The organism is Schaalia suimastitidis DSM 15538 (genome assembly GCF_000429105.1).
In the GTDB taxonomy this organism is placed as follows: Bacteria; Actinomycetota; Actinomycetes; order Actinomycetales; family Actinomycetaceae; genus Pauljensenia; species Pauljensenia suimastitidis.
On the sequence record NZ_AUBF01000010.1, the window covers coordinates 57,672 to 115,146 of the forward strand.

At 57.1% G+C, this 57,475-nt stretch carries 56 protein-coding genes (2 of these 56 only partly in view); 40 read left to right on the forward strand and 16 right to left on the reverse strand.

Annotated features, from left to right (window positions below; all coding sequences use genetic code 11):
• From G438_RS0105195 to G438_RS10935, 3 genes are all read left to right on the forward strand, one after another.
• A protein-coding gene (locus tag G438_RS0105195) for a Bax inhibitor-1/YccA family protein (RefSeq protein WP_026460427.1) crosses the window boundary here: on the forward strand, positions 1-624 show its 3' portion. The gene continues 279 nt to the left of window position 1, outside the view; 624 of the gene's 903 nt are visible here — the last part of the coding sequence; its start codon lies beyond the left edge, outside the window; the stop codon is at positions 622-624.
• 142 nt (positions 625-766) lie between these two features.
• The gene (locus G438_RS0105200) at positions 767-1,165 is read left to right on the forward strand and encodes an FKBP-type peptidyl-prolyl cis-trans isomerase (protein WP_051259326.1); all 399 of its coding nucleotides are present in this window, start codon (positions 767-769) and stop codon (positions 1,163-1,165) included.
• 172 nt (positions 1,166-1,337) lie between these two features.
• Positions 1,338-2,750, forward strand: coding sequence for an AI-2E family transporter (locus tag G438_RS10935; protein ID WP_131245797.1), 1,413 nt, complete (start codon positions 1,338-1,340; stop codon positions 2,748-2,750).
• A 249-nt stretch (positions 2,751-2,999) separates the two neighbouring features.
• Here G438_RS10935 and greA read toward each other — a convergent pair whose 3' ends face one another.
• Entirely contained in the window at positions 3,000-3,479 is a 480-nt protein-coding gene (greA, locus tag G438_RS0105215) for a transcription elongation factor GreA (RefSeq protein ID WP_026460429.1), read from the reverse strand.
• 168 nt (positions 3,480-3,647) lie between these two features.
• The gene (gene trhA, locus G438_RS0105220) at positions 3,648-4,328 is read right to left on the reverse strand and encodes a PAQR family membrane homeostasis protein TrhA (RefSeq protein ID WP_026460430.1); all 681 of its coding nucleotides are present in this window, start codon (positions 4,326-4,328) and stop codon (positions 3,648-3,650) included.
• 269 nt (positions 4,329-4,597) lie between these two features.
• Here trhA and G438_RS0105225 point away from each other — a divergent pair, with 269 nt between their 5' ends.
• On the forward strand, positions 4,598-5,359 hold the full coding sequence (locus G438_RS0105225) for an isoprenyl transferase (RefSeq protein WP_026460431.1): 762 nt from the start codon (positions 4,598-4,600) through the stop codon (positions 5,357-5,359).
• 180 nt (positions 5,360-5,539) lie between these two features.
• Here the strand turns inward: G438_RS0105225 and G438_RS0105230 are convergent, their stop codons facing one another.
• The 3 genes from G438_RS0105230 to xseA are packed head-to-tail and all read right to left on the reverse strand — an operon-like array spanning position 5,540 to position 7,984.
• Positions 5,540-6,478, reverse strand: a complete 939-nt coding sequence (locus G438_RS0105230; RefSeq protein ID WP_026460432.1) for a carbohydrate kinase family protein — start codon at positions 6,476-6,478, stop codon at positions 5,540-5,542.
• A gap of 54 nt (positions 6,479-6,532) precedes the next feature.
• Complete coding sequence (locus tag G438_RS0105235) at positions 6,533-6,754, reverse strand: exodeoxyribonuclease VII small subunit (protein ID WP_026460433.1); 222 nt, start codon at positions 6,752-6,754, stop codon at positions 6,533-6,535.
• 54 nt (positions 6,755-6,808) lie between these two features.
• Complete coding sequence (xseA, locus tag G438_RS10940; RefSeq protein ID WP_034285337.1) at positions 6,809-7,984, reverse strand: exodeoxyribonuclease VII large subunit; 1,176 nt, start codon at positions 7,982-7,984, stop codon at positions 6,809-6,811.
• A gap of 366 nt (positions 7,985-8,350) precedes the next feature.
• On the opposite strand from xseA, the gene G438_RS0105245 reads away from it, so the two are divergent.
• The 3 genes from G438_RS0105245 to G438_RS0105255 all read left to right on the forward strand — a co-directional run bounded on the left by G438_RS0105245 (position 8,351) and on the right by G438_RS0105255 (position 11,323).
• On the forward strand, positions 8,351-9,403 hold the full coding sequence (locus G438_RS0105245; protein WP_026460434.1) for a 4-hydroxy-3-methylbut-2-enyl diphosphate reductase: 1,053 nt from the start codon (positions 8,351-8,353) through the stop codon (positions 9,401-9,403).
• A gap of 66 nt (positions 9,404-9,469) precedes the next feature.
• Positions 9,470-10,552: a redox-regulated ATPase YchF gene (gene ychF, locus G438_RS0105250; protein WP_026460435.1), complete on the forward strand. Its 1,083-nt coding sequence runs from the start codon at positions 9,470-9,472 to the stop codon at positions 10,550-10,552.
• Between the two features lie 165 nt (positions 10,553-10,717).
• The gene (locus G438_RS0105255) at positions 10,718-11,323 is read left to right on the forward strand and encodes a hypothetical protein (protein ID WP_026460436.1); all 606 of its coding nucleotides are present in this window, start codon (positions 10,718-10,720) and stop codon (positions 11,321-11,323) included.
• 7 nt (positions 11,324-11,330) lie between these two features.
• Here G438_RS0105255 and G438_RS0105260 read toward each other — a convergent pair whose 3' ends face one another.
• Positions 11,331-12,830: a hypothetical protein gene (locus G438_RS0105260; protein WP_026460437.1), complete on the reverse strand. Its 1,500-nt coding sequence runs from the start codon at positions 12,828-12,830 to the stop codon at positions 11,331-11,333.
• An 819-nt stretch (positions 12,831-13,649) separates the two neighbouring features.
• Here G438_RS0105260 and G438_RS11950 point away from each other — a divergent pair.
• From G438_RS11950 to G438_RS0105300, 5 genes are all read left to right on the forward strand, one after another.
• The gene (locus tag G438_RS11950; RefSeq protein ID WP_051259328.1) at positions 13,650-14,780 is read left to right on the forward strand and encodes a variant leucine-rich repeat-containing protein; all 1,131 of its coding nucleotides are present in this window, start codon (positions 13,650-13,652) and stop codon (positions 14,778-14,780) included.
• A gap of 176 nt (positions 14,781-14,956) precedes the next feature.
• On the forward strand, positions 14,957-15,844 hold the full coding sequence (locus G438_RS11955) for a DUF2637 domain-containing protein (protein ID WP_051259329.1): 888 nt from the start codon (positions 14,957-14,959) through the stop codon (positions 15,842-15,844).
• 203 nt (positions 15,845-16,047) lie between these two features.
• Complete coding sequence (locus G438_RS0105285; RefSeq protein ID WP_026460438.1) at positions 16,048-16,263, forward strand: MerR family transcriptional regulator; 216 nt, start codon at positions 16,048-16,050, stop codon at positions 16,261-16,263.
• Positions 16,264-16,380: 117 nt separating this feature from the next.
• Entirely contained in the window at positions 16,381-17,079 is a 699-nt protein-coding gene (locus tag G438_RS0105290) for a hypothetical protein (RefSeq protein ID WP_131245789.1), read from the forward strand.
• 1,989 nt (positions 17,080-19,068) lie between these two features.
• Positions 19,069-19,689: a hypothetical protein gene (locus G438_RS0105300; RefSeq protein ID WP_026460441.1), complete on the forward strand. Its 621-nt coding sequence runs from the start codon at positions 19,069-19,071 to the stop codon at positions 19,687-19,689.
• A gap of 28 nt (positions 19,690-19,717) precedes the next feature.
• Here the strand turns inward: G438_RS0105300 and G438_RS12475 are convergent, their stop codons facing one another.
• The gene (locus G438_RS12475) at positions 19,718-19,870 is read right to left on the reverse strand and encodes a hypothetical protein (RefSeq protein WP_165569233.1); all 153 of its coding nucleotides are present in this window, start codon (positions 19,868-19,870) and stop codon (positions 19,718-19,720) included.
• Between the two features lie 492 nt (positions 19,871-20,362).
• Between G438_RS12475 and G438_RS0105310 the strand changes: the two genes are divergently transcribed.
• Positions 20,363-20,590 carry a hypothetical protein gene (locus G438_RS0105310; RefSeq protein WP_026460443.1) on the forward strand — a complete coding sequence of 76 codons (228 nt, stop codon included), beginning with the start codon at positions 20,363-20,365 and terminating at the stop codon, positions 20,588-20,590.
• Between the two features lie 8 nt (positions 20,591-20,598).
• Here G438_RS0105310 and G438_RS12480 read toward each other — a convergent pair whose 3' ends face one another.
• On the reverse strand, positions 20,599-20,775 hold the full coding sequence (locus tag G438_RS12480) for a hypothetical protein (protein ID WP_165569234.1): 177 nt from the start codon (positions 20,773-20,775) through the stop codon (positions 20,599-20,601).
• Positions 20,776-21,015: 240 nt separating this feature from the next.
• Between G438_RS12480 and G438_RS0105320 the strand changes: the two genes are divergently transcribed.
• From G438_RS0105320 to G438_RS0105350, 7 genes are all read left to right on the forward strand, one after another.
• Complete coding sequence (locus tag G438_RS0105320; protein WP_026460444.1) at positions 21,016-22,749, forward strand: SpaH/EbpB family LPXTG-anchored major pilin; 1,734 nt, start codon at positions 21,016-21,018, stop codon at positions 22,747-22,749.
• A 5-nt stretch (positions 22,750-22,754) separates the two neighbouring features.
• Positions 22,755-23,612 (forward strand): class C sortase, encoded by an 858-nt coding sequence (locus G438_RS10955; RefSeq protein ID WP_051259330.1) that lies wholly within the window; start codon positions 22,755-22,757, stop codon positions 23,610-23,612.
• Between the two features lie 248 nt (positions 23,613-23,860).
• Complete coding sequence (locus G438_RS0105330) at positions 23,861-24,082, forward strand: hypothetical protein (protein WP_131245791.1); 222 nt, start codon at positions 23,861-23,863, stop codon at positions 24,080-24,082.
• A 13-nt stretch (positions 24,083-24,095) separates the two neighbouring features.
• A complete protein-coding gene (locus G438_RS11960) occupies positions 24,096-24,917 on the forward strand; it encodes a CAP domain-containing protein (RefSeq protein WP_051259331.1) in 822 nt (273 codons plus the stop codon).
• Positions 24,918-24,993: 76 nt separating this feature from the next.
• Complete coding sequence (locus G438_RS0105340; protein ID WP_026460446.1) at positions 24,994-25,326, forward strand: hypothetical protein; 333 nt, start codon at positions 24,994-24,996, stop codon at positions 25,324-25,326.
• Positions 25,292-27,121 (forward strand): hypothetical protein, encoded by a 1,830-nt coding sequence (locus tag G438_RS0105345; protein WP_026460447.1) that lies wholly within the window; start codon positions 25,292-25,294, stop codon positions 27,119-27,121. The genes G438_RS0105340 and G438_RS0105345 overlap by 35 nt, the downstream gene beginning before the upstream one ends.
• A 274-nt stretch (positions 27,122-27,395) precedes the next feature.
• Entirely contained in the window at positions 27,396-28,571 is a 1,176-nt protein-coding gene (locus G438_RS0105350) for a protein kinase family protein (RefSeq protein ID WP_026460448.1), read from the forward strand.
• Here G438_RS0105350 and G438_RS10965 read toward each other — a convergent pair.
• The gene (locus tag G438_RS10965) at positions 28,568-29,557 is read right to left on the reverse strand and encodes a 5'-nucleotidase (RefSeq protein WP_051259332.1); all 990 of its coding nucleotides are present in this window, start codon (positions 29,555-29,557) and stop codon (positions 28,568-28,570) included. The two genes, G438_RS0105350 and G438_RS10965, sit on opposite strands and share 4 nt — an antisense overlap.
• A gap of 226 nt (positions 29,558-29,783) precedes the next feature.
• On the opposite strand from G438_RS10965, the gene G438_RS0105365 reads away from it, so the two are divergent.
• The 5 genes from G438_RS0105365 to G438_RS0105385 are packed head-to-tail and all read left to right on the forward strand — an operon-like array spanning position 29,784 to position 33,742.
• Positions 29,784-30,392 (forward strand): recombinase family protein, encoded by a 609-nt coding sequence (locus tag G438_RS0105365; RefSeq protein WP_051259333.1) that lies wholly within the window; start codon positions 29,784-29,786, stop codon positions 30,390-30,392.
• 60 nt (positions 30,393-30,452) lie between these two features.
• Complete coding sequence (locus tag G438_RS0105370; RefSeq protein ID WP_131245793.1) at positions 30,453-31,343, forward strand: hypothetical protein; 891 nt, start codon at positions 30,453-30,455, stop codon at positions 31,341-31,343.
• Entirely contained in the window at positions 31,330-31,944 is a 615-nt protein-coding gene (locus G438_RS0105375; protein ID WP_026460451.1) for a hypothetical protein, read from the forward strand. Before G438_RS0105370 ends, G438_RS0105375 begins: the two co-directional genes overlap by 14 nt.
• Positions 31,941-33,116 carry a DNA adenine methylase gene (locus G438_RS0105380; RefSeq protein ID WP_026460452.1) on the forward strand — a complete coding sequence of 392 codons (1,176 nt, stop codon included), beginning with the start codon at positions 31,941-31,943 and terminating at the stop codon, positions 33,114-33,116. Before G438_RS0105375 ends, G438_RS0105380 begins: the two co-directional genes overlap by 4 nt.
• Positions 33,113-33,742 carry a hypothetical protein gene (locus G438_RS0105385; protein WP_026460453.1) on the forward strand — a complete coding sequence of 210 codons (630 nt, stop codon included), beginning with the start codon at positions 33,113-33,115 and terminating at the stop codon, positions 33,740-33,742. Before G438_RS0105380 ends, G438_RS0105385 begins: the two co-directional genes overlap by 4 nt.
• Positions 33,743-34,000: 258 nt before the next feature.
• Here the strand turns inward: G438_RS0105385 and G438_RS0105395 are convergent, their stop codons facing one another.
• Both G438_RS0105395 and G438_RS0105400 read right to left on the reverse strand, forming a co-directional pair.
• On the reverse strand, positions 34,001-34,324 hold the full coding sequence (locus G438_RS0105395; protein ID WP_026460455.1) for a hypothetical protein: 324 nt from the start codon (positions 34,322-34,324) through the stop codon (positions 34,001-34,003).
• Between the two features lie 9 nt (positions 34,325-34,333).
• Complete coding sequence (locus tag G438_RS0105400) at positions 34,334-36,058, reverse strand: hypothetical protein (protein WP_026460456.1); 1,725 nt, start codon at positions 36,056-36,058, stop codon at positions 34,334-34,336.
• Between the two features lie 577 nt (positions 36,059-36,635).
• On the opposite strand from G438_RS0105400, the gene G438_RS10970 reads away from it, so the two are divergent.
• The 9 genes from G438_RS10970 to G438_RS0105450 all read left to right on the forward strand — a co-directional run bounded on the left by G438_RS10970 (position 36,636) and on the right by G438_RS0105450 (position 48,374).
• On the forward strand, positions 36,636-37,937 hold the full coding sequence (locus G438_RS10970; RefSeq protein ID WP_034285280.1) for an ATP-binding protein: 1,302 nt from the start codon (positions 36,636-36,638) through the stop codon (positions 37,935-37,937).
• A 231-nt stretch (positions 37,938-38,168) separates the two neighbouring features.
• Positions 38,169-38,501, forward strand: coding sequence for an ApeA N-terminal domain 1-containing protein (locus tag G438_RS12645; protein ID WP_026460457.1), 333 nt, complete (start codon positions 38,169-38,171; stop codon positions 38,499-38,501).
• Positions 38,502-38,593: 92 nt separating this feature from the next.
• Entirely contained in the window at positions 38,594-39,829 is a 1,236-nt protein-coding gene (locus G438_RS0105415) for an ATP-binding protein (RefSeq protein WP_026460458.1), read from the forward strand.
• An 830-nt stretch (positions 39,830-40,659) separates the two neighbouring features.
• A complete protein-coding gene (locus tag G438_RS0105425) occupies positions 40,660-42,144 on the forward strand; it encodes a Na+/H+ antiporter NhaC family protein (protein ID WP_084403123.1) in 1,485 nt (494 codons plus the stop codon).
• Positions 42,145-42,387: 243 nt separating this feature from the next.
• Entirely contained in the window at positions 42,388-43,359 is a 972-nt protein-coding gene (locus G438_RS0105430) for a diaminopimelate dehydrogenase (RefSeq protein WP_026460460.1), read from the forward strand.
• Positions 43,360-43,746: 387 nt separating this feature from the next.
• Positions 43,747-44,661: a VOC family protein gene (locus G438_RS10980; RefSeq protein WP_051259334.1), complete on the forward strand. Its 915-nt coding sequence runs from the start codon at positions 43,747-43,749 to the stop codon at positions 44,659-44,661.
• Positions 44,662-45,031: 370 nt separating this feature from the next.
• Complete coding sequence (locus G438_RS0105440) at positions 45,032-47,092, forward strand: glucose PTS transporter subunit IIA (RefSeq protein WP_026460461.1); 2,061 nt, start codon at positions 45,032-45,034, stop codon at positions 47,090-47,092.
• 53 nt (positions 47,093-47,145) lie between these two features.
• Entirely contained in the window at positions 47,146-47,985 is an 840-nt protein-coding gene (locus G438_RS0105445) for a PRD domain-containing protein (protein WP_240470996.1), read from the forward strand.
• Between the two features lie 122 nt (positions 47,986-48,107).
• The gene (locus tag G438_RS0105450; protein WP_026460463.1) at positions 48,108-48,374 is read left to right on the forward strand and encodes an HPr family phosphocarrier protein; all 267 of its coding nucleotides are present in this window, start codon (positions 48,108-48,110) and stop codon (positions 48,372-48,374) included.
• 74 nt (positions 48,375-48,448) lie between these two features.
• On the opposite strand, the gene G438_RS0105455 is transcribed toward G438_RS0105450, so the two are convergent.
• Complete coding sequence (locus G438_RS0105455) at positions 48,449-48,778, reverse strand: hypothetical protein (RefSeq protein ID WP_026460464.1); 330 nt, start codon at positions 48,776-48,778, stop codon at positions 48,449-48,451.
• Positions 48,779-48,956: 178 nt separating this feature from the next.
• Between G438_RS0105455 and G438_RS10985 the strand changes: the two genes are divergently transcribed.
• Positions 48,957-50,246 carry a carbohydrate-binding domain-containing protein gene (locus G438_RS10985; RefSeq protein WP_051259335.1) on the forward strand — a complete coding sequence of 430 codons (1,290 nt, stop codon included), beginning with the start codon at positions 48,957-48,959 and terminating at the stop codon, positions 50,244-50,246.
• Between the two features lie 19 nt (positions 50,247-50,265).
• Here the strand turns inward: G438_RS10985 and G438_RS0105465 are convergent, their stop codons facing one another.
• Together G438_RS0105465 and G438_RS10990 are read right to left on the reverse strand one after the other, a co-directional pair.
• Positions 50,266-51,120 carry an SDR family oxidoreductase gene (locus tag G438_RS0105465; RefSeq protein ID WP_026460465.1) on the reverse strand — a complete coding sequence of 285 codons (855 nt, stop codon included), beginning with the start codon at positions 51,118-51,120 and terminating at the stop codon, positions 50,266-50,268.
• 10 nt (positions 51,121-51,130) lie between these two features.
• Entirely contained in the window at positions 51,131-52,735 is a 1,605-nt protein-coding gene (locus tag G438_RS10990) for a succinic semialdehyde dehydrogenase (protein WP_051259336.1), read from the reverse strand.
• Positions 52,736-52,864: 129 nt separating this feature from the next.
• Here G438_RS10990 and G438_RS12565 point away from each other — a divergent pair, with 129 nt between their 5' ends.
• The gene (locus G438_RS12565; protein WP_205618415.1) at positions 52,865-53,326 is read left to right on the forward strand and encodes a helix-turn-helix domain-containing protein; all 462 of its coding nucleotides are present in this window, start codon (positions 52,865-52,867) and stop codon (positions 53,324-53,326) included.
• Positions 53,327-53,419: 93 nt separating this feature from the next.
• Complete coding sequence (locus tag G438_RS12765) at positions 53,420-53,911, forward strand: PIN domain-containing protein (protein WP_420804719.1); 492 nt, start codon at positions 53,420-53,422, stop codon at positions 53,909-53,911.
• Between the two features lie 52 nt (positions 53,912-53,963).
• Here the strand turns inward: G438_RS12765 and G438_RS0105485 are convergent, their stop codons facing one another.
• Positions 53,964-54,197, reverse strand: a complete 234-nt coding sequence (locus G438_RS0105485; protein WP_240470998.1) for a putative acetyltransferase — start codon at positions 54,195-54,197, stop codon at positions 53,964-53,966.
• A gap of 42 nt (positions 54,198-54,239) precedes the next feature.
• Between G438_RS0105485 and fdxA the strand changes: the two genes are divergently transcribed.
• The 3 genes from fdxA to G438_RS0105500 all read left to right on the forward strand — a co-directional run bounded on the left by fdxA (position 54,240) and on the right by G438_RS0105500 (position 57,308).
• On the forward strand, positions 54,240-54,581 hold the full coding sequence (fdxA, locus tag G438_RS0105490) for a ferredoxin (RefSeq protein WP_026460467.1): 342 nt from the start codon (positions 54,240-54,242) through the stop codon (positions 54,579-54,581).
• A gap of 75 nt (positions 54,582-54,656) precedes the next feature.
• Complete coding sequence (gene dapC / locus G438_RS0105495; RefSeq protein WP_026460468.1) at positions 54,657-55,835, forward strand: succinyldiaminopimelate transaminase; 1,179 nt, start codon at positions 54,657-54,659, stop codon at positions 55,833-55,835.
• 117 nt (positions 55,836-55,952) lie between these two features.
• Entirely contained in the window at positions 55,953-57,308 is a 1,356-nt protein-coding gene (locus G438_RS0105500) for a citrate synthase (RefSeq protein ID WP_084403125.1), read from the forward strand.
• Positions 57,309-57,428: 120 nt separating this feature from the next.
• Here the strand turns inward: G438_RS0105500 and dapD are convergent, their stop codons facing one another.
• On the reverse strand, positions 57,429-57,475 hold the end of the coding sequence (gene dapD, locus G438_RS0105505; RefSeq protein ID WP_026460470.1) for a 2,3,4,5-tetrahydropyridine-2,6-dicarboxylate N-succinyltransferase. It continues 937 nt past the right edge of the window; the window shows 47 of its 984 coding nt (coding positions 938-984); the start codon falls outside the window, past its right edge — the gene reads right to left on this strand; the stop codon is at positions 57,429-57,431.

Sequence of the window (57,475 nt, forward strand, 5' to 3'; positions counted from 1 at the left end):
CTGGCAGCTGCTGTTGTGGCATGGTGGGTGACCGCCGTCAATGCTGGCGCAGGTGTGATGCTGTCTGCCATTGGTTTCCTTGGTGGCTTCGTGCTAGCGCTGATCAACAGCTTCTCGAAGACAATTCGACCAGCCCTGATCCTGGCTTACGCTGCCTTTGAAGGCGTTGCACTTGGCGCATTCTCAGCCCTGATGGAATCCATGTACCCCGGCATTGTCGTCCAAGCAGTCTTGGCCACCGCCGCGGTCTTTGGAGTGACACTGCTGCTGTTCACCTCAGGTAAGGTCCGTAATTCGCCGAAACTTGCTCGTTTCGTCATGATTGGTCTTATCGGCATCATCGTGTACCGACTCCTTAACTGGGTCCTGGTTCTTACCGGTGTCCTGTCTGGCGGTGGCTTCAACGATGCCACCATCTTCGGTATTCCTCTTGGTGTTGCTGTGGGCTTCCTCGCCGTGCTCATTGGTGCGGCGTGCCTTATTCAAGACTTCGATCAGGCAAAGGTTGGTGTTGAGCGGGGTGTGCCCGCCCAGTTCGCTTGGGTATGCGCCTTCGGTCTAATGGTGACCGTGGTGTGGATGTACCTTGAAATCTTGCAGCTGCTGGCACGCTTGCGTGACTGACGAGGCACCACGACGCTAGAGCACCGCCCTGGGTTGCGTACCGGCTCAGACTGCCGCACCGCCCAGGGTGCACTCGCTCAGGCTGCCGCACGACAAAGTGCAACACTCATCTCTCGACAACCCACCAACCAAAGGAAGACCCTTGGAAAATATCACCGTCACAGGCGAATTCGCCCGCAAACCCGTCCTAGAATTCGCCAGCCCTGAAGCTGACCCTGAACTCCTCGTTGAGGTACTGATCGAAGGAAATGGAGACGTCGTCGAAGCCGGCGACACCATCCACTGCCACTACCTTGGGCAGGTGTGGAATGGCGAAATGTTCGACAACTCCTACGATCGCGGACAGGCACTGTCATTCCAAATCGGTGTTGGCATGGTAATCCGCGGATGGGACGAAGGACTTCTTGGCCACAAGGTTGGCTCACGTGTCCTTCTCTCTATCCCCTCTGACTATGGCTACGGTGACTACGGTGTGCCACAGGCAGGCATTAAGGGTGGCGACACGTTGGTCTTTGTTACCGACATCATGGGTATCGCCTGAGTTTAGGTGATTCGCGTATGTGCCCGGCGCCACCAGTGCAATGCGCCGGGCATTTGCGTATCCAAAGAAGTGGCAAGACCGCGCTACGCTTAGTACACGCATAGCAGAAAGGGACGCGATGGCCTCGCGAAACACACGTTACCGGAATGGACTCACCTCATTCCTCAACAGGATGGCTAATGTGACCGCCAGCAAAACGGCCACCGAACCACCCCAAACCGAGTCCACCGTTGACTTCCCGGTGACGGATTCGCTGCGCAAAGAATCAGCCCAGTCTTCGGTCCCATGGAGCGTACGTGTGGCGGCAGCACTGTCGTGGCGCCTCCTCATCATCGCAGCCGCAGCAGTCGGTGCCGTCTGGCTACTCATCAAGATCCAAGTCATCATTTTGCCCATCGCGATTGCGCTGCTCCTGGCGGTACTGATCACTCCCTTCGTGACGTGGATGCACCGCCGACTGCGTCTCCCACGCGCCCTTGCAGCAGCTTTTGGTTTACTGATCCCGTTGGCTTTAGTGATTGGCGCCTTGTCTGGCGCTAGCACCCAAATCATTTCTGATGTTCCCAGACTGGTGCAACAGGCGACGAAAGGTCTTGATGCCGCTTCGGCTTGGGTAAAGACGTTGCCGCTCAATATTGATACGACGATCCTTGACCACCTGCAGGAAAATATTCAGTCGCAGGTGACCACATGGGTAACACAGAACTCGTCGCTTCTGGCCTCTGGAGCCGTTAACGTCACCAGTTCAGTGGTCTCAGTGCTTTCAGGTCTGCTGATCGTCCTTTTTGTCCTGTTCTTTTTCCTTAAGGACGGGCGGCAGATTTGGCTGTGGGTTGTTCGTCTGCTTCCTGAACCTGCGCGCATCCCCGTCCACGAGTCCGCCATCCGCGGATGGGTGACCCTGAGCGGCTATGTACGTTCCCAGATTCAAGTGGCTGCCATCGACGCGCTAGGTATAGGCCTTGGAGCATATTTCCTTGGCTTACCAATGGTTGTGCCCATCATGGTGGTCGTCTTCTTTGGCTCCTTTATCCCCATCCTTGGTGCACTGCTATCAGGTTCAATCGCTGTGCTACTCGCGTTAGTTGACCAAGGCCCAATGGCTGGCCTCATTATGCTTGGCATTATTTTGCTGGTGCAGCAAATTGAAGGGAACCTCCTTCAACCACTCATCATGTCTAATGCCGTGTCCCTACACCCCATGGCGGTACTGCTTGTCGTGGCGGCCTGTGGCACTGTTGCTGGTATTCCTGGCGCCATCTTCGGTGTGCCAGTGGCGGCCTTCCTCAATGCGACGCTGCTATACCTGCACGGCTACGACCCGATTCCCGCCCTTGCGACGAATCCTGACCGTCCAGGCGGGCCTCCTGGAACGCTTCATCAAATGATCGTCGACTCCTACCGCAAAGAAGGCGCTGCCCCCGTCATGCCAATTGACGAGGCCGCGTCCTCCTCAGGTGCAGATGGTGACCCTAAGGTGGAGGTAACAGCCTCAGTGTCACAAGGCAGTGGCGAAGAGGTAACAGAGAGGCAAGCAGATGTGGAAACAACGAAGCCGCATAAGGATGGCTCGGATCCTGCGTGAGGTGCGATAGGTGAGGCCGGGTGAGCGTGTGCTCACCCGGCCTCACCTTAACGCTAGGTCGTGTTGGGCTTGACACGCGGCCATCGAGATTTCGGCGCTAGGTCATGTGACTGTCTTCAGCGTTCGACCGCGCCGAAGCCAATGTCTGATGGCGCAGCGTTTGACGTACGACTGCGCTGTGCAGTCGATGGCTGTGCGCCTTGCGAATCGATGACACCGGACAGTGCATCAAAGGCCGCATCACAAATATCAGACACCAAAAGGCTTCGCGTTGAGGATCTCCACCTCAATGACCTTGCCATTGGGGGCCTCGTAGCTCACTTTGTCACCAGTTTTTGCGCCCATCACTGCAGCACCGAGCGGTGCCTGAGTGGAAAACACTTGGACGCCAAGGTCACCACCCGCATCACGCGAGCCAAGGAGGAACTCTACTTCGCGTCCTGCGACCAAAGCTGTCACGACCATGCCTGGTTCGACGATACCGTCATCGGCAGGTGTCTCACCGACCTCAGCATTTTCTAACATGCCTTGAAGGGCTTTAATACGCGTTTCGTTAAGCGATTGCTCATTGCGTGCAGCGTGGTAGCCGCCGTTTTCACGTAGGTCACCTTCTTGGCGTGCGGCATCAATGAGTTTGGCAATATGCGGACGGCGCACTTCAATGCGTTCGGTGAGCTCAGCCTGGAGCGCATCGTACTGTGCTTGTGTCAGCCACTGGGTGTCTGCCATGGGAACCTCCCGAGAAAAGGTGAACCGGCACCGCCTAGGTGCCGGCTACTGAACGCCATGAGTCTACCAAGGTCGCACGATAATAGCTAAAGCAGTGCCGATGACCTACAGTTGGGCAGTTCAGCGCAAAGGTGAGTGTTTCCAGGAACGTCAATTCGCCCGGGCAAGTTACCCTAAAACAGCCAAGTACACCGCCACGCAATGGCAGGCCCACGCCAATACGGTGCACAGGTGGAAAAGTTCGTGGAAGCCGAACCATTTGGGGGAGAGCTGAGGCCATTTGAACGCATAAAACAGGGCGCCAACGGTATACAGCAAGCCGCCCGCCACAATGAGCCAAATAATGGCTGGACCACCAGCAGCCCACAGTTGGGGGAGGTAGGCGATGGCCACCCACCCCAGTGCCACATACACCAATGTCGCCAACCATCGTGGAGCCGACGGCCAGAAAAGGTTAAGCAAAATACCTGCCAGAGCACCGAGCCAGACAATCAACAGAATTGTCGTGGCGTCACGCTGACTGAGCAAGGCAACGCACAGCGGCGTGTAAGTGCCGGCGATGAGAAGGAAAATATTGGAATGGTCCATGCGGCGCCAGAATGTTTCCCATTTTGGTGCCCAATAGAAGCGGTGATAGGTGGCGGAAACGCCGAAAAGTACCAGGGATGCTGCTAAATACACGGCGCTTCCCCATTTGGTGCCGGGTGTTGGCGCCAGCACTAGGAGCACGATGGAGGCTGCCAAAGAGAGGGGAGCGGTAACAAGGTGGATCCAGCCTCGTAAATGGGGTTTAATTGCCACGATTTGATCGGGTAACCATTTGGTGGGTTTCAACGACGCGATCCGCATAAAGTCATCCTCCCAACGCAGTTAATCCAACGGTTCTGCTTTTACGAGAGTACTACTGCTGCACGGCCCTGTCTCTTATTGCTCCGGCAACGGACGTCTGCAGGGATGGCTGAGCAGGCCGTTCATCCAGTGCAATGGTACCTTACCGTTGCCCAGCGTCGAGTTCACGCAGGTCTTTGCGCGACGCGGAGGCGGCATAGGCGGTAATCTGAGGGCACGGCTCTATTATTCTGAGGTATCCCGAGCTAGGCGAAAATGCAGGAGTGGGCATGGCGCAGTGGAATTTGCTGTACGACCTTTACGAGGCTCGTGTTCGTTCACGCTTAACTAAAGAGCTCATTCCCCGCCACGTGGGCGTCATCCTTGATGGCAATCGCCGGTGGGCGAAATCAATTGGCACCACCACCTCTCATGGACATCGTGCAGGCGCTGGGCGTATCGCGCAGTTCCTCGGATGGGCACATGAACTTGGCGTGGAAATCGTGACCTTGTGGATGCTGTCGACCGACAACCTGGGACGCGAATCAAAAGAGCTTAACGAACTGATCGGCATCATTCGCACAGCCGTCGAAGGACTTGCTCAGGACGGCCGCTGGAAACTGCATATTGTGGGCGATATTTCGCTGCTGCCGGATTCATTGGCGCAGACCTTGACAGATGCTGCCCAGCAAACAGCTGGTGTGGAAGGGATGATTGTCAATATTGCCGTCGGCTACGGCGGTAGGCATGAAATTACCGAGGCGGTGCGTGCCCTTATCCGGCAGGCTGAGGCAGAAGGTACTTCCTTGGGTGAGCTTGCTGAACGTTTGACTGATGCTGATATTGCGGCGCACCTGTACACCAAAGACCAGCCGGACCCTGACCTGGTCATCCGTACCTCTGGTGAGCAGCGCCTCTCTGGTTTTATGCTCTGGCAGTCGGTACATTCTGAGTTCTACTTCTGTGAAGCGTACTGGCCGGATTTCCGGCGAGTGGATTTCCTACGTGCGATGCGTTCCTATGCGCAGCGGGAACGCCGCCTCGGTAAATGAGTGGGGTGTGGCTTTTGTAGGCGTGCGGCTTCGGTACGTGGCCGCGTCAACCGCAGCGTCCGCTCGGTTGGTATCCAATGAGGACGTACACCCGGGGGTATCCAACGAGGCCTTATGCCCCCCGTAAGTCGACGAGGCCGCACACCCACCGGCAGCTAACTGGGCGGTGGGTCTTCAGTCTTAGGCGTTGAGTTCGTGGCGCCACGGCGGATTGGCGCCCGCACGCGAGACAGTCACATCTGACACTGCGCTGGCATGGGCCAAAATGGCGTCAACCTGCTCGGCTGTCACGTTACGCAACGCTGGTCGCGCAGCAGAACCGACAAGACCAAGGCCCCACATTGCGTCAATAATGCCGCCCATGAAGGAATCGCCTGCACCAACCGTGTCAACAACTTTGACGTCAGCTGGGGTTGATGTGCAGTACAGGCCCGACGCGGTATAGGCAACGCCGCCTTTCTTTCCGCGCGTGACAATAATGACCTGCGGCCCCATATTTAGCCACTGCTGGACGGTCTTTTCCAGATCGGAACATCCGGTGAGCCATTCGATGTCTTCATCGGAAACTTTGACAACGTCAGCGACGGCCACGAATCGGCTGACTTGTGCCATGGCTTGCTCTGGTGTGCCCATGAGGGTAGGACGCGCATTGGGATCGTAGGTAATTAAGGCGTGTCGGCGTGCACGGATCAGGGCATCAAGAACGGTGGTGGCACCCGGTTCAGTGGTGGCCGAAATAGACCCAGCATGAACCAGCACTTCGTTGCCGGTCAGCTCCATTGGATGCGGGGGATTCCACACGAAGTCAAAGGTGTAGGTTGCTGCGCCTCGTTCATTGAGGGCTGCCAGAGCGGTACTGGTGTGGTCGGCCCCGTGGGAATCCTCGGTAATGTGGACCTTTGAGGCAGAAAAATGTTCGACGATTTTCTGGCCGCGGCTATCTTTGCCAATCCATGTCCGAAGCGCCACTGGTCGATCGAGCCGACCAAGTGTCATTGCCACATTCGCTGGAGAACCACCTGGGTATTCATTCGTTGGTTCAGTTTCGCCATATGGCTGTACGCAATCCATGAGGGTTTCGCCGATGGCTAGGACGTGGGGTTCGTTGGCAAATTCCATGGCGTTTCTTTCATAACCAGAGGTTTAGGCGACAAACACTAGTTTAGTGTGAGATTAACCCTGTTCGTCTAGTTCTGGACGCACAATCTGCTGAAGTCGTTCTTGGGCGCCCTCGAGGACTGCGCGGCACCTGGCCGCGAGGGCTTCACCTCGTTCCCACAGCTCAAGGGTTGCCTCAAGGGGAGCCTGCCCACTTTCGAGCTGGCGGACAATGGCAACTAGTTCGTCGCGCGCTTCTTCGTAGGTCATCTGCTGGGGGTCAGGTGCATTTGTCATTGCTGGTTCTCCTAGGGGTTTGACGAGGCGGTGCAGGCTTTGGCGATGAGGTATCTAAGGTTTTTCGGGCAGGGGTGTTGTCGTTGCTCCCACCACTTGTGCCACGAGGCGCCCGTGCGCGAGCACGCCTTCAATGAGATCGCCTTTTTTGATGTCGTCGGCGCTGCGAATGAGTTGCCCTGAAGGGGTTTTCAGGAGCGAGTATCCGCGTTGTAAGGTTGCCTGTGGTGACAAGGCGATTAGGCTCGCGTGTGCCTGAATAACAGCTGTCATTTCACTGGTGAGTACGCGTTCAATCTGGTGGCGAAGCGAACGAAGATGAGTCTCAATGATGGCGGTATGGCCGTCAATAACTGCTCCTGGTTGGTGCAGGATAGGGCGGGATGTCAGCAGTTCTAAGGCGTGTCTTTCCGCGTCGATGCGGCGGGCCAGTGCTGTACGCATCGCGGCTGTGGCTCGGGCAAGACCATCATATTCGAGCTGTTGGTCGGGGACGATGCGGCGTGCAGCATCTGTTGGCGTTGACGCGCGGTAGTCAGCAACGAGGTCAAGGAGCGGTGCGTCGCCCTCGTGCCCAATAGCAGAAACAAGGGGTGTACGTGCCGCTGCTGCTTCGCGTACCAGTATCTCGTCAGAAAAAGGAAGAAGGTCTTCTACGGAGCCTCCGCCGCGGGCAATGACGATTACGTCAACATTTTCGATGGCGTCAAGTTCACGCAGGGCTGTCGTTACTTCACGCACGCAATACTCGCCCTGAACGGCGACCTCACGTATTTCGAAGCCGATCCTGGGCCAACGGGCTGAAGCGTTGACAATGACATCGTCTTTCGCTTTCGCGTTGCGTCCACAAATCAATCCCACCGTGCGGGGGAGGAACGGTAGGGGTTTTTTACGTTCTGCAGCAAAAAGGCCTTCGGCGTCGAGGCGGCGACGAAGCTGTTCGATATGAGCTAAAAGGTCGCCGATACCTTGGAGGTGAATCTCTTCGGCGCGCAGATTCAGGGTGCCGCGTCGCTCCCAGAACACAGGTTTGACGCGGGTGACAATGCGAGCACCTTCCTCAAAACCGGGGCCAGCCTGGTCGAGAATCCCAGCAAAAGCACTCACAGTCATTGAGGTATCTGTTTCGATGTCACGCAGGACGAAGAAACCCATTTTTGTGCCCGGTCGCGGTTTGTATTCGACGACCTGGCCCTCCACCCACAGAGTAGACATGCGATCAACGTAGATTTTGATGTTCTCTGTCAGGCGTCGTAGCGGCCAAGGATTGTCGCGTGTGGTGTCTGCCGCCTTAGCAGCTGAGGGCGCGCTGCTGGTGCCGTGTCCCGAGGCGTCGCCTCGGAATACGCCTATGCCATTGGGTTGGGCTGTGCCCGCTCCCGCACCATTGTGGTGTGCCGCAGGATCAGGTATCACAGGGGACGAGGGCGCTGCCTGCATTTGGCCCGCAGACAAAGGGCGATAAGCGAAGGTGGGCGACTGCTCGCCAAATGACGGTCCTGGCACCGTTTAAGGATAACGGGTGGACGCCTCGGCAAGTGTGATCTGTACCAGCCAAGGCGATGCGGTGCGAATAAGCCCGTTACGCTTGTCGCTATGACTGCCCTTTCGCAAGAAGCCGCACCGACTCAGGTTTTTGCCAACGGCCAAGGCCGCGTACTGCTGGCTGCGCCTCGTGGATACTGCGCTGGTGTTGACCGTGCAGTGGACGTCGTTGAAAAGGCGCTCGACCTTTACGGTGCCCCCATTTACGTACGTAAAGAAATCGTTCACAACAAGTACGTTGTGGAAACCCTGTCTAAACGTGGCGCCATATTCGTCAACGAAACCGATGAAGTACCTGAAGGTGCGCGCGTAGTCTTTTCGGCACACGGCGTATCGCCGCAGGTACGGGATGCGGCAGAGGCGCGTGGCCTCGCCACCATTGACGCCACATGCCCTCTTGTGACCAAGGTGCACCGCGAAGCTGTGCGTTTCGCGAAAGAAGACTATGACATCGTGCTTGTTGGACATGAAGGGCACGAAGAAGTGGAAGGCACTTACGGGGAAGCTCCAGAACATATTCAAGTTGTTGGCACACCTGACGAGGTGTCGCAGGTGAGGGTCCGTGACCCTCAACGCGTCGTGTGGCTGTCCCAAACCACCTTGTCTGTCGACGAAACCATTCAGACAGTTGACCGCCTCCGCCAGCGTTTCCCGCTGCTCAATAACCCACCGTCAGACGACATTTGCTATGCGACACAAAACCGCCAGGTGGCCGTGAAAACTATTGCGCCACATGTGGATGTCATGGTTGTGGTGGGTTCAGCGAACTCTTCTAACTCGGTGCGGCTGGTCGAAGTTGGTCTTGAAGCGGGCGCTGGCGCTGCCTACCGGGTCGATAAGGCTGAGGAACTGGAGTCGGCATGGTTCGCCCACGCCTCGACTGTGGGCCTCACCTCGGGGGCTTCGGTACCGGAAATCCTCGTGCGTGACGTCCTTGATTGGCTGGCTCAGCGTGGTTTTCCCAATGTGGAGGAAGTGCGTACCGAAACAGAAACAACGACCTTCGCATTGCCTCGTAACCTCAGGACGGACCTGAGTGCCCACGGGATGGACGATGCGCGCCCTCATGCGCGGCGAAAGGCAGGGCCCGACCACACGCACTAGTGACGTGTGTCTATCCACCCAAGATCAGGCTGGGGTTGGGCGTCGCGCTGCTTTAGACTGGTGGGCGTGTCTCTAACTATCGGTATTGCCGGGCTGCCCAATGTTGGCAAGTCAACTCTTTTCAATGCTCTGACGCGCGCCACCGTTCTGGCTGCGAACTACCCATTTGCCACCATTGAACCCAATGTGGGTGTGGTACCCCTGCCGGACCCCAGGTTGCAGCAGCTAGCAGAAGTGTTCGGCTCAGAACGCCTGGTGCCAGCGACGGTCTCCTTTGTCGATATTGCAGGTATTGTGCGTGGAGCCAGCGAAGGTGAAGGGCTGGGCAACCAATTTTTGGCCAATATTCGCGAGGCCGATGCCATTTGCCAGGTGACGCGTGCCTTCACTGACCCGGACGTGATCCACGTTGATGGCAAAGTTGACCCGGCGGAAGATATTGACACTATCTCAACCGAATTGATTCTTGCTGACATGCAAACACTGGAAAAGGCGATTCCGCGCCTCGAAAAAGAGGTGCGCGGCAAGAAGACTGAGCCCATTGTGCTTGAAACAGCTCGCGAGGCGTTGGCACTGTTAGAGCAAGGACATTTGTTGAGCGGTCCAGAGGGGAAGAAACTGGACGCGGACGCAGTGAAATCCTTCCAACTGATGACTTCCAAGCCGTTCATTTACGTTTTCAACATGGATGCCGAGGGGATGGCTGACCAGGAGCGCCAAGCTGAGTTGCGTGCACTGGTTGCGCCTGCCGAGGCGATCTTCCTGGACGCACAATTCGAAGCTGAACTGGTCGAATTGGATGAAGAAGACGCTCGCGAAATGCTGGAAGATTCCGGTCAAGACGAGTCTGGGCTGGACAAACTGGCCCGCGTTGGCTTCGACACGCTGGGTTTGCAAACCTACCTCACCGCGGGTCCGAAAGAAGCGCGCGCCTGGACTATCCGCAAAGGTGACACTGCGCCGCAGGCCGCTGGGGTGATCCACACCGACTTCCAAAAAGGCTTCATCAAAGCTGAGATCGTGTCCTTCGAAGATTTGCTGCACTACGGCTCCATTGCCGAGGCGCGCGCCGCCGGTAAAGTCCGCATGGAAGGCAAAGACTACGTCATGGCCGACGGCGACGTGGTCGAGTTCCGGTTTAATGTGTAGAACCGCGTCGTTCCAACGTTCTGCGTCCAGTAAGGACCTACTGGACGGGGCAGTTACTGGAAGTTATTGGAAAGTTACTGGACGCGGAGAGTGAAGCGGCGGAGCTGCATCTTGTGGTGACGGGTGGTCGTCTGCGACGCAAGGGCAAGCGCCCAGGAGGGTCGGATGATCGGGGACTCGGTTCCGTGGAAGGAAGAGTTGCTCAAGGTTGTTGACAACATTGAGCGCCGCGCGAACCAACAGCGCTGGACAGAACGAACTGGCTTCCTTGTCGAGCGGGATGTGATGGTTGGTTCCTTCGCCGTCCGCAAGATGCTCGATACGCCAGGCAAGATCAGTGACGAGACACGCCAGGAGACCGTCTCAGTGGTCTCCCACCGCCTCGTTGGGCAGCCTCCAGACCTCTACAACCGGTTCGAGTTCTGGACGATGTTCAACGTCGAACTTGGAACGAAGGAAGAACTGAGCCTCCGAGAGTTCTGCAACCGGATCATCCACAGTCTCGTCTTCTCGTTCAGCGCGCCCGAGAACGATATCCCGCTGCTCGACGGCATCTACGTCGCATCAGACCGAAGCAGTCGCAAGTCCTTGACTTTCATCAGCGTCGAGGAACTCCTTCGCGTATTCCGCAAGGTCGGAGACGATGACGTGGTGAGCGTCATTATGCGCAGAGACGCGGAGGGGCGCATGCAGGTGATCCGAGCATCTCAGCCCAGCATCGAACCGGGAACGCGCAACTTCGCACCCTCACCAGACGAACACGGGTCGTAGTAGCTCGTCAGAGTCGCCACATCTTCCCTGTGAAGGGCTGCCCATCGCGGTCGAGCAGTTTGACGAACTCAACCTTCGAACCGATCCCAGCGTCCTTCGCAGCCTGATGAACCTTGCGCGCGAACGCCTCGCTCTTCATCACATAGACGATCTTCTTGAACTGTCTGTCCTGGGCGTAGGCGGCCATCACCTGTCTCAACTCTTTCGGAGACTTTCCTGAGATCTCCACCTCGACGGCGAACGACACAGGCTCAGCACTCGTCCTCAGGTGCTCACGGTTGATCACGAAGTCAGGGCGGTGGGTCTTGCCGGTGCCCTTGATATCCACCGGAACCCACAGCGACGGGTAGAGAGTTGCGACCTCAGACCAGGCGACTTTGCCCGCCTCGGCGGCTCTGTAGGCGTCACGGAGCACAGAGACAGCCAGCACAGCCTGGTCTGCCGAACGTTGCTTGACGACATCCATGAACGCGCGCTCGATGGCGGTCTCACTCAGAACCTCAGCCAGTTCGATCCTTCCCACAGACGAGCCGAGCGACGAAGACAAGCCAGTCAGGATCGCTTGGTTGATGCTCAGCGTGTGCTTGACGTGGATCGGGTTGATGTCCGAAGCCTTCAACGAGACGACCTCGAACGGTTCCACGTTGCCTTCATCGAGCAAGCGCTTGAGACCGTTCTTGCCCAAAGTCCAGAGCGTGCGTCCATCGAACAGCGTTGTGCCATTGACCATGTGCTGCCACTCGTTGAGACCACGAAGGCGATGTGCAGCTGAACTGTTCGTCACTCCAAGCAACTGTCCGACCTGTGCTGCGGTAGCGAAGCGACCCTTGCCAAGGAACTCGAACACGGCGATGTCACGCTCAGTGATCTTCCCTCGCTTGTATTTCAGGTTCTTCGTGCGTTTCTTGTGACCCGGCAGCACGACACCCTGCTCTTGCGCTTCACGCTCACGACGGCGCATCTCACGACGCTCCTCAGGGGTCTTCTTCCTTCTCCAAGCACTGTCGTCTCGCACCGAAGTAGTAGAGACAACGTGGTCTCCAACAGGCTCAGCAAGAGGATCATCGTCGTCCTCCAGCAACTCAGCGAGCACGTCATCCTGCTCATCGACGCCACCAGTTCCCTCACCATCAACACCTTCGTCAAGGTTCGCTATGACGTGCTTGACGGTCTTCACGCTCTCTGTCACAGCCACTGAGGCAGGCTTCGTGAAACATGTGTAGGCACCATCAGGCGTCCTCGAGGTGTCCTGACGAACCGCATCCGCAACGCGCTCAGCGGTCTGTACGTGTTCGCGCACACTTGGCGTCGCGGGCTTCACGAAGGTTCTCAAAGGCGAGCCAGAGAGCGGCGCGCCTGCCTCTGCTGACACCCCTCCAACGGCGATCTGCTCGTCGTCATCATCAAGGAACGGGTTGTAGTCGGGTCTTGGTTCGCTCTCATTCGCGGCGACGATGGTGTCCTCGTCGTCATCTAAGAATGGGTTGTAGGTGTCTGTTGTGTTCATTTTGCTGTCCTCCTGTAGCAAGCCCCCAAATAAAGGTCACTCCTAATATCAGAAAGACTGCCGAACCGTCCCGCACGCTCTGCCGCACGGTTGAACCAACGGCACAACTCGGCACGGTTCCCTAAGAGACCTTGCGAAAATGCGAACTCACAAAATATGACCTACACGGGTCCCCACCTTTGACGGCCGAGGCGAGTGAATGCCTTCATCGCATTTTTGAGAAAGCACTTGACGAACCCAAGATGTTTATGAAGTTGCCAGGTGTGCGGATCACTCTGACTGCACTGCTATCGGAACCAGCGCCACAGGCGCTCTTCTGAAAACTTGACGAAGCCTCCTTGGCGGAGGCGGGGCGGAGAGCACTCACGAGGCGCGTGCTCATACGGGCGCTCTGTCTGGGTGGTGGCTGTTGTCCATTGAAGAACAACGAAGCCCCCGAGCCAGACTATGTAACAGCCTCACCGCCTTACTAAAACTTCCTCAACTCAGACGGCGTGCCGGATGGGTGCCTTGTGGGTCTCATTACCTCGCGGGGCGCTCTCGTTCCGCGCCTACTCCCGCCATTAGTCCTGTCCTCTTTTTATTTTTTAGTGCAATTCCAACGAACTTAAATCTCCTTAAGAATTCTTTTGAAGAAATGCTTGACAAATAGGAATTATCAGCTAATGCAATTGTTGTCGGAAAGAATTCGGCATAACAACTAATAGGGCATTGCCCAGAATGGTTGGGAACAAGTGGAAAAGTTGGGCAATGTTGATATTAGTAGTGACCGTTTAGAAAGGAACGGCAAACCGATAACTCCATAGGAGGTAGTTCAAAATGACTACAAAGTTTCATGTAACAGAAGATGGAGCACGACCTTGCAAGGCTACTGTCAAGCCTTGCCCCCTTGGTGGGGAGAATATCCACTTTGCTTCACAGGAGGAAGCGCAAGCAGCCTACGAGGCGAAGATGGCTGAGGAGCACGGTGTGGTAGCCAGCCAGAAGAAGGCGACAGAGACAGACCTTGGCGCTATGGGCTGGCATGAAAGAGCGGAACTCGCGCGAAAGACGGATGACGCTGTGCTCTTAGCGCGCCTTGCAGAGGATGACGAGGAGGACGTTCGCTGGTCCGTGGCGCGGAATGAGAAGACTCCACCGGAAGTTCTCGCTGCCTTGGCAGAGGATGAATACTTCTTGGTTCCCTGTGGCGTGGCTAAGAACACGAGCACACCGGTTGAGGTGCTGGAGCGTCTCGCCAAGAGTGACGACGCAAGGTACGTGGCTGAGAACAAGAGCACACCGGTCGAGTTGCTGGAAGCGTTAGCAGGCGATGATGAGGAGGACGTGCGCGCCTCCGTGGCAGCGAATGAGAAGACTCCACCGGAAGTTCTCGCTGCCTTGGCAGAGGATGACTCCGAGGACGTGCGCTTGAAGGTTGCTGAGAACGAGCACACGCCGGTTGAGGTGCTGGAGCGTCTCGCCGGGAGTGATGATGAGGACGTGCAAGCGGCGGTAGCGAGACATCCTAACGTCACTACCGAGTTACTTGATCGTATGGCAGACAACTGTGGCGATGAAAAATACAAAATGCAGTCGGCGGTCGCTCAGAACCCCAAGACTTCGGGAGATACATTGGGAGATCTCGCGGAGAGTCCCTTTGGTGAAGTGCGCGAGGCGGCACTGAGACATCGCAATTTTCCGACAGACATCCTGTTCTCCATGCAGTTTGACGAAGATTGGGGATTTGAGCAAGACGATGTGGAGGACAGGATCATCCAGAACCTCACCGAGTACGGTCAGTGGGAGAAGAAGAATATGCAGGAACTCTTCGATGCTGCGAGAGGGGACGGCTTGGCATTCAAGACCGAAGAGGCGTTCAGAGAAGCGTATGACTACACCTACGGCGAGGGAGGGATGGGTAATCCGATGCTCGCGGCGAACATCTTTGCCGAGCCGCGCGAGAACTAACAAGACTGTCTCTCAAGTTTTTGAACTCAGCCCCTGACCAGCACGAGAACGGTCAGGGGCTGAGTTGTCTCCAGAGCATCGTGGGACGAGAACAAGCCGAACAAGTTGCCCATGTCGATATTTCTCCTCAAGTGCGGTATAGCTCGATCCGCGCTCATATACGGGAGGTAGCAGAGATGGACAGTCAAACAGTAGAGATGCCGCGCTCAGTGCGTGTAGGTGCCGCAATCGTGAGCATCATCGGAACGCTCGGGATCGCAGCGGCATCGTTCGTACTCAGTTTTTTTGCGCTCACTGACCTTGTGGTTGAGCGCTCACCGATCAACGCTCAGTACGCATGGATGTGGGCAGTAGCGCTCGATGGACTGATCGTCGTCTCGACCATCGCGCTTGTAGCAATGGTCGGCTCCAGCCTCCGTGAGCGTGCGTGGGCGCTCACCTTGCTGCTCACTGGTGTCCTTCTTTCCACGGCAGGGAACGTCGCTCACTCGGTGCTGGGCGGTCACGGGTTCATTGGATCGCTCATCGCTGCTGTTCCGCCGTTGCTGCTTGCTGCGATCACACACTTGACCGTCCAACTACTCCGTCACGCACTGGTCTCACCTGAGCGCTCAGCAGTCACGGTGAGCGTTGATCTCGTCCAGGAAGAGAGCGCTCAGGCGGTTGTGGCTACTGGTGCGATGAGCGGCGAGGGACTGGTGAGCGTTGAGCGTGCCGCTGTCGTTGAGCGCACACGAGCCGCGAGCGTTGAGCGTGAGCAGGAACTTGTGAGCGGAGAGGTGCGCGCGAGCGATGAGCGCACACCTGGTGACGAGCAGCGCTCAGTGGTCTCGTCGCGCAAGCCTCAGACAGTGAGCGCGCCTACGGGCGACTTTGAGAAGGTTCTTGCTTGGGTGAGCGCTCAGCGAGAGATGGGACAGAGCGTTACTGGCAATGAGATCGCCACACACTTCAATGTCTCGCCCGCTACTGGTCGCCGTTGGAAGACGAAGGCGTTGAAGCAGATTGAGGAAGCAGCGATCTCATTGGACGCAGCCGAGGAGATGGACACAGTTGCCGCCTGAGACTGTTCAGGAAGCCCGTAGAGCGCCTTTAAGCGCCTGACTGGTGTATCTCTTGCTCGCGTCGTCTTGAAGCCGTCAGATGGGCTTTATGGGCGTCCTTGCCGAACTTGCTGATATTGGTTGTAGAGCAGTTGCTCAGCGGACGAAGCCCGGCACAGTGATCCGCATATTTCATACAACATTTGAGAAAGAGGAGGGTGGCTATGACTACCACAACAGAGAAAGTAAGAAACACCGAGAGCGAGTGGGTTGGCACGGGAGAACTCAGCGAGAGGTTGGGGATCTCGCGTCAGGGCACGCGAAACTTGATGCGCGAGCACGGAGTCAGCGTTGTTACCGCTGCGAAGAAGTGGAGGATGCGCCGCGAGGACGCTGAGAAGTTCATCAGTGAGGTTCTCCAGATGACGAAACTCCAGTGATCCGCACATCCATCAACAGACCAGAACACTACGAAACGAGATATCCCCGTTGCCCGAGCAGGCGGCGGGGCTGTATGCTTCCCCGTGGAACTCCTAGCCCATAGGATGATGGCGGTCGTGTCGCGCGATGTGAATGAGATGGAAGAAGGTTCGATGAAGGCTCTCCTAAAGCCCTTGCAAACTCTGGTCGCCTTGTTGGTGCTCGCTGCTTTGGGTTGGGGACTCTGGTGGCTGGGCGGCAAGGCTGTGGCGTGGTTCGGGCACCTCGACACCCCGACGCGAACCGGACTACTGACGCTGTTCGGAATCTTGATGGTTCCACTCATCACTTTCGCCACACAGTTCTATCTTGGTCAGCGTCAGTCTCGAGAGCAAGCCATCCGTGACCGAAGAACTCAGTTTTACGATAAAGTCATCGAACTCTTTATGGATATCATGGGGCGAACCAAGTCAGGAGAGCCTCTAAATCCAACTGAGTATGAGGTGCGCTTCAGGAAACTCTATGCGGAGATGCTTACATACGCATCTCCTGCCTTCATTCGATCATGGAACAGATATAATCGGATAGCGAACGGTGCTCTGATGGAAGTCGCAGTTGCTCAACGAGGAGCCGAAGCGGGAGCCGAGTTGAGTACCCTCCTGTTGATGGCGGCACTCGAAGACGTGCTTGTCGAACTCCGCAAGGATCTTGGGCATCAGGTTAAGGAAGCGAACTACGGAAACCTCATCTCTGTATTCGTGACAGATCTGGATGCGACAAAGATCGCCCAGATCAAGTCTGCGAAGAAGTTCCTCGATCAGCACCAGCCAAAGTAGCCACCAAGCCCGTTCAGATCGCCCAGATCGAGCAACCGTCATCTTCCTCAAAATCGATCCTGTAACGCACCCCAAATACCGCCGCTACTACCGCACGTTTTCAGGGGGTCTTCTTGCTGTTTTGAAGAAGATTGTCGAAAAACCCACGTTTGCGATGACCAGCCCAGAACAAGCGACAACCGTCCTCAAAATCGGTCCTGGTACGCGGGGCGAGAGACAGGGCGGAAGAGGGCACAGCGGACGACAGAGCACCACCACGGGAGAGATGTGCGCACACCAGCAAGAGAAAGAAGCGCCAGAACGAACATCAACAGATGTAGAGACGACAGGCAGGACGAGCCAGCACGGAACGCCCCCAGCGACGAGCAGGACACAGGAGTGCGCGAGAACAAGCGACAGCACTCCAACAACAGGGCAGAGGTATGCGCACACCCGCCCGCGCGCGAGAACCCAAATCGAAAATTTTCCACGAAAGCGTTTATAAAGCTTTATAAAGGATCGGCTTGCTTACGCAACCCGTGCGCAAAGCGCAGCCGATCACGCAGCAGGTGACCAATGACCGATGTCAGCGACTTGTTCGGATGCGGGGGCGCTGCTCTGCGCCGCAGCCCCCCGAACCCCCATCGGCACGAGGGCATTCGCCCTCCACGCGCCACCGGCGCTTTCAGAGATGTCTTTCTCTTCAGTTGAGTAGAAAGCGCACCAGCGAGACGCCTCACCAAGAAAAGATCTACTCCGATAGAAAGAAGTGAATGTCTTCAGATCTTCCCTCAGCCTCACCAGCGAGACTGCGCACCAGTTGAACCGCAGGTGATCGCTATCAATCTCCTGAGAACTCTCATTCTTTTATTCGGAGGAAAGAACGAGCAACCAGGCGAAGTGCGGTCATCATGGTCAGAGAAAGAAGAAGACATAGAGTCAAAGCCCCTCCGGGGCGTCACGGCGAATGCCGTCGTCGGGGGGTTGAGGGGGTGCGACGATGGCACCCCTCTATAAAGCCTTTTAACACCTTCTTACATCAGCGGGCGATCAACGGGATCATTGGTCACCCACTGCCAGATCGGCTATGGGAATGCACGGCTTGCGTTAGTAAGCCGATCCTTTAAGAAGCTTTTAAAAGCGGCTTAAAGCCGTTTCTTAAAACTTAAGTATAGTCAAGCCCGCGATGGAACGCGACGACCACCCAAAAACCTTAGGTAGCGCGGGGACTTTTTCGGTTTTCAGAAGTTGCAAAAAATGGGTGCTTTTTCGAGCAACTCTACGCATGGAGAGGAGCGCCCGACAACCCCAGAGGGCACCCAAGACGAGCCACAGGGGCACGGCGGAAGGGACAGGGGCGGAGACGCGCAGACGGAGCCAGAGCAGCCACCAGAGGGCAGAGGGGCGCACAGAGCCGCACCGGCAACGACGGCGGGAGAGACGCGATAGGCAGCACGTTCCAGCGCTCCACAGCCAAAAGAGGGCAGAAGAGCCGCATCAACAGATGTAGAGACGGACGAGAGGCAAACGCCACCCAGAGGCACGCCAGCAAGCACCAGCAGCGCCAGAGCAGCAAGTGCAGCAGGAGGAGCGGAGAGAGCGACCCAGCAGCGGGGGAGAGAAGAGCAGGACCGGCAGCCTTGCTCAAGCACCCGAAATCAAGCCGCACGGAGCCAGCAAGACGGCATTTTAGCTATTGTTGATATTATTAAGTGCTATGGAGTTCTGAGCATCATCCTGATAGAACCGTTCGTTGAACGAAAGAAGATGCTCTTGCCCCGCTGGTTCGAACCATACCAGCGGGGCACCTTTTTCTTCAGGCTCAATCCTACATATTGTGTTCAGTTTCGGAAAGTGGCACCACATATAGTGTTAGGCTGCAAAACTGTTGAAGTTCCGTCATTTTCAGAACTCAATGTCTGATATTAGTTTGTGCCTTCTGCTCCATAGCACGACGGAAGGCGCGGTTGGCAAGAGCAAGCCGCAAGTTCTATCAGGAGAAGTACGAAAATGGTTCAGATAGTTTTATCCAAGACAAGCCGACAGTCGAACACAAGCACAGCAACGCTCGAAGAAGAGATTGACTACGCGGCGGTTCGCAAGGCACTCATCGCGGCACGCAAGAGGAAGGGCGCGCTTCTCGAATCCGAGCGCACTTTCCACAGGCTTTGCATCAAGCTCCTGAAGAAGGTCGTCAAGCCCCAGTGGGAGAAGTCCTTCAACCTCAACCTCAGCAACGACGCGGAGACTGCGAAGATGCTGGGCTGTACGGCGAGGCAAGCCAGGCGAGCCAGAGAGGCGCTCAGTGCTGTCGGTGTCCTGTTCGTTCCAGATTGGGCGCGGCAGAAGAAGAAGGGCGACTATCCGGTCTGGATGCTCTCCTTCGACTTCGTTACCGGCTCAGAACAGCCAGCCCCAACAACCAGCGCCAGCAAGCGCAACCGCGCGAACTCAAGGTACAACGGCACATACTGGCGCATCTACGACGAGGCGAAGCAGCACGCCCGCGACATCTACGACGAGATGGGGGTAGAGACAGTCTCGGTCACAGAGTTCATGAAGAACGTCTGGTGGAGCTTCAGCGAGATGCTCTCAGAGCGAGGCTTGACCAGGGCTGACCTGATGAAGTGAGCCGCAGGGCGGCTTTCTCGTTACTGCTTCACAGGGCGCAGCTGATCAGTTCAGCGATCTCGTCTTCGTGAAGGTCTTGGAGGAACATGCTCTGCTCGGGATCAGCAGTGAAGGTGATCCCGCCAGTGGAGGAGCTGGCATCGACGGCGAGCGTTCCGTCGTCTCGCTTGAGGACGCTCACGGGCGTCGTTGCTCCCTCTTCCCTGATGAACCGGGCTATCTCCTGTGCGGCGTACGGGCGCATCCACTCCTCCTCCTTGGCAACCTCTTCACGGGTTGTAGTCGAGGAGGCGCGGGGACACTGGCATACCTCAACTCTGACGCAGCAACTGGTCAGATACCACCGCTCTAACTATGCTATTCCTGACGCGCTAACGAGGCAAGAGGCGGCGCTCAGCCTCAAGCTGAGCGCCTGAACGGCTGACCGCCGAAACTCTCAAATCGCATCCTGGAACGCCCCCGAAAAAGAGACGGTAGAACCGCCGGTATTCGGGGGCGTTCCGTGTGTTTTCAGGAACATTTCTTCAAAACCGCTGTTCGTGGAGACTTGTCCAGGACGATGCGCAGCAGTGCTCAAAATCGATCCTGGTGCGCTGAGCGGTGACCGGCGAACACTTGGCTGATATTCCTCCCAGACGGCTACACGAGCCGTCCAGTCATAGGAGGAAGAACAATGATCATCTACAGCAACGAGAACGTCGAGATTGAAGACGACGGAACGCTCCACATCTTGAGAGACACCAGTCGAAACGACGTGCTTGCCCGCGTCAAAGCCGACAACTACGGCGGCTACATTGTCGTCCGAGCCAACGGACACTACAAGGCAGGCGAGACGGAGCAGACCCGTGTAGGAGGCAAGTCCTGGTCAGAGATCGTCAGTCTTTTGAAGAACAGCCACTGAGCCGAACCCTACTGGGGAGGTGACCACACGCCGGTTGCCTCCCCAGTTCTTGTGTCCAGGGAGAGCGCCAGTCCGTCGATCCCTGGCAGGTGGAGCCGAAACTCGCATCCAGGAGCGAACACGTCGTCAAGGTCGTCATCGTGCTCGCCGCCAGCGCTGAAGAGGTCTTCGTCAAGTTCATCCATCCCGACAGCCTGCCAGAGCGAGAGCCTCCGTGGGGTCGAGAACGGCGGGCTGTGGATAACTTGCGGTCCTATGCCGACTATAGCGGTCTGTCGTTACTCGCGATCCGGCTCGAAACGGCTCGCTCTTGCTGGACCATCTCGCCAAGAACACCAATGTTGATATTAAGTAGCGGAGGCGCATCCGAGCACCATTTCCGCTCAACATCGTCCGCGCTTCCTTCACCCACAGGAGGAAGAACAATGTTCTCAAAATTATCTACAAGCAAAAGGATCGTCGCCGGTTTCGCAGCGGCGGCAGCATTCTCACTATCACTCACAATCGCACCTGCGTATGCGGCTGACGGCGGCAACACCGGAGGAACTGGCTCATCAGTTCTCGTGCCTACCCTCGTCAGCGAGTGCGGCGTTGAAGGTCGAGTCATCCTGCCAGGAGATGCCCACTCGGCAACCACTTCCGTCGATAGCAATGACTTCTTCTACAACGCCGTTCGTTCAGGCAACACCGTCACAGTCACTTCCTACTACGCGCTGTCAGAATGGCTGACCGAGTTGGAAGATGGCTCGTGGGCGATGGTTCCACCTGCAGACCTCAACGTCGCAGACCTCTACCCAACATCCTTGGATGACCCCGACAGTGGTGTCTGGACGTTCGATGTCACCGCTACCGAGTGCGACTTCGGCAACATCGACTTCAGCACGCGCGGCTCCCTGACCATCCACAAGTATGCGGATGACGGCACCACCAGCGAGAACACCTCCGGTCACGAACTCTCAGGAAGTGACCTGCCAGGCGGTCAAGCCCTCGAAGGCGTCGAATTCACCGTCACCCCAGTCACCGGCATCGACCTGTCCGATCCTGAAGCTTGGGACGGACTGACTTACCTCACTGTTGCTCAAGCTCTTGGTGAAGAAACCGGCACACCGCTGGTCAAGGTCACCAACGCTGCTGGTGTCGCGGACTTCTCCGACCTGCCAGTCGGTGTCTATGTCGTTGAAGAGACCGGCAAGGGTGACAACCCCATCGTCTCCTCAGTTGCGCCGTTCGTCGTCACCATCCCTCGCGCGGACAGTGGCTCCTGGTTCTACGACATCCACGTCTATCCAAAGAACTCACTCGCTGAGGTAGATAAGGAAGCCATCGACGCCGGGGCTGCCGGTATCGGATCCCAGATGGCATGGACTGTGGCTGCGACCATCCCACAAGGTTCAGACGACCTCACAGCGTTCGTCTTCGAAGACAGCCTCGACAGCCGCCTGACCTACGTCAATGGCTCTGCCGTCGTGAAGGTTGGAAGCACCACCATCCCTGCAACCGCCTCAGTGAGCGGCAACAAGTTGTCCGTAGCAGTCAGCAACCCTGCTGCGTTGGAAGCCCTCCGTGGGCAAGACGCTGTGCTCTCCTTCAAGACCACCGTAACCTCGCTGGGAGCGACCGGTGTCATCGAGAACGTCGTTGACGTGTATTACAACGATCCGTCCAACAGGATCGACTCCGACCTCGTGAAGACACAGCGGGGTGCTGTCGAAATCTTGAAGCACGTTGCTGGTGATGAGGGCAAGACCCTTGCTGATGCTCAGTTCCAGGTCTTCGCCACACAAGCGGACGCCGTTGCTGGAACCAACCCAATCGCCGTTGATGGAGAGACCACCTTCACCACCAACGACAGCGGGATCGTCGTCATCGAAGGTCTCAACGTCGGAACCACCACCGACAGCCGCGACTACTGGATCAAGGAGATCAAGGCACCAGCCGGGTTCATCCTTGACGAAACACCAATCAAGGTCACTGTCACACCGTCCGGTCTGGCAGACGCGAAGGTTGTTGAAGTTGCCAACAGTCAGGTGCCAGGTGGCGACCTGCCCCAAACTGGTGCTTCTGGAACCTTGGCGCTGATCGCCGGTGCTCTCATCCTGACCGCTGGGGGAGTTGTTCTTCTCATCAGCAGCAGGAAGAAGGGTGCCGAGGAAGCCTGATAACGATGGCTGGTAAGCACAGCCGACGAGAGGCGGGTAGTCACGGAGCGGCTACCCGCCTCTGGCTTTCTTCTCTTCTCCTGTTCTTGGCGCTTCTGATGGCGCTCTACCCGAGCACCGCTCAGTGGTTCAGCGCCCGTAATCAGCATCAGCTCCTTCTCGAAGCCCGCAACCGCATCACAGAGATCGAGCCAACAGAACGCAACGCGATGCTGGAAGCCGCACACCTCTACAACCAAGACCTTGCTCGCGGGAAGATCCCCTTGACCTACGAGGAAGAACTCAACCCGCTGGGCGACGGTCAGATGGCTCGAATCCGCATACCTGTCATCGGCGTCGATCTGCCGGTCTTCCACGACACGAGCAGCCAGGTACTCAGGCGTGGTGCCGGACACGTCGCCAGCACGAGCCTGCCTGTTGGAGGCGAGAGCACACACGCGGGGATCTCTGCTCACTCAGGGCTTCCGTCAGCGACGCTCTTCACGAACCTCAGCAAGGTCAAGGAAGGCGTCACGTTCTACGTCGATGTCCTCGGCAAGACGCTTACGTACAGGGTCACCCGCATCCAGATCGTCAAGCCGGACGAAGCCGAGTACCTCTACATCGAGGACGGCAAGGATCTCGTCACCCTCATCACCTGCACACCTATCGGGATCAACACCGACCGCATCCTCGTCACAGGCGAGCGAGTGCCAGACGAACCCGAGGAAGTCGTTGAAGAACCTCTTCCGCAAGGAGCGGGCTTCCCTTGGTGGGCGTTCATCGGTGGAGCCGGAACCACAGGCATCCTCGCTGGCATACTCCTGATGGGGCGCAAGGCTCGGAGGAAGAAGGCGACACGATCAACGCCACACCGTTCCTGACCCGCTGCTACTGCCCCGCACTACTCACCCGTGGTGCGGGGCTTCTTTGTGCCCGGAACCGCCTGCAAACGGCTCTCAGAGCGGTCTTCTCAGTCCATTCGAATCTCGGGTGCTGAAAGTTCAGAAAACCGCCGTAGGGCGGCATTTTGTCAATGTCGGGAGTGTGACCAACTCGCACAAAACACCAATGTTGATATTCATGGGTGAAGGCATCGGGCAGGTGCCTCATCTACAGGAGGTAAGGCAAAATGAATACAGGAACTTTTTCAACTCGTATGGTCACACTCGCACTCACCGCCCTGGCTGTTCTCGCGGTCTTCTACTTCTTTCCGAAGATGGGCTTGAGCGCACAGGCGCAAGAGATCTCCCAACTCGGGTTGAGCCTGACCGGACAGACCCAACAGATCGCTGGCAAGCACACGGGTGACTATGCCAAGCGAGACCTGACCGCCGACCGTCGCTTCGGCTAAGGAGACAAGAACGATGAACAAGACACTCACAGCGATAGCCCTCGCGGCGTCGCTCATCATCCCAGCAGTTGCCGCGCCAAGTGCTGTTGCTGCACCAGCCGCTACCTCAACAGTCGTGAGCGCAGCGGCGAAGACTAAGACGCTCGGCAAGGTCACGGTCAAAAAGATCGGCACCAAGAAGGTCGCCTCAGGCAAGAAGGTCACGGTCAAGGCGAACGTTAAGACTTCCGGCAAGGTCAAGGTCACCAAGCGTGTGATCACGGTCAAGCAGGGCAGCAAGACACTCGCCAAGAACAAGACCTCAGCCAAGCTGAAGGCAGGAACCTACAAGGTCACCACCACCGTGAAGTACAAGGTCAAGGTGACCAAGGGTGGCAAGAGCGCCTGGAGTAAGACCAAGACGAAGAAGGTGACCCAGACGCTGAAGGTGACCGTCAAGAAGAGCGCTTCTCGTTACCACGGCGCCAACACCAAGGCTGGTCAGGCTGAGGTGCTCGCGTTCATCAACAAGGACCGCAAGAGCAGAGGCATGGCTCCGTTGAAGCGCTCGGCGTCGCTTGACGCGAACGCGAAGCAGTGGGCGGCAGGCAAGACTGTCACGTCCGCACCTGAACTCTGGACAGACGAGCATCCTGCCTTTCTCGGCGTGTGGTATTACTGCACGCCTGGCGTCTGGTTCGCTTCTGATCTCGGCTACCGTTCGCTGCTAACTGATTTCCCGAAGGTTGCGAAAAGTGCTTTCTTCAACAAGAACAGCACCCATATCGGTATGGCGACAGGAACCGACTCACAAGGTTGCCCAACGCTGTACATCACCGTCGCAACACAGAAGTAAGAACGATATTCACAGATAGGAACCACCAGATGAAAACTGGTTAAGAAGCGCGGGAGCGCACTGGAGGACAACAATCATGAACAACGTAAAGAGAGGAGTGGCAACACTTAGCACACTGCTGGTGACAGCCCTCGTGACCCTGACCGCGCCCCCGGCGGCGCTTGCCGACACTGGCGGTGGAACCGGAGGCGGTGGCGGAGAAGGAACAACTACTTCTGGCTTCGAGTGGCGCTCAGTCGCCGGAGAGAAGGGTAATGTCTATGACACCTTCTTGGAGAAGTCAGGACAGACGCAGTCCTTCGCAGAGAGCGAGATTAAGAACCGTGTCGATGGGGGGGATCGCTGTCTGCAAGAACTCCAACGTCATCTGGTGGGTGCATTCCACCCAGAGCGGCAGATGGGTCTATAACTACTCCGGTGCCACCCACGGTTCATCTTGGAACGGTTCGGGAAGCATCGAGGATCCCAAGACGACCTTCGGGCGAGCACCAACCAACTTCGAGGTAGCGACCTTCAAAGAGTGGGATGAGAGCCGCTCAGGTGGTTCTGTCATCAACTCGAGCCCTGGCTACACGATCATCTGCTCGGGCGCGAAGGTGCCGGATGACAAGACCAGCAGCGAAGTCGAGAAGGACAGCGAGGAAGTCCCCAGCGACTACACCAAGACCGCCGTGTATTCCTACTCCACCACCGTCAGCCCTGTGAAGATCGAAGGCAAGTACCCCGGCAACGGCTCCTACGAAGCCCAAGCCGCCACGGTCACCAAGACCGAGTTCGGGAAGTTGTACGACCAACTCGTCACCTCAGGGCAGACGAACACCCCTGCTCAAATCAAGACGAAAGTTGAAGCAGCTCTGGCAGCAGACGATGCCGCCACAGTCACCAGCGCGGTCACTCTCAGTGCTGCGAACAAGGCGGCGTTCGCCAAGGGTGGCGTCCTTAACGTCTCCGAGTACCGAACCAGAGGAACCATCAAGGCGTACAAGACCGATACTCAGTACAAGCAGCGCACCTGCTACTACGTCCAGAAGTGGAACGGAGCGAAGGGCGACTACGACGTGAAGGTGAAGGACACCAGCAAGGCGGGCACCACCAACGGCTGCACCGCCTGGGAGACCTACAAGACCGTGGCTGGAGTCACTGAGGTTACCCAGACTTTCCAGACCGCCGAGAACACAGGCTTCTGGCAACTCCTCTCCGTGCATTGCAACAAGGCTCAGTTCGACGCGCTCGTCAGTGCTACGGGTGCCACAGCGCTGAACTCCGGTGACAACACCAAGGCGATCTCGGCAGTGGCTCAGAGTAAGAAATACACGAGCCAGCCAACCATTCTCGACTTCGCTGACCCGAACAACACCAACGCAGCAGCGACGGCGTCCGCCTCGATGGGCTTCTACGACAAGGAGTGCCCGTTCGACTGCATAGCCTCTTCCAGCACTGCTGATGGAGCCAGTGACGCCAACGGCGCTACGAAGAACGTCGGAACCAGCGGCACCTCGAACGGCAACAAGAACGGTGCGGTCTCAGGCGGCATCAACGGCAACTCCCTGGAGTTCTTCCGCGACAACGACCCGAAGACAGTCACCCTGGATGTCTGGTATCCGAAGACCTCAGGCGTGGTCAATTACAAGGGAAACGCCTCGGCTGCGATCACCACGACCATCAGTCGCTGGGCTGAGGGAACCCCAAGCCCTACGGCAACCAGTGGCGGAAAGTTCGTGATGACAACACCTGGTGGAACGACACTCTTCACCGGCTCCAGCACCGCCACAACTCAGAAGAACTGGGACACCACGACCGCCTCCGACTCCAACTTCACGATCCTGAACGGGCTGCAGCGTGACTTCAACGTCAGAGCCTCGTGGGCATCAGAGAAGGACAAGCCTCAAGTCATCAACGTCAAGTGGGAGTACGCACCAGCCGTCTCCGCGACGTTCCCGACCACACTGGGCTTCTCGCGTACAGCTTCAGGAAACAGTGCGAAGACTGCCGACGCGACCGCCACCAGCACAGCGATCCAAGGCAAGTGCTACGCCAACTACGGGACAACAACCTCGAGCTCGACGGTCGATCTGTTCCAGCAGAACACCGGCTCGGGCACCACGAACAACCTCGAAGGCAAGATCGTCGGCGGGGTAGGAACCAACCCGAAGGACGTGGCTACCAACCTCGTCATCAACTTCGTCCGTGCGACCACCGAGTGAGGACAGTCCAGAAGGGCACTGTCTGATATTGATCTGTGTCACACCTCCTGTGGCACCGGCTGAGACCGCCTCTCAGCCTTGATGGCTCTACTGCCCTCCTGAGCCGTAGCAACGCCCCCTGCGTCATCCGCCTTCGCAGGGGCGTTTCTGCGCCTGGATCCTGCCACGGGCGGCGTGCTCCCACCGTGGTGTCGCAGCCACGAGCTAGTATTGGAATTGTCGCCCGTCTCAGATGCCAGTAGGTTCGCATCGGTTGTTTTCAAAGGAGTAGGCAGTGGTAGCAAGTCCGGCAAGTCTGGCACTCTCCGATCTGCGTGAGAAGTATGAAGCTGAGGCTGCGTCACCACAGTTCGACCGTCTTTACGACTCTGACAATGAGTTCTCGCATATGTTTGCAGTGCTCCATAAAAAACTCAATCAGCACTTCGAGGAGATCAACGGCAGGGCTGAGACGACCCGACACTACTGGGCAGATAACAGTCGCGCGATGATTGCCCTGATAAAGGAGTTAAACCAAGATCGCTACGACCTGAAGAGGGCTGGGATTGAGGTCGAACTCGATGACCGGTACCAAGAAGCGATTGAGCGGTGCGAACCTTGGCTCACTCCGAGCGGCGGCAGTCCGGTTCCAGAGGATTTCAAAAAGATCGAGATCATCAGGCACGAGCCGGTGTTCAGTATGCCCGCGACCACGATCAAGTTGAAAAAGACCGGCGAAGCGCCGAAACTTCAACTGGTGGGCGAAGGATCCTACGCGCGAGTTTTCTCCTACGTCGATCCCGACTACGGCATCAAGTTCGCACTGAAGCGGGCAAAGCCTGAGGTAAATGAGCGTGATCTCGAACGGTTCAAGAACGAGTTCAAAGTGATGAAGGAGTTGAGTTTTCCTTACGTCGTTGAGGTCTATCAATACAATGAGGAGCGCAACGAGTATCGTATGGAGTTCTGCGACGACACGCTCCGTGACTACATCAAGAAGCGCAACGCTAACCTAGCCTTCGCGTCGAGGAAGCGCATAGCGCTTCAATTCCTTTACGGAATCAACTACCTTCACGCTAAGGGTCTCCTTCACCGCGACATCAGTCTTCAGAACGTGCTTCTCAAAGTCTTCCACGACGGCGCGGTACTCGTGAAACTGTCAGACTTTGGTCTCGTCAAAGATCAGACCTCCACCTTTACTCGTACCCAGACAGAGATGCGCGGAACGATACGTGACCCGCTGCTCCACGACTTCAAGAACTACGGCGTGCTCAACGAGATGTATGCGGTGGGCTGGGTGCTCTCGTACATCTTCACGGGGAGGGAAGCGCTGAGTTCGGGCACCGACAGAGTGAGCCAGATCATTCAGAAGTGCGCGGTTCTTGACCTCAAACTGCGCTATCAGACTGTCCTTGAACTCATCACTGATGTTGAGAAACTTGAGGTAACTCCCACGGACGCACCTGCCTAGATCGGTTCAGGGCTGGGCGGTTCCACCTGTTCGGGAGCCTGTGTTGAACCGGATGCGGACGCCTTCTGATTGACGATGCCGAAGGGCACATGAACGCTCGGTACGGTATCAGCGGCGGGTTCAAGGTGTTTCCGTTGATCGTCAAAGAAGATGTGGGGGCGGAGAACTTCGAGGACCGCAGCCTTTTCGATGCCTCCAAGAAAGAAGGCGTCGTTGACTCTCAGTCCCCACGACTGGATTGTCTTGACGACACGCTCGTGGGAGGGTGCATTTCGTGCCGTCACAATTGCCACATGGACACGTCGGTTGTAGGTAGGGTCGTCCCTCCGCAAGCCCTCTTCGATGTCCTGAATCCGGTTGATGCCCCTTAGGAAATCTGTAAGACGACCTTCGTGCATCGGAGTTAGGACATTTTCGGTCTCGTTCTCGTGGAACGCTTCGAGACCGTCGCTCTGCATTATGCGTTCGGACTCGTCGTCTGCGAGCACCCCGTCAAAGTCAAACGCAATTCTGAGGTCTTTTCCTTCTGGGTCTCTTGCGGGAGCGCCGATGACCTGTCCAGCGGCAAAACCAAGGTCTATCGCTTCCCGTACATCCCCAGGGTCGCCAGAGAGGAACAGCGACATGCTCAGAGCCTTGATGAACTTGTAGGGGGAGCGCCCTTGCATGAAGATCGCACGGGTGATGGGCAGGTTGTGAGACTTGATCGACCTCATCACGCGTAGACCGGTTTCAGGGTCATTCCGCGAGAGGATGATGACTTCGACCAGCGGAGAATCGGCAGGAGCGAAGTCATTGAGCGACAGCAGGCGACGAACGAAGGGGAACGCTACTCCCGGTTCCAGTCTGTCGTCTAGGTGCTCCTCTTGATAGGCACGGTAGTCGTCCTCGCCGCGCGCACGAAACACGGCGTCGGACTCTTTGAGATCAAACAGCGCGCTGGAAGCAACGCCTACGACCAACTTGTCAGCGAGTTCGTACGACATCGGAAACCCGTCCTGTGTAGTGACCTTTGTTCGTAGCCTAGCTGGTGAGACGTGCTTCCAGCGCGCGCTTGTGCCGTGTCTCAATAATCACGAGTTGCTGAGACACGGCGTCGACCAGACGCATCTAGGGCAGTGATCCGCACACTGGCTTGATGCACCTTCTCAAAACTCATTCTCAAATGTCCGAACCTAGAGATACTCTCAGAACTAGGACATAGACGAGTAGGTGAGAATCGAGGGCAACGTGATCTACGGCTACATCAGAGTCAGCACCGCACAGCAAGCCAAGGAAGGCACGTCGCTCGCCTCCCAACGGCAAGCACTCACCGAAACGGGTGCGGAGCGTCTGTTCGAGGATGCCGGTCAGTCAGGAGCAAAGAAGAGCCGCCCCGCCCTGGACGATCTGCTCGACCATCTCCGCCCCGGCAACACGGTGGTCGTCACCAGGTTGGACCGGCTGGGGCGCTCACTCTCGCATCTGGTCAGTCTCATTGAAGACTTCACCAGCAGGAGCATCACTTTCAAGAGCCTGAGTGAAGGTATCGACTCCTCCACGAGCGCCGGAAGGTTGATGATCGGCGTGTTCGGCGCTCTGGCTGAGTTTGAACGAGACCGGATCGAGGAGCGCACCTCCGCTGGACGTGCTGCAGCTCGGGCACAAGGGCGGCTCGGCGGTCGTCCGCGTTCCCACGACGGTGCGATGGTTGCCAAGGCGAGGAAGATCCACTCCAACACGGACCTCACCTCCAAGGAGAAGGCTGCGGCACTCGGGGTCAGTGTCGCTACCTATTACCGACTGCTTCAGATGGCGGAGCCAGATCGGGTGGCTGTCTGACACCTCACTAGCGCGGAGTGGCTCAGGCGAAACATGTGTAGACGCCGATAGCCTGAGATGGTGACTACTGAACCAACCGCGCCAGCCCCACGACCGACTAAGGTCAAGCCGCTCACGAAGAAGCAAGCGGAATCCCTCACGAAGTCGATCCGTTCCAACGTTCAGGAACTGTCCGCACTCATCAAGCAAGCCCACGACGGGAAAGTCTGGGTCTCCCTTGGATACACAGGCTTCAGTGAGTGGTTCGAGAAGGAGTTCGGCTGGAAGCACTCTCGCGGGTTCCAGTTGCTCAACATTGCTGAGGTCTCCGACGAACTCTGTGACGCGGTGGCGCTCCCCGACGGCTTCAGGCTCACCGATCTCCAGACCCGCAAGATCATCTCTCTCGGGCGCTCAGGGTTCATCGAGACCTTCAAGACCGAAGCGGGTAGCGATCCACAGGAGAACGCGAAGCGGCTCCTCGACTCACTGAGCGAGAAGTCCGCCAAACAGCAGGAAGCGAAGAAGGCGGCGGAGAGCAAGAAGACTGAACCAAGGGCGAAGGCGGTACCGCCGTCGCCTGCCGACTTCAGGGTCAGCGGTGGTGTCAGGAACTCGCGTACTGGTGTCGTGCTCAGCCGGTCAGTCGGCTACCAAGCGCGTGACTTCCCAGACCCGACGATCCTCAGCCGGGAGACCCTCGAAGAAGGCGTTGCTCTCTTGGCGCGCGCGAAGCGTGACATTCAAGAACGGTTCGATGAGTTGCTGAAGGTCTCGCAGGACCGTAGCCACAACGTCTCAGAGCGGATGAAGGCTGAAGCGGCGGACGAGCAAGCGAAGGCGGATCGTGTGGGTCAGCAGGTCGAAGCACTGCTCGAAGAGATGACGGCTCAGGGGCTGTCCGAAGCCGAGAAGAACGACAAGCTGCAAGCCCTACTCAACGAGGAAGGCGTCGGCTATGTCAGCAAGTGACGAACTCTCCTATGAAGAAGCGGTTCTCCTAACCAAGAGCATCAGAGCGAACCTCGACTCGAGCGCGAGCCTCATCAAGAAGGCTGCAGACGGTAGAGCATGGGAGGCAATGGGCTATGCCAGTTTCAAGGACTGGCTGGAGAACGCGGTGGGCATCTCGCGGAGCCGCGCCTACCAGCTGCTCAACATCGCCAACCTCGAAGACGAGTTGGCTTCCCACCTTGCTCTCCCGGACTACTTCACCATCTCCGACCGCAACACACGCATGGTGATGAAGTACGGGCGGGACAGGTTCATCAAGCGGTTGGTCAAGGCCGCGACTAGTGACAAAGCAGCGAACGCCGTGCTGGTGGAGGAGACCCTCGCTGACATCCGAGGCGACCTCGAAGCCGGTGCCGCTCCCGAAATCGAGACTGACCCTGATGGCTTTGCAGAAGCCTTCTTCAACCAGTTCTCACTAACGGTCGATGACCTGCCAACGCTAGAAGAAGTTGAGTACGGGCACGAGGATGCTGTGCTGATGGGATTGAAGATGGCGCTGGAGCACATCGACCGAGCAATGAACCGCTACACCGAAGTGCTTGGGGAGGTTGAGAAGTGAGAACCGGCGACGAGGCTCAGATCGCTCTCATCCCCACCGCATCAGCCGACGAAGCCCGCTTCAAGGCTGTGAAGCCGCTATACCCGTACGTTGGCGGCAAGACGAAGATGCTAGCGTTCATCAGGAACAACATCCCTGAAAAGTTTGGCAACTACTTCGAGCCGTTCCTTGGCGGAGGCGCTGTCGCGCTGGAGATGCTGCGACGCTACCCCGACAAGGTGTTCTACCTGTCCGACTACGGCGAAGAGGTCATCACCACTTGGAAGGCTGTGCGCGACTTCCCCGAAGAGATCGTTGAAGAACTCGAAGAGCACCGCGACCGGCACAGCCGCGACTACTTCTTAAGCATCCGAGACTGGGATCGCAACGGTCTGCTCGACCTGAAGACGCAATACGAGCGTGCTGGACGAATGATCTACCTCTGCACCGTCTCGTTCGGTGGTGGCTACAAGGTGGGCAAGGACGGAAATACGAAGAACACCTTCGGCAAGGACTACTTCAGTCCGCCCATTGCCAACATCCGGCTACTCTCGGAACTTCTGAACTCACGCAAGATCGTGTTCTACAACCGCGACTTCAAGGAAGCCGAAGGGCAACTGCGCGGCGGAGACTTCATCTATCTCGACCCGCCCTACGCCACAGACTCGACCGATGCGGAGTACACGATCTCGGATCAGTACGCGAAGGCGGACGCGACACAGAACATCACCGCTCAGGTCCGCTGGCTGATGGATCTCGCCACAGACCACGGTGCGTACGCGCTCATGTCGAACACTTCAACCCCCACCACCGAACGGCTGTGGGAAGGGTGGCACTCAATCACTAAGAGCGTCGTCTGGTCGAGTGGAGGCGTAAGCAAGGACGGCACCCGCAAGACGAACAAGGAACGGATGTGGGCGAACCTGCACCTGTTCCGCGCCTTGGCTGATCAGGGGCATCCCGTTGATGAACTTGACGATACGGACATCGAGTTACAGACCATCGCTTCTGAGGTTGAGAGCGCCCACCGCGCGGCTGGGTTGGCGAAGGTTGCTGAGATCGCGGCAAAGCACAGGGGAGAAGGCTCAACCGAACGAGATCTGGAGATCGCGTCCTCCCTGGAAGCGCTGATCAACCGCCAGACGCCTGACGCTTCACGAACGACTCCGACAGAGGCGTCGGTGCATCTATGATCGGCAACTTGATCTTTGTGCTGAAGGCAGTCGATGAGGCTGCCGCCGTCTCCTCCGGTCAGTCATTCTGGGAACTTTACGGTACGTCGATCCTTACCCTGCTTGGTACCTTGCTCGGTGCGACGGTCGGGGCGTACACAACGTGGCGGACTACACGAACGGGGCTCCGAGAGACTAGAAGAGACTCGTTGCTTGGGTTGCGCCGTGAAGAGTACTTCAGCGCAATTGGCATAGTTCATCGAATGGAGCGTGCGCTTCTAGCCATGGGTTCATCTCTTTCTGGACGAGAGAACCCCAACTTGTTTGCCTCTCGTCAGCGCCGTAAGGAAGCAAAGGAGCGCGACGAGGGTGCAGCTAATGCCCTCCAAAGCCTTTTTGAAGCCAATGACGAGTTGAAGTTGGAGGTGTACCGACTGGCAGCCATCGGTAGTGCCGATGTGAGACAGAAACTCGAGTCGATATCCGAATGCGTTGATGAGTACCTGAGGACTGAGTTTGAGCGTGGAGACAACCGCTTTATCGCTCAGAACTTCAATGCCGCTATGGCAGAATACTCTCTGAGGCTCGATGCTTTTGTGACTTCTATACGATCAGATCTGAGAGTTGATGAGAGCATCGGCAAGTGACTGCCTACTATCGGTCATCTGGTGTCGGCGCGATGGATCTCCGACCAAATTACCGGGATCGGATGCTCTCGTAAGCCCTGACAGTCCGATGGAGCCACTGCGAGGCGCACTCGACCCTCAGGCGTGCTGACTGCGAGGAGCAGGCTGCCATCGTCAGACCAGCCCATGTTCAAGATGGTCACCCGTCCAGCAGACAGTGACTGGAGCCGCGCCGCGATCCGTGCTGCTTCCTGAACTGCTCGCATCGGCAGCGCGCCTTCAGATTTCGGCAAACTCTTCTGAGAACTTGGCGAACTGCTCGAAGGTGAGACCGGTGCCGACGAGTGCTTGGACAGCCTGAATCGTGTTGTCCTGTTCTCCGTCGAACCAGTGCCCGTCATCAGCCTCCCGGCGAACAGGGTAGGTCAGTCTCCGTGCGGCACACATCGCTTCGTCCAATGAGATCTCACCAGCCGCCCACCGCTGCGCGAGGGTCACGAGTGTCGTCTCGGTTGCCTCAGGAGCGGGAGTGTCCTCGAACGACACAGCGTGCTCAACCTTGCGCGGTGCCCACTCTTGCCGTTCTCGTCTCGGTTCAGTCACTTCATCTCCTTAGATTTCGAAGCCGCGTCGTTCAACATCATCCCCGCCAAACAAGTGACCGTAGCGCTGAAGTGTGAAGCCGACGTTGGTGTGTCCAGCCATTTCGGATGCTTTGGGAAGTGAAACAAGCGGCGACGCAAGCCAAGATGAGATCGCATAGTGACGAAGCCCGTGGTGCGTCCAGCCTCTACGACCTGACAACTTGTTCTGCTGGTGTGCGGGGTAGTAACCGCCCATCTCTTCGCTCACGTAGTCGTAGAGCGGGTTCATGTAGCGCACTGCGAGGTTCGTGCTGCTCTGGTAGGTGCCTGTGTCTTCAACAATCGTGGCGTCGCCCTCCCAGTTCGGGGCAAACATCACGTTCGGGAGACCGTCACGACCGAGCCTCGCCGGGTTTCGCGTAGGGAACAGGAGCAACCTGCTGAAGACCGACTTCTTCTTCGCTACGTTGCCCTGCCGCTGAACGACCGGGCTGTTCCACAACTCAGTCAGTCTGAGCCAGAGCATGAACGCCAACGGCGGGTAGCCATACGACCACAGCGTCAGCGCTTCGCCCCTTGTCATCGTCCAGAGCGACACGGACGGATCAGCGAACCGCTCGACGTAGTTCGTGATCTGCTCGCGCACCGTCGTTCGACCATAGACAAACTGAGAGCTGCTCCCTCCCGGCAAGACGGCAGGGAGCCAGACCGTTCGGATCTTTCCGCCGTTGCGACCCTTCGGGCGCGTCAGCCAGATCTTCCCCTTGCTCGCCTGGCTTGCCTGCTCCACGACTTCGACGCGACCCATGTACTGCATCCATAGTGGTGTGTCATCGTCAATCGTCGGTTCGAGCATCGTCTCGAAGTCGAGATCGTCCTCATCAAGGAAATGGCGAACTCGAAGCGCGAGGACTTCACCGATCCGAAGAGCTCCACCGGCACCCAGCGCTGTGATCAGACCGTACTGACGGAAGCGCGAAGCAAGTTCGACCTCTTCCTCCGCGATGCGCTTCTCTCGATCCGAGTAGTGGTTCGGGATACCACGGCGCTGCTTGGCGACGATTTCGTCAGGGAGACCCCTGTTGAAGTCACTTGGTTGGAGGATGACCTCGCGTCCGCTCCGTCTCGTGTAGGTCGAATCAACGGTCGTGTAGGCGCATACCAGCACGCTATTCACCCAGTCCGGGCGAGGGATGTCACCACGACGAACTTGTGCGCTGGGATCAGACGAGTTCGTTCCCGTCACCTTCACAGCGGCTACGAGTTCCTCAACGCTGTAGCGGAGCCACTTGTCCTTCTGACGGTTGAAGACACCTTTCAGAAGGCTTCTGGTCTTCTTCTGCTGCCCGCGCGACAGGTGCGACAGGTCGATCTTGGCGATGTCAGCCGGAGTGATGGTCGTGATCGGTTGTTCGCCGTAGATGCTCAGGAACCGCTCACCCACGTAGGAGTAGTTGTCCGCCGTTCGTGTGTTCCACCGGCTACGTTCGGCTTCCATCCACTCATCGAAGGCTTCACGAAGGGTGGGAGGCGTCGCTGCCTTGCGTCGATGCTCAGGAACCCAGTCGCCCAGTTTCTCCGCTGCGCGGTCTTCGGCTTCCTCGCGGGTGTGCCCTCCGCTGGTGCTCTTCGGCTTGCCCGTGATGGGATCGCGGTAGTTGATCGTCCAGGTCTTGCGAGTGTCACTGGGCGGGTTCAGCGTTGCTCGACCGTTTAGGATGGAGATGCTCGCTCGCCTTGTGCCGCCTGCCATCTCACCCTGCCTTATTGGACGATCCTACTGTATCAGCCTACCTGAGAGCGTAGAAACGGCGCAATATCAGGACTAAGGAGATGGAAGAACCGTAACCAGATGAGTTTAGATTTAACGTATGAGTAATGGCGGGAAGAAGTGATTGACGCGCTGGGTAGCGCTCTGCTGAGGGCCATGGCAGGTGGGGTTGTTTCCTAGTTTCTGACGCTTTGACAGATGCGGCGCGAGCGGAGCGAGCGAGTGAAAGACGCACAGCTGGACCTAGTTCGGCGCATAGCCAGGAACAAGGGTGGTGAGACTGCGTTAGTATCCACGCGGAACAAAGTGCCAGTGGTCTTTTCTGGTGATGATCGCGCCCTTAGTCTTTATCTTGCCGTGATTCTATAATGTGGGGATAAAGTGGCTTAAACTCAGTGTCTGATTCCGGGAGCTTCCTCGGCTGGAACCTTCCTCGGCCACAAGCTCCACGTGTGCTAGAAGGGTCTGTGTTTGTTTGCATCGGCAAGCGATCATATTTGCTTTGTTAAGGTGCTCATGTTTGCTTACTAGAGTGGCTCGCGAATGCTAGGTGAGGTCCATGAAGCTTACGAGTGTCGTTCCGTGCCGGGTGGGAGAGCTCCTCGTGGAACAGGTGCGCGTGGAGCCGGTGGTGGCGCTTCACGGTCCCCGATCGGTCGGCAAATCGACAGTGCTGCGCACGTTCGCGGCGCAGGTGGGAAGTACCGTCATCGACCTCGACGACATTGAGGTCCGTGAGGCCGTGGAAGGGAATCTGGTGTCCGCCGTATCGACGGCTACGACGCTGTGCGTCGATGAGTACCAGCGTCTCCCGGACGTCCTGGACGTGATCAAGGCGCGCCTGAACCGAGAGGGAAGCAATCCGGGTACTGCGGTCATCACGGGATCCACGCGGCAAGACACCTTGCCGCGCACGGCCCAAGCACTCACGGGTCGCCTGCATTCGCAAGTGATCTGGCCATTGTCGCAAGGGGAGATCGTCGGCGTTCGGGAGGACTTCCTTGAGCGTCTGCTCGCAGATGTCGCGGACACGGTGGCGGTGCTCCCCACATCAACGACCTCTAGGGACGAGTATGTGGATCGGGTCTGCTCAGGCGGAATGCCGTTAGCGCTGCGCCGTACAGGGGCGTCGCGCGCGCGATGGTTTGACGATTTCGTTCGTGCTTCGGTCGAACGCGATGCCGTTGAGCTCAGTCGAGTTCGGGAGCGTCAGGCCCTTGCCGATCTGCTGGGTCACGTGGCTTCGAGGACGGGGCAGTTGCTGAATGTCTCCGCCGCAGCGGAGGACCTGGGGATCAATAGAGCAACCGCCGAGAATCACTTGCGTCTGTTGGAGGATCTGTTTCTGGTCGTGCGGCTTCCTGCCTGGGGCAAGACGCTGCGCTCCCGGGTGAGTGTCAAGCCGAAGGTCCACGTCGTCGATTCGGGACTTGCCGCACGGCTGCTTCGCCTCACCCCAAACCGGTTGCGAGGCCTCGACCCGGCGGCCCTGACCGATTTTGGTCATCTTCTGGAGATATTCGTGGTGGGGGAGGTCCGCAAACAGGCTTCGTGGCTGGGGGAGCCGGTTGCGCTCGGGCATTGGCGTACCAGTGACGGCGACGAGGTCGATCTCGTCATCGAGCATGATGACGGACGTGTGCTTGCTATAGAGGTCAAAGCGAGCGAGCGAGCGCCGGGCTCGGAGTTTCGCGGCATGGCCAAACTTCGGGATCTGCTCGGCGACCGTTTCCTGGGCGGCATTATGATGACCGCAGGTAAGCGCTCCTATACCTACCAGGATCGTTTGCATGTGATCCCCATCGACCGCTTGTGGACGCCAGTTGGTGGGAATGCGTCTGGTGAGGTGACAAGGAACTAGATCTGTTGGAGGCCCAGAGAAGTTGAGGTTTAATGTATAGCTGTTAACAACAGCAATGACCAGCGGTCCTCTGAATCTCGATGCGGCAGTCGAGGCGGCTAGCTTGTGGTGGCTACGGGACGATCCTGATAAGTGGGTTCCAGGCATTGTGCGGCATGGCGGTGAGGTAATCTCGCGCTCTCGCTGATCGGTGCATTTGAGGACCGCATCACCTCCAATCTCGCTCTTGGGGTGACGCTCTACCACGAGGGCACTAGGACCTGGGATGTCATTCATGGCGTGGCCGAGCAACGTGAGGTCACGCTCCTAGGCTGCGTCCCTACCAGCACGAAGCGGGCTGTCTTTCCGTGGGCCGAGAGCCCTGACATGCAGACCGTGAGTGCGACGATTGCGATCATCGGCGCGCATGTCATTGGCAGCCGCTTACAGATCCTCTGGCACGTCGTAGAGTTCCGCTTCAGATGCGTCTGGCGGTCTGTTGCGAACCTAGGAGATCTAGCGACCAGCCGATGTGTCTGTCGGATGAACGATACTGGCCCGTTCGGCGAAGATCTCCGGTGTTAAGTCTCGCGATACGCTAGGACTGCCTTCGCGTTTCGTTCTAATTTGTATCGCGTTTCGTCAGTGGCCGTACCGCGAAATGCTAATCTTTCTCCATGGAGTTGCTGGAACGGAACGTAGCGCCTTGGCTTGACGAGGTACTCGGAGTCTCACCGATCGCAGTCGTGGAAGGTGCTCGGCAGGTGGGCAAGTCGACTCTTGTTTCGATGCTGGGTGATGATTCCACAGTCTTCACGACCATGGATGACGACGCAACACGTGCCTATGCCCATGATGATCCCATCGGATTCCTTGCCGCTGCGGGGCAAGGGTGTCTGGTGATCGACGAGATCCAGCGGTGTCCCGAGCTGATTCTTCCTTTGAAAGCAGTCGTTGATGCGGATCGACGCCCTGGACGCTTCATCCTGACCGGGTCCGCAAACCTGCTTCGTCTCCCCGGTGCAGAGGATTCGTTGGCGGGTAGGGCCATGACGGTCAGGCTGCATCCGTTTTCCCAAGGGGAGATCGCTGGTGTTAAGGAGGACTGGGTGACATGGCTGCTGCAGGCCGACCGTGAACCATCTCCTGTGGCAGATCGGACGGATATCATCGGCAGACTGGTCACAGGGGGATTTCCAACTGTGCAGGGCTTATCCTCTCGGATGCGGACCGCCTGGCTGCGAGACTACGCCAACCGGTTGGTTGAGCGTGATGCTGCTGACGTGGCAACGGCGCAAACCTCCGTGCTCCGCAAGCTGTTGTTACTGCTTGCCGCCGCGCCCGGGGCCGAGCTGGTGCAAGATCGGCTCGCACAGGAGCTGGGTGTGGCCAGAGGGACTGTTGCTCGCTACCTGGACCTGCTGGAATCGCTGTTCTTGGTTCAACGGTTGCCCAGCTGGTCGCGCAATCTCACCAAGCGCCAAGTCCAGCGCCCCAAGTGCTATCTCACTGACAGCGGATTGGCGGTGGCACTGTCCGGGCTCAACGCCCAACACCTCGCCTCGTTCCAAGGTTCCGATCACCTTGGACCCCTAGTGGAGAGCTTCGTTATCGGCGAGCTTACGCGGCAGCAGGCGTGGTCCAGCACCGAGTACCAGTTGTCTCATTACCGTGACCGTGATGGGGCGGAGATTGATGTAATCATCGAGACCCCGCAGGGTGTCATCGCTGTTGAGGTGAAGTCGGCTGTCACCGCAATCTCCGGACATTTCAAGCATGTGAGAGGTCTCAGGGACCGTCTTGGCGATGAATTCCTCGCAGGCGTGGTCCTGACCGCGGGAACGGGACAACGGGCGGGAGATCGCTTGGAATCGCTGCCGATAACATCGCTTTGGCTCGGAGGGATACATTAGTTCTGTTAGAGAAGCGGTAGTGTTCTAAAAAGGTCACTGAAGCTGATGATTGGGGACAAAAGACGGCGTTTTCAGATCAGGTCTATGCGCAGGTGATGGATTATCTCCACGAGAAGCGAAGAGCCTTCGACTTCGCATACACATTGAATGGAACTACATTTCAAAAGAACGTGTGGGAGCCGCTCTTTCGTATTCCCTACGGGAAACACAGACCTACCAAGAAATCACTTTTGCAATTGGAAATCCCAAGGTGAGCCGTACGGTGGGAATGGCGAATAACAAAAATCCCGTGACCATCACCGTGTAATGTCACAGAGTCGTTGGTTCAAGTGGAAAAATGGTCGGTTAAGCCGGTGGGCGAGATTTGAAAAAGCCTTACTGGCATTAGACCGGCGAAAGCGGTGGACACTGACATGGCGCTCGTCGTTGTGTTATTTGGAGTGAAACCCACCAACGAAGGGATGCGGCGATATCTGGATCTGGCGGCGATGCTCTAGTCTGTCTTAGAAAAAGGACGCAGGCATGCAGTCAAGGATTGGGAGCTTGGCCTGTCTCCACCTCGCTTGCAGCCTCTAACGGACTTGCGGGAACCGGACTGATTCACGGCGCCGATCTCGCATTTTGTCGGACTCCTCGTTGGCTAACTTGCCTCATTGTGCCTCTGCTTCCCATTCATCGACCTTACTCGGTATTTTCGTGGCAACCTTGTGCGGTGCCTCGCGGCACGTCGGGAGATGAACAGCCGCCGTTACTGCCTTGTCCCATATGTGATCGATCCAACCGGCGACCGGCTGACCTCACTACGATCAACGCGGGAGATAGGACTCATCATGAACACAGTGACCCAAGACAAAAGCGAAACCCGCACCACCGCCTCGTCAATACCCTTATCCGAAATCTTTCCGCCCTACGCGGTGATCACCCTTGCCGTGCTGGGTGTCGTATTCGTTGGCTGTGAACTTGCCGGATACAGCGTCAACTCAATCGTATTGGCGATTACGCTGATGGTGGCGCTGTGTATCGTCAAAGTTCCGGTGACCGTGGCCCTGATCATCGCAGCGTTGGCTGGCGGCCTTCACGCTGGCCTTGGTCTTGACGGCACTATCGCCGCCTTCAACGAGGCGCTACCTACAGGCGTACAAGTCGGCATCACCTACGTCATGGTGGGAGCACTGGCAGTGGCATTGTCACGTTCAGGGCTGATTGAAATATTTGCCCAGTGGATTTCAGCCAAAGTCGGCACCGACAACGCTGGAAAAGGCGTCAAATGGGCGCTCTACGGCCTTTTTATGCTGATGGCCCTGCTGTCGCAAAACCTCATCCCCGTCCATATCGCCTTCATTCCCATTGTCGTGCCGCCACTGTTAAGCGTCCTCAACGCTCTGAGCGTTGACCGGCGTGCTGTCGCCTGTATCCTCGCATGTTCAATGAGTGCGGCGTATCTGCTTCTCCCCACTGGTTTTGGCGCCATCTACCTGGGCGAAATACTTGCCCCTAATGTCAACGAATTTGGTGCACAGTACGGTGTGGAAGCCACCGCAAATCTGGCGATGACAGCAATGTTTTGGCCGGTGATGGGCCTGGTGGCGGGTATGCTTTTCGCGGTTTTCGTCACTTACCGCAAGCCTCGGCAATACGCTGCGCCGCTGCCGACATCGCCACTGGCTACTGCCGCCTCGGAAACGACGTCAAAAATGCGCCCATACTCCCTGGTGATGACGCTTTTGGCGTTGGCTGCGACCCTGGCATTCCAAATTGCTTTCGACTCGTTAACCGTCGGCGCCTTGGTTGGTTTCGTGCTGCTCAGCGTGGGTGGCGTATTCCGTTGGAGCGAACAAGACGACGTGTTTACCCAAGGGCTTTTAATGATGGCGCAGATCGCCGTTATTATCACCGTCGCCTCCGGGTTTGCGGGTCTGCTGACCGCCACAGGTGAAGTTGAGGCACTGATCTCCGCGACGGCCTCGTTGATTGGCGGCAACAAGATCATCGGTGCGTTCCTCATGCTTTTCGTCGGTTTGTTCATCACTTTAGGCTTTGGTGATTCTTTCGCTTCAGTGCCGATCCTCGCCCCGATTTATCTGCCGCTCGCCTTTGAATTAGGTTTCTCACCTCTGGCTGCTGTGTGTCTCCTGGGTGCTGCTGCCGCGCTGGGCGACGCTGGGTCTCCCGCTTCGACGATTTCGCTGGGCGTGACCGCGGGCCTTAACGCCGATGGGCGTCATGACCATATCCGCGACTCGGTGATCCCTACTTTCTTCCATTGCAATATCGGCATGTTGTTATTCGCGTGGGTGGCGGCGCTCATGCTGTAATGCCCGCGGTTTTCCTGCGTTCCAACTGCGTTGCGTGGCGGTTCGCGCCTGTGCTCCAGCGGCCACACCACCGTGGTCTCTTCCGGCCCGCGGACGCAATGTGGGCGTATTCAGATGCCGCCACCGATGCTCACGTAGGCTGGAACCCAGCTCGACGCAGCGTGCTCGTGTCTCGATCGTGGGCACCACAGTTTCCGCGCACGAACGCCGTGCAATACACGTCCAACTGAGGGGAGAAGTGCGATGATACGGGTCGCGATCAATGGATACGGCAACCTGGGACGAGGCGCCCAAGCAGCGATTGAAAAAAACCCTGATATGGAGCTCGTCGTCGTTTTCACGCGACGTGACCCGGCCTCCCTTGACGCCCACGGTGTTCCCGTTGCTCACATTGACCAGATGCCGGACTGGGTCGACGCTGTCGATGTGTGCCTGAACTGCGGTGGATCAGCCACAGACCTGGCTGAACAGGGGCCGCAGGCCGCAGCCTACTTCAACACCGTGGACTCTTTCGACACCCACGCAAAAATCCCCGCCTATTACGCTTCCGTGGATGCCGCCGCGAAAGAATCTGGCAAGCTTGCCTTGATTTCCACGGGTTGGGATCCTGGCCTGTTTTCAATGCTTCGGGTTCTTGGCGAGGCGATCCTTCCTCACGGCGAAAGTACAACGTTTTGGGGACCCGGCGTCTCCCAGGGGCATTCGGACGCATTGCGGCGCATTGACGGTGTCATAGATGCCAAGCAGTACACCCTACCTGTTGAAGAAACGGTTGATGCCGTCAAGCGTGGCGACGAAGTGACGCTCACAACCCGCTCAATGCACAAGCGTGACTGCTATGTCGTGGCTGAAGAAGGGGCAGATCGGGACCGCATCGAGCGCGAGATCGTCCAGATGCCACATTATTTCGCAGACTATGACACAACCGTGACATTTATTTCGGCGCAAGAACTAGCAGATCAACACTCGGGGATGCCTCACGGCGGCGTTGTTATCCGCCGAGGTGCGACATCAGAAGGTGTGTGGGCGAATGCGAATTTTGAGCTGCAGCTTGGCTCGAACCCGGAGTTTACAGGTTCGGTGCTGGTTGCGATGGCGCGTGCTGTGGCGCGTATGGCGGCACGAGGCGAGTGTGGCGCACGCACCGTTTTCGACGTCACGCTTGCCGACTTGTCAGCTCTGGATGCTGATACATTGCGCGCGCACTACCTGTAAGCGCGCGCGTGCTCAATGCGGGTGATGCGAAGGCGGAGCGCCCTGTACTGCGCATTTTGGCCCGCTACAGGGCGCCTCGGCAATATCGCACGCGGCGATGGCAATTCGAAGCACGCTGCGACAGCGATATCGCACGCGGCAACAGTAAGTACGGGCCTTCGCGTGGGAACGTTGCGGTGAAGCCTACACGCGGACTACAGCGTCAGCGTATTTCTGCGGTGTTCACCTACGACGACGGTGGTGTACCTGGGGCACAGTGCTGCAGAGGCCGCTTTATAGGTACGCTACACCTGAATCGATGAGCTGCTTGTCACAGGCATCTCCGCTATCATAAACTTAATGATTCAACTAATCTTGTCGCTATTGACCTAAGTGCAGGAAATGGCGATGACACACCTTGATAAACTTCCACACAATATCGACCTAGGCGCAGTTCGCCTTCGCGTCAACGCCATCGCGGCGGTATATGACTTCTATACGCGCGGTATCGGCCTGAGCGAAATCGGTCGACACGGCCACGATATTGTACTTGGCCTAGAGAAGCGACCGATCCTCATCCTCGAAGAAGATCACACACTACGCCGACCTTCACCACGAGAAGCCGGACTTTTCCACGTCGCCATCCTCTTTCCCACACAGGCTGTTCTTGCTGCGCATCTTGCAAGCGCCCTTGCCAAATACCGACAGCACTATGTTGGACCCGGTGATCACTTGGTGAGCCAAGCCTTCTATTTCACTGACCCTGAAGGTAATGGTGTGGAACTCTACTGGGACCGTCCGCGGCAGGAATGGCAATGGAAAAATGGCCTCGTTGTTATGGATACCCTTCACATCGACGCGGCAGCGTTTATCCGCGAACACCTCAATGACGACGAAATACGTCAAGCCATCCGACCTGACCTCGCGGAATGGTCGCAGTCGTCGCTCGCTCACGTCGGACACGTTCACCTGCAAGTGGGCGACACAAAAACAGCCCACGCCTTCTATGTCGACACGCTCGGCTTTGACCTCACCGCGCGCCTTGGTAACTCAGCCATTTTTGTATCTGCAGGAGGCTACCATCACCACATGGCGATGAATACCTGGAACTCTGCGGGAGCATCGCGGCGTCACGATACGCTCGGACTGGCCAATATCGACCTCTTCTTGCCTGAGGCAGACAGTATCGCGGCGTTGGAAGATCGACTGTCCTATGCAGGCGTAGCCTATCAACGAGGCGATGGGCAACTCACGGTTTACGATCCGTGGAACAACCAATTGAGTATCCGACAGGGCGTTCAAGGCGAAGCGCTCGTGGGATAAATCCTGTCACTTGGCAACGAAGCGTGAAGTAGCTGCCAGGAGGTGTGCTGAATGTGGGCTGGGCGCATGTCGTGAGCTGCACAGATATGGCCAATGTGACGCCATACGGCTCCAGTGTGAAGCCGACGAGTCGTCATGTCACTGCCGGGCTTGTGTCATCCTCACGCATGAGATGTGCTCCACATTACATTTGCTTGCCTCTTGGCATTCATCTCCGCCACTGTTAGGCTCTGTGTTTGTGCGCACCCCCCGCGGTGCGAACCGAATGAACAACAGGGTTGTTACTCTGACGAGGCAAGACCTGGGAATACGCCATAGGCGTGTGCCCGGGTCTTTTTTGTTGCCCAAAATGGGCAGGAAGGCGACAGAGATGTCCGACATCCAGACCGCGAAAGAGATCCTCGCGGCAATCGGCGGCGCTGAAAACGTCGCAAGTCTGACGCACTGTGCGACCAGGCTTCGCTTTGAACTCGTTGACGCAGGTCGCGTCGACTCAGCCACACTTGACGCCGTTGATGGCGTACTCGGCGTCGTTCCCCAGGCAGGTGATCGCCTCCAAGTCGTCATCGGCGGTGGTGTACAAACCGTTTTCGCTGCAATGAACACGCTGCCCGGCATGGGAGGCGGAGCAGCCAAAGCAAGTGGTGACGGCATGTCTGATGCAGATGTGAAAGCCGCTGCTCGCTCCAAAGCGCGCGGCAAAGTCGCCTGGCTCGACTCCTTCTTCGAATACCTCTCTGACTCCTTCCGTCCGCTGCTTGGCGTTCTGCTGGGCGCGTCGCTCATCATCGCTTTCGCTGCCGTCCTCGACGCCATGCATATCGTCGACTTCCGCGCTGCTGACAAATCCGCATCCTGGGTTTTCGTTGACACGCTGTGGCGCGCAGTCTTCTACTTCCTGCCCATCATGGTGGCGTATAACGCCGCCAAAAAACTCGACATTGACCCATGGCTTGGCGCTACCGTCATGGCAGCACTGATGACCCCCGAGTTCATTGGCCTGGACGAAGTCGAGCGCTTCCCGGACACCGTGTGTGTCACCAATGAACTCCTTGGCACCTCGTCGTGCACCGCCAACATTTTCGGCCTGCCCCTGCAACTTAACGACTACAGTGGCAACGTCTTCGTTCCGCTCATCATGGTTGCCGTTTTGGCGGTACTATACCGAGTCTTGAAGAAGATTATTCCCACGAATGTTCAGATGGTCTTCGTTCCCTTCATCTCGATGGGCATCATGATTCCACTGACCGCATTTATTATCGGTCCCGTAGGGGTCTGGCTGGGTAACGGCCTTGGCGTTGGACTCGCATGGCTCAACACCAACGCCCCCTTCGTATTCGCACTGATCATCCCCATGATCTACCCGTTCCTAGTGCCGCTTGGCTTGCACTGGCCGTTGAACGCTCTCATGCTCGTCAATATCCAAAGCCTCGGTTACGACTTCATCCAAGGGCCCATGGGCGCATGGAACTTCGCGTGCTTCGGTGCAACGGCTGGCGTTTTGGCACTGTCAATCCGTGATAAAGAAACTCAGATGCGACAGACCGCAACTGGTGCACTGGCTGCGGGCCTCCTCGGCGGTATTTCCGAGCCCTCGCTCTATGGTATCCACCTGCGCTTCAAGCGCATCTACCCGCTGATGTTGGTCGGATGTTTCTCTGGTGGCCTCACAATTGCACTACTGGGCCTAAGCTCTGGCGGCGTGAAGACTGAAGCATTCGCATTTACATCGCTACTAACCATCCCCGTCTTTGATCCAATGTGGATCTACGGCATCGCCATCGCTGTGGCGTTCTTTGTCGCATTCACACTGGTACTCACCTTCGACTACCGCACGGCCGAACAAAAAGCTGAAGCGAAAGCAGCTAAAGCCGCGGCAAAGGTAGCTGACCGCATCACTGCCACAACCCCTGCCGCCGCACCAGCGCATGCACCCACTCATGCGGCTCCCGCGGTGGTCCTTACCGACGGTGAGCCGACCGAGGTCATTGGTGCCCCAGTTGCCGGTAAGGTTTTGTCTCTTGATGAAGTTGCTGACCCGGTCTTTGCGTCGCGCGCTTTAGGAGAAGGCGTCGGTATTGTCCCCACAGAAGCACGTATTGTTGCTCCAATCTCAGGTGTGATGGCCACCGTCGCATCAAGTGGACACGCATTCGGCATTAAATCCGATGACGGAGTCGAAGTCCTTATCCACGTTGGTATCGACACCGTGCAGATGAATGGTGACGGTTTCGATGTCGCAGTGACCAAGAAACAGCGTGTCACCAAGGGTGATCTGCTCGTGACCGTGGACTTTGCCAAGGTAGAGGCCGCAGGATACGACACAACAACTATGATGACGGTCACCAACACCAAGGCATTTGCTGGCGTCGAAGCTCTCACCGGCACCGGCGTACGTGCTGGTGATACCGTGGTCCGCATTAACCGCTGATCATCTGACTGTCGATAGTCGCAGCCTGCGCCCGGAGAGGAGTAAGACCCCGCATGGAGATGGAGCTACTACGCATCTTCAACAATAATGTCGTCCTCGCTCGTCGAGCCGACGGAGGGGAAGTAATCCTCACTGGGCGCGGGCTCGGCTACCAAGCGAAAGCCGGTGACGCTGTCGACATGACGAAAGTGGTGCGTACTTTCGTTCCTGCCGATGGGCGCGACCCCGACCATATGGCGCAACTTCTCGCCGAAATCACACCTGAAATGATCCAACTCGTCGTGCGTTCAGCTCGACAGGTCGGTATCGACGAGGCGGCGTTGGCGAACCCTACGCTGGTTATTGCCCTGGCTGATCACCTCACGCTGGCCATCAACCGCACACACAGTGGACAAATCCTGGAATACCCACTCACAGGAGAGGTGCTCCACTTGTATCCCGATGAGTATGCGCGTGCAGGACTACTCCTCGATGCGGTCAATGCTGAACTTGATGTTGCCCTGCCTCAAACCGAAGCGACGGCGCTAGCCTTGCACCTGGTGAATGCTGGTTTTGCTACGGGAGATCTCTCGTGGACATACACGATGACTGGCGTCATACAGCAAATAATCGAGGTGGTTGAGGGCGCCTTCGATCTGACAGTAGACGTGTCTTCAATCAGTGCGGCACGTTTCATTACCCATCTGCGTTACCTTTTCGTCAGAGTTAAACGTGATCAGCAGCTCGTTGATCAGGCACCCCCAATAGTGGAAGCGATACGTACCTCTTACCCCAAAGGTCATGAGTGTGCGCAGACTATTGCGCGTCTCATGGAATTGCGGTTAGGCGAACCGTTAAGCGAAGACGAAATCTCGTATTTGACGCTCCACGTCGTCAGATTGACAACGCCATAATGTACCCGAGTGGGTTGATTGTCCACGTGGCAAAATATGGGCCCAATTACTTACATCACTACATAGCAATCGAATAACATAAGAGACGGCATTAGCCATCTCCCCGATGGAAGGACTCCACCATGATCACTCGCACCGCAACAGTTGCCTCCGCCTCCGGTCTGCATGCACGCCCCGCAGCAACCTTCGCTAACGCAGCTGACGAAACAGGCTTTGATATTGTCATTTCGTTCAACGGTGAAGAAGCTGACGCTGCTAGCCTCATGGAAATCATGACGCTTGGCGTGAAAAATGGCGATGAGGTGACCCTGAGCTGTGAAGATGACTCGGCAGCTGAAGCCCTCGACTCTCTGGTGGCACTTCTTGCACGTGACCTCGACAACGAGTAAAACACCTCAGCAGTAATAAGGTGGTGCCGCACCTCAGGGTGCGGCACCACCTTTATGTTAAAGCAAACGGACAGCTACTGCGTGAGCTTGTCAGCGCACGAGGTCCCGGCTTCCATAATGAGCGCAGTAAACTCCTCGGTGGACTCACCGGCCCGCATCTTGGTTTCTGCCTCACTGAGCTGCTCATAGGTGAGTTTGCCTTGGAGGAATTCCATTGTGCAGGTGCAGTACGCTTCCTGGCCGCCGGAGGAGGTTTTGCATTCGGAGATAAAGTTTTCTTGAACTTCTGCGGGCCAAGCTCCATCAGCGGAAGATGCCGTTTGTGACGAGGCACAACCAGCAAGGATCATGGCAGAAGCGCCGAGGACAAGGGCCGCAGTTACTGTGAAACGAGATGTTTTCATACCTCCACCGTACATGCTCAGTAATGATCTGCATAGATTTGGACACATGATGGCGAAAATGCCTCCACACGCGCAACCAAGGCTCTTCACAGCATCGTCATAAGGACAGCGACTGAAATAAGGGCTATCAGAGGAAAACCTCACCAGCGAAACAGCACACCAACTGTAAGGAGACCTCATGGCCCTCAAAAAGAACTCCGCATTCCTTCGCCTCTCAGCTCTGGCCGCCTCAGCCCTGCTAATCGCAGGCGTCGCCACAGGATGCACCAGTGGCTCTACCAGCAGTGCCACCGCTACGTCGACGACCGCCACGGCAACTACCACCTCGGCAAACGCCACCACGAATGCCAGCACCGCAGGCACCACCGCATTGTCCACCTACGACACGCATTACGATGCCGACGACCTCGTGTGGGATAGCTCCGAAGAATACACCGTCACGCTGTCAGACTCGGGATCAACCTCGGATTCATCGGCGGTAAGCGTTGACGGCTCCACAGTGACCATTAGCGCGGCAGGGGTATACCGCATCAGTGGCACCCTCAGTGACGGGCAAATCGTTGTGACCGCTGCCGACACCGATTCCGTCGTCCTGATCCTAGATGGTGTCAATATCAGCAGCTCAACTGGACCAGCAATCTCCGTGGTCAGCGCAGATGAAGCTATTATTTACACTGAATCGGACACGCAAAACAGCCTCGCTGATGGCAGCGGCTACACGGTGGCAAATGATGCAACCCCCGTTGCCACCATCGCCTCGGCATCTGACCTCACCTTCGCGGGGGAGGGCACACTCATCGTCACCGGAAATACGAATGATGCGATCAGCGCCTCCGACGGCCTCGTGATTGTCAGCGGCACGATCAACGCCACAGGCGCAGACGACGGTATCCGTGGCAAGGACTACATCGTTGTCTACGACGGACAGATTAGTGTCGAAGCGGCAGGCGATGCCATTAAATCCGATAACACTACCGACACAGAACGCGGATGGATCCTCATTGGCGGCGGCTCGCTGACCGTGAACGCTGGCGATGATGGTATTAACGCAGAGCAAGCCCTTGAAATCGCTGCCGGAACGGTAACGATTGAATCCGCAGTTGAAGGTATCGAATCGACCGCACTGACCATCTCCGGTGGCGACGTGTCCATCACGACGTCCGACGATGGCATCAACGCCAGCAGCTACCTTGAAACCACAACAGGCGGCACCGAAGCGGATGACGGGTCAACGCTGGTGATCTCCGGGGGCACTGTTGACATTAACGCAGGTGCCGACGGGCTTGACTCCAATGGCTCCATTGAGTTGAGTGGCGGCACCATCACCATTGCCTCTGGACAAGCTGGTGAAGGAAATATCGCTGACGCAAATGGCGGTATCACCCTTGACGGAGCAACGGTGACAGCCAACGGACAACAGATCACATCGGCTGACCAGCTGAGCGCAGGAACCAGAGGCCAACGCTAACACAATGACACCACTACCTTTACCGGGCGCCACCTTCCCCCAAGCGGCGCCCGGTAAAGGTGTCCATCGTCGAAGAAATCCCGAACAGATCCGTTATCCAGTCAAAAATCGGTACAGGTAGTGCCTTGATGCCCAACACCGAATGTGCAAACCACGGCAAAACCTTCCGTTGCTCGCCGCGTTCAATCGCATTGATAACCGTTGTCGCAACCTTTTCTGGTTTCAAAATCGGTAGAACAGCCGGAACTTTCGTCTGCACACCATCGAACATCCCAGTAGAAATGTAGTACGGGGCCACAAGCAGTGTGCGGACATGACTTCCGCGGTGACGCAGCTCTGAACGCAGCGATTCTGTGAAACCGACGGCAGCAAATTTTGATGCTGAATAGTCCGTTTGTCGCGACACGCCAACAAGGCCAGCAGCAGACGCGACCACGACGACTGAACCTTTGTCGCGGGCGATCATGCCAGGTAGGAAGGGGCGCACACAGCGATAGAGTGAGAAAACATTGACGTTAAAGGTCCGTTCAATGTCATTGTCGTCCAGTTCCTCAAAGTATTTACCGGTGACGATCCCCGCGGAGGCGATAAGGATATCGACGCGTCCGAAGGTCTCAAGCACGTCCTTAGCTGCCTGATCGACAGAGGCACTATCTGCGACATCGACTTGCCATGCCTTGGCGTGTACCCCTGCTTGTGTGAGTTCATCTGCCAGGTCTTGCACTGCCGCGACGTTAATGTCCCACAGGAGCACTGTTTTCGCGCCCCGGGCGGCAGCCTCTTTCGCCATCAGCAACCCGATACCGGAGCCTGCGCCGGTAACAAGGACAATCGCGCCGCGCACAGGCACACGGGTGGGACGAAAAGATGTCATGAGTGAACTTTCAGCCGAAGGTACGGAGCATACGAAGCCACAGTGACATCACAGTGGCCCACCGTTCCTCCCCAATAGTATTAGGTGCTTGAATATTCATCAGGCGTTGGGTTGCAATCGTTTGAGGTTCGGTATATTTCGTGATGCCTTCCCTGCCGTGGCGTCGACCTATACCCGACGACTTCATGCCACCCATGGGAGCTGCCTGTGATGCCCACGCAGCCACATAGCCCTCGTTAATGTTGACGGTGCCGCATTCCAAGCGTGAAGCGATGTCGCGACCTCGCCGCAGATTCTTCGTCCACACTGAGGCATTGAGCCCATAGGAGGAGGCATTCGCCAGGGCAACAGCCTCATCCTCGTCACGCACCCGGTAAAGCGAGACGACAGGCCCAAAGGTTTCTTGAGCAAACACGGTCATATCTGCTGTCACCCCACTGAGTACCGTCGGGGCGTAGGCACTTGGCGCAACATCAGGACGGTAAGAGCCCCCAACATGTAATCGTGCCCCTTTTTCAACGGCGTCGACGACATGCGCATGGACACGCTGAGCATGTTCGCTGCTGATCAGTGGGCCCATGGACGCCTGCCAGTTCATGGAGGCTTCAACGCGCAACGCTTGGACGGCGTCGACGAAGGCTGGGACGAAACGATCCCAAATTTCGCTGACCACGTAAATACGTTCAATGGAGACGCACAGCTGACCAGCGTTGGAAAAACATGCTTTCACTGCTCCAGGTATCGTGCGCGACAAGGGAGCGTCAGAGCACACAATCATTGGATTCTTGCCGCCAAGCTCTAACGATACGCCGCGGAGGTGGGCGGCTGCGCGGGTAGCTATTTGAACGCCTGTCGCTGTCGAGCCAGTAAACATCACAAAGTCGGCACTATCAACAAGCTCACCTCCAACCTCGGCACCAGAACCAGGTAGTACCTGGAAAAGGTCGGGGTCAAGACCGCAGCGCTCAAATAACGATCGAACCGCTAAGGCCGTGAAAGGAGTGTGCGAATCAGGTTTCAGAAGCACCGCATTCCCAGCGACCAAGGCGGCGCATGCGTCCGACGCCACCAGTGTTAACGGGTAGTTCCACGGCGCAATAACCGCAACCACTCCCTTAGGGCGATGATGGACTGTGGTGCGTGTCAGCAGCGGCAAAGTACCTGCAACTGTGCGAGAACGAAGGGTTTGAGGTGCGTGACGCGCCAAATAGCGGGCGGTCATTGCCACATCAGCGATTTCTTCGAAGGCATGGGCGCGAGCCTTACCTGACTCCCATTGGACAAGGTCGGCGAGCGGGTCACAGTATTTCCACACGAGATCGTGGAAAGCAAGCAAGCGTCGACAGCGCTCGCGGACGTTGAGGGATGTCCAACGCCGTTGCGCTGCCCGTGCTCTCTTGGTGGCGGCACGTATGTCGCGCGTGCCGAGGCGGGGGATCGTACCGATGATGGTGCCAGTAAGGGGTGAAGTGATGGTCAGCGGTGGCCGTTGTTCGTCGGGTTGGGCGCAAGTGGATGGGAACTGTTGCCAGGTGACGCCAAGGAGGTCAATTGCGCGTCTGCCGCGTTCATCCCAAAGTGAGGCAGCAGAAGCATCAAGTGGCGAGGATTTCATGATGGCAGTCTATCGAGTTGCCCTACAGCGCATTCGGCCTCAAAGGGTGGTGGCACAAAACGAATGAGGTTGCACTTATAAGTGAAAATATGTAGCGTTGTAGGCAGCTGAAGAGTGGAGGTGAATGCTGTGGCTACCGGTGTACAAAATGTCCCCAATGAGACACTCAATATCACAGAAAAGCAGCAGGAATTGGCTCGAAAGATCGATGCCGAAGTGTTCGAGCCCGCACGTCAATCTGACCTTGCCCTGCATCTGACGAGTAAGTTGGGACTGTCGATTGAGCTTCCTCATGAATTGCTTGGCGTGGTCTTGTTCGCCCTTTCGGCAGTGCGCGATGGGCGGCGGATATCTATCGGCACAGTGCCTGAAGAAGTGACAACCACAACCGCAGCAAAAATGCTCGATATTTCCCGACCTTCCTTAATGAAGCTCATTAAGGAAGGTACTTTGGCGGCGCATATGGTGGGAAGTCATCATAGGTTGAAAACAGCAGATGTTATCAAACTCCAGAAACAACGGCGCCATGTCCAACAAGCAGCAGTGCTTGAAATGCTTGACCTTGAAGATGACCTTGAAGATTTCAGCTAGGGGCAGCGAGTATGGGCGACAACAGAGTTCTTGTGGACGCGAATGTTTGGTTCTCGCGGACGCTAAGAGACTGGGTGTGCCTAATGGCGCTCGATCAGCAGCACGGTACATGAAGTCGTATGGACTGAAGACATCCTCGCGGAAACTGTTACAAATCTGCGCAAACACCATCTTCAATGGGACGGTGGACAGATAGCCAATATTGTTGACAAGATTCGCGAAGGTTTTCCTCAAGGTCGAATACGGGATTTTCATGTTCCAGATGCATTTTTTGATCCCAAGGATGCTCATGTTCATGGTGCTGCAGTCGACGCTTGCGCCGACTATGTGGTCACCAATAATGTGAAGGATTTTATTAATGGACCGTTAAATATCGATGAAATTCCTTATGAAGTCTATAGTCCCGATGACTTCTTTATGCTGGTCTGGAGTGCTGCACCGGATGTTGTGGAACGCACGTATCGGTTCGTTGAGAAGCATTTTCGAGATCGAGACATTCCATATTCGGTGGCTGATCGACTACATAAGGCTGGTGCCATAAATTTCGCGAGGACCGTCGCCAAGCTGGGGCTAGGACGCCGATAACCCCGCATGTCTGTCAGCACGTGTGCAGTTGACACCTGAGGTACACCCATCGCTACCACCGCGCAGGTGGCACTTCTTTGCCGGTGACCATCGTCTCAGCCTCGACGCGCACTTGGCCGCGCCTCGTTTCGATGACGACATGGTCAGGTGCTGATTCCACAAGTATTCCTAGGGCATCGTGCAATCCGTCAGCGAGGCGGTAGCGTACAACCACGCGCGTTCCAATAGGCCACGCCAGCCACGGCAGCGCAGGCGGAGTGGGTGTCATGTCGGCAGGAAGACTCATGTGAGCGATAATAGAGGGTAGATATGTCTGAAGGAGGAGTCCATGACCTACGTCATCGCCCAACCCTGTGTCGATGTCAAAGACCGGGCCTGTGTTGATGAATGCCCTGTGGACTGCATATATGAGGGTGCGCGTTCGCTGTATATTCACCCGGAAGAGTGCGTGGACTGCGGTGCCTGTGAGCCCGTATGTCCCACAGAAGCAATCTTCTATGAGGACGACCTGCCTGCTGAGTGGTCTGACTACTACCGGGCAAATGTCGATTTCTTCAGTGAACTCGGTTCGCCCGGCGGTGCGCAACGCGCTGGCGTGCAAGATTTTGACGATCCGATGATTGCCGCGCTGCCTCCACAAAACCAGGATTACCTCGATTCGTTGAACTGAGCCACGTCGGCCTGTGGTGTGCGTCAAGCGTCGCACCGCAGGCCGATCCATATGCCCCACTCACGAAAGCCTGCCATGAGCCCGTTGCCACGTACCCTTGGACTTCCTGACTTCCCGTGGGATCTTCTCACGCCGTATAAAAACATCGCGGCAGCCCATCATGAAGGGATCTGTGACCTTTCCGTTGGCACGCCAGTGGATCCAACGCCGATGCTTGCCCAAACAGCACTCCACGAGGCTGCCGACGCTCCCGGCTACCCTACAGTGATCGGAACACCTGAGGTTCGTCAGGCAATTCGCCGCTGGTGCATGAGGCGCAACATGGTTGACCCGGGTGACGCAGGTGTCATCCCAACCATCGGCTCCAAAGAAGCAGTCGCGTGGATCCCTTCGATGCTTGGTGTTCAAGCGGGCGATACGGTGCTGTTTCCGCAGTGCGCATATCCGACCTATGACATTGGTGCACGTCTAGCCGGTGCAACGCCCACGCCGGTTGACCCGCGCGCCCCCGAAACGTGGCCCGATGCTCAGCTTGTGTGGTTGAATTCGCCAGGCAACCCCGATGGGCATGTGTTGAACCTTGACGAGTTGCGTGCCGCTGTGCAGTGGGCACGCGATCATGACGCCGTGATTGTGGCCGATGAATGCTACGCCGCATTGCCGTGGGCTGAGCCCTACATCAGCCAAGGTGTGCCATCTCTCCTTGACCCACGGGTGTGTGGCGGTGATGTGAGTGGCCTTATCGTCTTGTATTCCTTGTCGAAGCAGTCGAATCTTGCTGGCTACCGTGCAGCCCTCATGGCGGGTGATCCTCAGTTACTTGCTGCCGTCGTTGAGGTACGTAAACATGCGGGCATGATGGTGCCAGCGCCCGTGCAGCATGCGATGGTGCGCGCGCTGGACGATGCAAATCACGTTGCTACCCAGTGGGAAACGTACCGGCGTCGCAGGGAACTGCTCCTTGATGCGCTTGACGGTACGGGCCTCGTTAATGATCCTCAGTCGCAAGCGGGCCTGTACCTGTGGCTTCGCCGAGGCGAAGCTGGGGAAAGTGCAGAGCAGACCTTTGCCCGTGGGGGAGGGGATTCGTGGTCCATCGTGCAATGGTTCGCCACATTAGGGATTCTTGTGGCTCCCGGTGACTTTTATGGCGAAGCTGCCCATGGAGCCGTACGCGTCGCACTGACCGCATCTGATGAACGCATTTCTTCGGCGGCGCAGCGTATCGTGGGGGCAGTGTCCAAGGGATGGTAAAAGCCGCGCAAAACTCTTGTTGGCAGGTTAGTCTTGGGACAAGAGTCCCGGTTGAATGTTGTACCGGGCGACCACGCGACGGTAATGATGCCCGCACAATCACAGGAGGACATCCCCATGACAAAGGACACCGCGACCACACGCACCGATGCGGCTGACGTGCAGCCAGAAAGTGTCGCCGCGCGCCTAACGATCGGCGATGCCACGATTGAACTACCGTGCGAGAAAGCAACAGTCGGTACGGACGGTGTGCGTATTGGTCGTCTAATGGCCGACGCCAACGTCGTCACCTTGGACACCGGTTTTACGAATACTGCCTCATGTAAATCAGCCATCACCTACATTGACGGCGATCAAGGCATTTTGCGTTACCGAGGCTATCCCATTGAGCAACTTGCCAAAAACTCGTCCTTCCTGGAGGTGGCGTACCTGCTGATTCACGGCGAACTGCCAGACGCTTCGACACTGGAAGCCTTTATTCGCCGCATTGGACGGCACCGTTTGCTGCACGAAGATTTCAAAGCATTCTTCACTGCCTTCCCCCACGACGGGCATCCCATGGCCATCCTGCAAGCCGGTATTGCTGGGCTTGCCACCTACTATGAAGACACGTTGGACCCGCGTGACCCAGAGCAACTGCAAGACGCCCTTGTTCTGCTCATCGCAAAAGTGCCGACAATGATCTCGTATATTGCCAAGCGCGCCGCAGGTCTACCGTTGCTTTATCCTGACGCGCAGCGAGGCTATACGGAAGATTTCATTCGTTTGACCTTCGGTATGCCATTCCAGGCCTACGATATTGACCCCGCGTTGGTACGCGCACTCGATATGTTGTTGATCCTTCATGCCGATCACGAGCAAAATTGCTCCACGTCAACGGTGCGTTTGGTGGGATCGTCCCAAGCGAATCTGTACGCCTCTGTGGCCGCAGGTGTGGGCGCTTTGGCTGGTCCGCTGCACGGAGGTGCTAACGAGGCCGTGTTGAGGATGCTTCACGAGATTCGCGACACGGGACAGCCGGTGAAAAATTACGTTGAACGCGTGAAGAATAAAGAGGCAGGTGTGCGCCTGATGGGCTTTGGGCACCGTGTCTACAAGAACTATGATCCGCGTGCAGCTCTGGTGAAAGAAACAGCCCACGATGTTCTGTCGCGTCTGGGCAAACGTGATGAGCTGCTGGATATCGCGATGGAGCTGGAAGAAATCGCTCTGTCAGACGAGTACTTCAAGGCGCGTAAGCTTTATCCTAACGTCGATTTCTACACGGGTCTGATTTACTCGGCGATGGGTTTCCCCACCAAGATGTTCACCCCGTTGTTCGCCCTTGGGCGCCTGCCAGGATGGATCGCGCAGTATGTTGAAATGACGCGGGACCCAGAAAACAAGATTGGTCGCCCGCGCCAGGTTTACGTCGGTGAAGTGGAACGCGATTACGTGCCGTTGCGCCAGCGCGTGTCGCGCGTCGATATCTGACCGGCGTACGGTGGGCGCCTAGACACAGTGGGCGCACGACTTGGCGCCAAAATATCAGGGTGGTAGTGAGTATTTCACTACCACCCTGTGCTCGTCGGCACTGCGCCTTTGATGCGCCTATTAGTTGGTGGCGTGCAGTTCGTCGTTGAGGACGATGCCGTGTCCGC

What these genes read in the sequence shown, in the direction of transcription:
- G438_RS10935 (WP_131245797.1), top strand. Translation starts at nt 1,338, where the DNA reads ATGGCTAATGTGACCGCCAGCAAAACGGCCACCGAACCACCCCAAACC.
- greA (WP_026460429.1), bottom strand. Translation starts at nt 3,479, where the DNA reads ATGGCAGACACCCAGTGGCTGACACAAGCACAGTACGATGCGCTCCAG.
- trhA (WP_026460430.1), bottom strand. Translation starts at nt 4,328, where the DNA reads ATGCGGATCGCGTCGTTGAAACCCACCAAATGGTTACCCGATCAAATC.
- G438_RS0105225 (WP_026460431.1), top strand. Translation starts at nt 4,598, where the DNA reads ATGGCGCAGTGGAATTTGCTGTACGACCTTTACGAGGCTCGTGTTCGT.
- G438_RS0105230 (WP_026460432.1), bottom strand. Translation starts at nt 6,478, where the DNA reads ATGGAATTTGCCAACGAACCCCACGTCCTAGCCATCGGCGAAACCCTC.
- G438_RS0105235 (WP_026460433.1), bottom strand. Translation starts at nt 6,754, where the DNA reads ATGACAAATGCACCTGACCCCCAGCAGATGACCTACGAAGAAGCGCGC.
- G438_RS0105245 (WP_026460434.1), top strand. Translation starts at nt 8,351, where the DNA reads ATGACTGCCCTTTCGCAAGAAGCCGCACCGACTCAGGTTTTTGCCAAC.
- G438_RS0105255 (WP_026460436.1), top strand. Translation starts at nt 10,718, where the DNA reads ATGATCGGGGACTCGGTTCCGTGGAAGGAAGAGTTGCTCAAGGTTGTT.
- G438_RS0105260 (WP_026460437.1), bottom strand. Translation starts at nt 12,830, where the DNA reads ATGAACACAACAGACACCTACAACCCATTCTTAGATGACGACGAGGAC.
- G438_RS11950 (WP_051259328.1), top strand. Translation starts at nt 13,650, where the DNA reads ATGACTACAAAGTTTCATGTAACAGAAGATGGAGCACGACCTTGCAAG.
- G438_RS11955 (WP_051259329.1), top strand. Translation starts at nt 14,957, where the DNA reads ATGGACAGTCAAACAGTAGAGATGCCGCGCTCAGTGCGTGTAGGTGCC.
- G438_RS0105285 (WP_026460438.1), top strand. Translation starts at nt 16,048, where the DNA reads ATGACTACCACAACAGAGAAAGTAAGAAACACCGAGAGCGAGTGGGTT.
- G438_RS0105300 (WP_026460441.1), top strand. Translation starts at nt 19,069, where the DNA reads ATGGTTCAGATAGTTTTATCCAAGACAAGCCGACAGTCGAACACAAGC.
- G438_RS0105310 (WP_026460443.1), top strand. Translation starts at nt 20,363, where the DNA reads ATGATCATCTACAGCAACGAGAACGTCGAGATTGAAGACGACGGAACG.
- G438_RS12480 (WP_165569234.1), bottom strand. Translation starts at nt 20,775, where the DNA reads ATGGATGAACTTGACGAAGACCTCTTCAGCGCTGGCGGCGAGCACGAT.
- G438_RS0105320 (WP_026460444.1), top strand. Translation starts at nt 21,016, where the DNA reads ATGTTCTCAAAATTATCTACAAGCAAAAGGATCGTCGCCGGTTTCGCA.
- G438_RS10955 (WP_051259330.1), top strand. Translation starts at nt 22,755, where the DNA reads ATGGCTGGTAAGCACAGCCGACGAGAGGCGGGTAGTCACGGAGCGGCT.
- G438_RS0105330 (WP_131245791.1), top strand. Translation starts at nt 23,861, where the DNA reads ATGAATACAGGAACTTTTTCAACTCGTATGGTCACACTCGCACTCACC.
- G438_RS11960 (WP_051259331.1), top strand. Translation starts at nt 24,096, where the DNA reads ATGAACAAGACACTCACAGCGATAGCCCTCGCGGCGTCGCTCATCATC.
- G438_RS0105340 (WP_026460446.1), top strand. Translation starts at nt 24,994, where the DNA reads ATGAACAACGTAAAGAGAGGAGTGGCAACACTTAGCACACTGCTGGTG.
- G438_RS10965 (WP_051259332.1), bottom strand. Translation starts at nt 29,557, where the DNA reads ATGTCGTACGAACTCGCTGACAAGTTGGTCGTAGGCGTTGCTTCCAGC.
- G438_RS0105375 (WP_026460451.1), top strand. Translation starts at nt 31,330, where the DNA reads ATGTCAGCAAGTGACGAACTCTCCTATGAAGAAGCGGTTCTCCTAACC.
- G438_RS0105385 (WP_026460453.1), top strand. Translation starts at nt 33,113, where the DNA reads ATGATCGGCAACTTGATCTTTGTGCTGAAGGCAGTCGATGAGGCTGCC.
- G438_RS0105400 (WP_026460456.1), bottom strand. Translation starts at nt 36,058, where the DNA reads ATGGCAGGCGGCACAAGGCGAGCGAGCATCTCCATCCTAAACGGTCGA.
- G438_RS10970 (WP_034285280.1), top strand. Translation starts at nt 36,636, where the DNA reads ATGAAGCTTACGAGTGTCGTTCCGTGCCGGGTGGGAGAGCTCCTCGTG.
- G438_RS0105415 (WP_026460458.1), top strand. Translation starts at nt 38,594, where the DNA reads ATGGAGTTGCTGGAACGGAACGTAGCGCCTTGGCTTGACGAGGTACTC.
- G438_RS0105425 (WP_084403123.1), top strand. Translation starts at nt 40,660, where the DNA reads ATGAACACAGTGACCCAAGACAAAAGCGAAACCCGCACCACCGCCTCG.
- G438_RS0105430 (WP_026460460.1), top strand. Translation starts at nt 42,388, where the DNA reads ATGATACGGGTCGCGATCAATGGATACGGCAACCTGGGACGAGGCGCC.
- G438_RS10980 (WP_051259334.1), top strand. Translation starts at nt 43,747, where the DNA reads ATGACACACCTTGATAAACTTCCACACAATATCGACCTAGGCGCAGTT.
- G438_RS0105440 (WP_026460461.1), top strand. Translation starts at nt 45,032, where the DNA reads ATGTCCGACATCCAGACCGCGAAAGAGATCCTCGCGGCAATCGGCGGC.
- G438_RS0105445 (WP_240470996.1), top strand. Translation starts at nt 47,146, where the DNA reads ATGGAGATGGAGCTACTACGCATCTTCAACAATAATGTCGTCCTCGCT.
- G438_RS0105450 (WP_026460463.1), top strand. Translation starts at nt 48,108, where the DNA reads ATGATCACTCGCACCGCAACAGTTGCCTCCGCCTCCGGTCTGCATGCA.
- G438_RS0105455 (WP_026460464.1), bottom strand. Translation starts at nt 48,778, where the DNA reads ATGAAAACATCTCGTTTCACAGTAACTGCGGCCCTTGTCCTCGGCGCT.
- G438_RS10985 (WP_051259335.1), top strand. Translation starts at nt 48,957, where the DNA reads ATGGCCCTCAAAAAGAACTCCGCATTCCTTCGCCTCTCAGCTCTGGCC.
- G438_RS0105465 (WP_026460465.1), bottom strand. Translation starts at nt 51,120, where the DNA reads ATGACATCTTTTCGTCCCACCCGTGTGCCTGTGCGCGGCGCGATTGTC.
- G438_RS10990 (WP_051259336.1), bottom strand. Translation starts at nt 52,735, where the DNA reads ATGAAATCCTCGCCACTTGATGCTTCTGCTGCCTCACTTTGGGATGAA.
- G438_RS0105485 (WP_240470998.1), bottom strand. Translation starts at nt 54,197, where the DNA reads ATGAGTCTTCCTGCCGACATGACACCCACTCCGCCTGCGCTGCCGTGG.
- fdxA (WP_026460467.1), top strand. Translation starts at nt 54,240, where the DNA reads ATGACCTACGTCATCGCCCAACCCTGTGTCGATGTCAAAGACCGGGCC.
- dapC (WP_026460468.1), top strand. Translation starts at nt 54,657, where the DNA reads ATGAGCCCGTTGCCACGTACCCTTGGACTTCCTGACTTCCCGTGGGAT.
- G438_RS0105500 (WP_084403125.1), top strand. Translation starts at nt 55,953, where the DNA reads ATGACAAAGGACACCGCGACCACACGCACCGATGCGGCTGACGTGCAG.